Annotated in this window: 50 protein-coding genes (1 of these 50 cut by a window edge); 21 read left to right on the top strand and 29 right to left on the bottom strand. The window is 73.3% G+C overall.

Annotated elements, in window-relative coordinates; all coding sequences use genetic code 11:
• The 3 genes from ACE3UN_RS14920 to ACE3UN_RS14910 form a co-directional block, all read left to right on the top strand.
• On the top strand, positions 1 to 625 hold the end of the coding sequence (locus ACE3UN_RS14920; RefSeq protein ID WP_374675762.1) for an ABC transporter ATP-binding protein. It extends 1100 nt beyond the left edge of the window; 625 of the gene's 1725 nt are visible here — the last part of the coding sequence; the start codon falls outside the window, past its left edge; it ends in the stop codon at positions 623 to 625.
• Positions 626 to 668: 43 nt separating this feature from the next.
• Positions 669 to 1691, top strand: a complete 1023-nt coding sequence (locus tag ACE3UN_RS14915) for a GSU2403 family nucleotidyltransferase fold protein (RefSeq protein WP_374675761.1) — start codon at positions 669 to 671, stop codon at positions 1689 to 1691.
• Positions 1692 to 1796: 105 nt separating this feature from the next.
• A complete protein-coding gene (locus ACE3UN_RS14910; RefSeq protein WP_374675760.1) occupies positions 1797 to 3074 on the top strand; it encodes a solute carrier family 23 protein in 1278 nt (425 codons plus the stop codon).
• 54 nt (positions 3075 to 3128) lie between these two features.
• On the opposite strand, the gene ACE3UN_RS14905 is transcribed toward ACE3UN_RS14910, so the two are convergent.
• Positions 3129 to 4571 carry a phosphatidylserine/phosphatidylglycerophosphate/cardiolipin synthase family protein gene (locus ACE3UN_RS14905; protein ID WP_374675759.1) on the bottom strand — a complete coding sequence of 481 codons (1443 nt, stop codon included), beginning with the start codon at positions 4569 to 4571 and terminating at the stop codon, positions 3129 to 3131.
• Positions 4572 to 4650: 79 nt separating this feature from the next.
• Positions 4651 to 7572 (bottom strand): ATP-binding protein, encoded by a 2922-nt coding sequence (locus tag ACE3UN_RS14900; RefSeq protein WP_374675758.1) that lies wholly within the window; start codon positions 7570 to 7572, stop codon positions 4651 to 4653.
• Positions 7573 to 7666: 94 nt separating this feature from the next.
• Between ACE3UN_RS14900 and ACE3UN_RS14895 the strand changes: the two genes are divergently transcribed.
• The 8 genes from ACE3UN_RS14895 (at position 7667) to ACE3UN_RS14860 (ending at position 16749) form a co-directional block, all read left to right on the top strand.
• Complete coding sequence (locus tag ACE3UN_RS14895) at positions 7667 to 8422, top strand: class II glutamine amidotransferase (protein WP_374675757.1); 756 nt, start codon at positions 7667 to 7669, stop codon at positions 8420 to 8422.
• A gap of 124 nt (positions 8423 to 8546) precedes the next feature.
• Positions 8547 to 9737, top strand: coding sequence for a sensor histidine kinase (locus tag ACE3UN_RS14890; RefSeq protein ID WP_374675756.1), 1191 nt, complete (start codon positions 8547 to 8549; stop codon positions 9735 to 9737).
• Complete coding sequence (locus ACE3UN_RS14885; protein ID WP_374675755.1) at positions 9727 to 10839, top strand: sensor histidine kinase; 1113 nt, start codon at positions 9727 to 9729, stop codon at positions 10837 to 10839. Before ACE3UN_RS14890 ends, ACE3UN_RS14885 begins: the two co-directional genes overlap by 11 nt.
• Complete coding sequence (locus ACE3UN_RS14880) at positions 10836 to 11627, top strand: LytR/AlgR family response regulator transcription factor (protein ID WP_374675754.1); 792 nt, start codon at positions 10836 to 10838, stop codon at positions 11625 to 11627. Before ACE3UN_RS14885 ends, ACE3UN_RS14880 begins: the two co-directional genes overlap by 4 nt.
• A gap of 64 nt (positions 11628 to 11691) precedes the next feature.
• On the top strand, positions 11692 to 13431 hold the full coding sequence (locus ACE3UN_RS14875) for a M14 family metallopeptidase (protein ID WP_374675753.1): 1740 nt from the start codon (positions 11692 to 11694) through the stop codon (positions 13429 to 13431).
• 31 nt (positions 13432 to 13462) lie between these two features.
• Complete coding sequence (locus tag ACE3UN_RS14870; RefSeq protein ID WP_374675752.1) at positions 13463 to 14104, top strand: glutathione S-transferase family protein; 642 nt, start codon at positions 13463 to 13465, stop codon at positions 14102 to 14104.
• A 70-nt stretch (positions 14105 to 14174) separates the two neighbouring features.
• A complete protein-coding gene (locus ACE3UN_RS14865; RefSeq protein ID WP_374675751.1) occupies positions 14175 to 14753 on the top strand; it encodes a TMEM165/GDT1 family protein in 579 nt (192 codons plus the stop codon).
• Positions 14754 to 14832: 79 nt separating this feature from the next.
• Positions 14833 to 16749 carry a M48 family metalloprotease gene (locus ACE3UN_RS14860; protein WP_374675750.1) on the top strand — a complete coding sequence of 639 codons (1917 nt, stop codon included), beginning with the start codon at positions 14833 to 14835 and terminating at the stop codon, positions 16747 to 16749.
• Between the two features lie 23 nt (positions 16750 to 16772).
• Here the strand turns inward: ACE3UN_RS14860 and ACE3UN_RS14855 are convergent, their stop codons facing one another.
• From ACE3UN_RS14855 to tkt, 4 genes are all read right to left on the bottom strand, one after another.
• Entirely contained in the window at positions 16773 to 17270 is a 498-nt protein-coding gene (locus ACE3UN_RS14855) for a hypothetical protein (RefSeq protein ID WP_374675749.1), read from the bottom strand.
• Positions 17271 to 17356: 86 nt separating this feature from the next.
• Positions 17357 to 18358, bottom strand: a complete 1002-nt coding sequence (gap, locus tag ACE3UN_RS14850; RefSeq protein WP_374675748.1) for a type I glyceraldehyde-3-phosphate dehydrogenase — start codon at positions 18356 to 18358, stop codon at positions 17357 to 17359.
• A 39-nt stretch (positions 18359 to 18397) separates the two neighbouring features.
• The gene (locus ACE3UN_RS14845) at positions 18398 to 19348 is read right to left on the bottom strand and encodes a hypothetical protein (protein WP_374675747.1); all 951 of its coding nucleotides are present in this window, start codon (positions 19346 to 19348) and stop codon (positions 18398 to 18400) included.
• A gap of 32 nt (positions 19349 to 19380) precedes the next feature.
• The gene (gene tkt / locus ACE3UN_RS14840; protein WP_374675746.1) at positions 19381 to 21438 is read right to left on the bottom strand and encodes a transketolase; all 2058 of its coding nucleotides are present in this window, start codon (positions 21436 to 21438) and stop codon (positions 19381 to 19383) included.
• Positions 21439 to 21598: 160 nt separating this feature from the next.
• Here tkt and speD point away from each other — a divergent pair, with 160 nt between their 5' ends.
• From speD to map, 4 genes are all read left to right on the top strand, one after another.
• Positions 21599 to 22027 carry an adenosylmethionine decarboxylase gene (speD, locus tag ACE3UN_RS14835; RefSeq protein WP_374675745.1) on the top strand — a complete coding sequence of 143 codons (429 nt, stop codon included), beginning with the start codon at positions 21599 to 21601 and terminating at the stop codon, positions 22025 to 22027.
• An 8-nt stretch (positions 22028 to 22035) separates the two neighbouring features.
• Positions 22036 to 22746, top strand: a complete 711-nt coding sequence (locus tag ACE3UN_RS14830; protein ID WP_374675744.1) for an NDP-sugar synthase — start codon at positions 22036 to 22038, stop codon at positions 22744 to 22746.
• A 63-nt stretch (positions 22747 to 22809) separates the two neighbouring features.
• A complete protein-coding gene (locus tag ACE3UN_RS14825) occupies positions 22810 to 23082 on the top strand; it encodes a ParD-like family protein (protein WP_374675743.1) in 273 nt (90 codons plus the stop codon).
• Positions 23079 to 23873 (top strand): type I methionyl aminopeptidase, encoded by a 795-nt coding sequence (gene map / locus ACE3UN_RS14820; protein WP_374675742.1) that lies wholly within the window; start codon positions 23079 to 23081, stop codon positions 23871 to 23873. Before ACE3UN_RS14825 ends, map begins: the two co-directional genes overlap by 4 nt.
• Positions 23874 to 23913: 40 nt before the next feature.
• Here the strand turns inward: map and ACE3UN_RS14815 are convergent, their stop codons facing one another.
• Positions 23914 to 24894: a potassium channel beta subunit family protein gene (locus ACE3UN_RS14815; protein WP_374675741.1), complete on the bottom strand. Its 981-nt coding sequence runs from the start codon at positions 24892 to 24894 to the stop codon at positions 23914 to 23916.
• 230 nt (positions 24895 to 25124) lie between these two features.
• Positions 25125 to 26924 (bottom strand): glycoside hydrolase family 15 protein, encoded by a 1800-nt coding sequence (locus tag ACE3UN_RS14810; RefSeq protein WP_374675740.1) that lies wholly within the window; start codon positions 26922 to 26924, stop codon positions 25125 to 25127.
• Positions 26925 to 27012: 88 nt separating this feature from the next.
• On the opposite strand from ACE3UN_RS14810, the gene ACE3UN_RS14805 reads away from it, so the two are divergent.
• From ACE3UN_RS14805 to ACE3UN_RS14795, 3 genes are all read left to right on the top strand, one after another.
• The gene (locus tag ACE3UN_RS14805; RefSeq protein ID WP_374675739.1) at positions 27013 to 29277 is read left to right on the top strand and encodes a trehalose-6-phosphate synthase; all 2265 of its coding nucleotides are present in this window, start codon (positions 27013 to 27015) and stop codon (positions 29275 to 29277) included.
• The gene (gene otsB, locus ACE3UN_RS14800; protein WP_374675738.1) at positions 29255 to 30016 is read left to right on the top strand and encodes a trehalose-phosphatase; all 762 of its coding nucleotides are present in this window, start codon (positions 29255 to 29257) and stop codon (positions 30014 to 30016) included. The genes ACE3UN_RS14805 and otsB overlap by 23 nt, the downstream gene beginning before the upstream one ends.
• Positions 30017 to 30126: 110 nt before the next feature.
• Positions 30127 to 30516, top strand: coding sequence for a hypothetical protein (locus tag ACE3UN_RS14795; RefSeq protein ID WP_374675737.1), 390 nt, complete (start codon positions 30127 to 30129; stop codon positions 30514 to 30516).
• Here ACE3UN_RS14795 and ACE3UN_RS14790 read toward each other — a convergent pair.
• The gene (locus tag ACE3UN_RS14790; RefSeq protein WP_374675807.1) at positions 30498 to 31445 is read right to left on the bottom strand and encodes a TerC family protein; all 948 of its coding nucleotides are present in this window, start codon (positions 31443 to 31445) and stop codon (positions 30498 to 30500) included. The two genes, ACE3UN_RS14795 and ACE3UN_RS14790, sit on opposite strands and share 19 nt — an antisense overlap.
• Before the next feature lie 50 nt (positions 31446 to 31495).
• Positions 31496 to 31918 (bottom strand): TerB family tellurite resistance protein, encoded by a 423-nt coding sequence (locus tag ACE3UN_RS14785; protein WP_374675736.1) that lies wholly within the window; start codon positions 31916 to 31918, stop codon positions 31496 to 31498.
• A gap of 115 nt (positions 31919 to 32033) precedes the next feature.
• Here ACE3UN_RS14785 and ACE3UN_RS14780 point away from each other — a divergent pair, with 115 nt between their 5' ends.
• Positions 32034 to 32942: a LysR family transcriptional regulator gene (locus tag ACE3UN_RS14780; RefSeq protein WP_374675735.1), complete on the top strand. Its 909-nt coding sequence runs from the start codon at positions 32034 to 32036 to the stop codon at positions 32940 to 32942.
• A gap of 7 nt (positions 32943 to 32949) precedes the next feature.
• Here the strand turns inward: ACE3UN_RS14780 and ACE3UN_RS14775 are convergent, their stop codons facing one another.
• The 11 genes from ACE3UN_RS14775 to ACE3UN_RS14725 all read right to left on the bottom strand — a co-directional run bounded on the left by ACE3UN_RS14775 (position 32950) and on the right by ACE3UN_RS14725 (position 42856).
• Positions 32950 to 33369 (bottom strand): VOC family protein, encoded by a 420-nt coding sequence (locus ACE3UN_RS14775; RefSeq protein WP_374675734.1) that lies wholly within the window; start codon positions 33367 to 33369, stop codon positions 32950 to 32952.
• A 40-nt stretch (positions 33370 to 33409) separates the two neighbouring features.
• The gene (locus ACE3UN_RS14770; protein WP_374675733.1) at positions 33410 to 34390 is read right to left on the bottom strand and encodes a sodium-dependent bicarbonate transport family permease; all 981 of its coding nucleotides are present in this window, start codon (positions 34388 to 34390) and stop codon (positions 33410 to 33412) included.
• 39 nt (positions 34391 to 34429) lie between these two features.
• Complete coding sequence (locus tag ACE3UN_RS14765; RefSeq protein ID WP_374675732.1) at positions 34430 to 34597, bottom strand: hypothetical protein; 168 nt, start codon at positions 34595 to 34597, stop codon at positions 34430 to 34432.
• Between the two features lie 177 nt (positions 34598 to 34774).
• Positions 34775 to 35677, bottom strand: coding sequence for a GNAT family N-acetyltransferase (locus ACE3UN_RS14760; protein ID WP_374675731.1), 903 nt, complete (start codon positions 35675 to 35677; stop codon positions 34775 to 34777).
• A gap of 33 nt (positions 35678 to 35710) precedes the next feature.
• Positions 35711 to 36238 (bottom strand): GNAT family N-acetyltransferase, encoded by a 528-nt coding sequence (locus ACE3UN_RS14755; protein ID WP_374675730.1) that lies wholly within the window; start codon positions 36236 to 36238, stop codon positions 35711 to 35713.
• The gene (locus ACE3UN_RS14750) at positions 36235 to 36555 is read right to left on the bottom strand and encodes a DUF1778 domain-containing protein (RefSeq protein ID WP_374675729.1); all 321 of its coding nucleotides are present in this window, start codon (positions 36553 to 36555) and stop codon (positions 36235 to 36237) included. The genes ACE3UN_RS14755 and ACE3UN_RS14750 overlap by 4 nt, the downstream gene beginning before the upstream one ends.
• Positions 36556 to 36642: 87 nt before the next feature.
• Positions 36643 to 38334 (bottom strand): FAD-dependent oxidoreductase, encoded by a 1692-nt coding sequence (locus tag ACE3UN_RS14745; RefSeq protein WP_374675728.1) that lies wholly within the window; start codon positions 38332 to 38334, stop codon positions 36643 to 36645.
• Positions 38335 to 38344: 10 nt separating this feature from the next.
• A complete protein-coding gene (locus ACE3UN_RS14740; RefSeq protein WP_374675727.1) occupies positions 38345 to 39907 on the bottom strand; it encodes a polyamine aminopropyltransferase in 1563 nt (520 codons plus the stop codon).
• Positions 39897 to 40121, bottom strand: a complete 225-nt coding sequence (locus tag ACE3UN_RS14735; RefSeq protein ID WP_374675806.1) for a DUF350 domain-containing protein — start codon at positions 40119 to 40121, stop codon at positions 39897 to 39899. Before ACE3UN_RS14735 ends, ACE3UN_RS14740 begins: the two co-directional genes overlap by 11 nt.
• Before the next feature lie 25 nt (positions 40122 to 40146).
• Positions 40147 to 41799: a DUF4178 domain-containing protein gene (locus ACE3UN_RS14730; RefSeq protein WP_374675726.1), complete on the bottom strand. Its 1653-nt coding sequence runs from the start codon at positions 41797 to 41799 to the stop codon at positions 40147 to 40149.
• On the bottom strand, positions 41792 to 42856 hold the full coding sequence (locus tag ACE3UN_RS14725) for an SPFH domain-containing protein (protein ID WP_374675725.1): 1065 nt from the start codon (positions 42854 to 42856) through the stop codon (positions 41792 to 41794). The genes ACE3UN_RS14730 and ACE3UN_RS14725 overlap by 8 nt, the downstream gene beginning before the upstream one ends.
• Positions 42857 to 42907: 51 nt before the next feature.
• Between ACE3UN_RS14725 and ACE3UN_RS14720 the strand changes: the two genes are divergently transcribed.
• Positions 42908 to 44146: an FAD-dependent monooxygenase gene (locus tag ACE3UN_RS14720; RefSeq protein WP_374675724.1), complete on the top strand. Its 1239-nt coding sequence runs from the start codon at positions 42908 to 42910 to the stop codon at positions 44144 to 44146.
• Between the two features lie 109 nt (positions 44147 to 44255).
• Here the strand turns inward: ACE3UN_RS14720 and ACE3UN_RS14715 are convergent, their stop codons facing one another.
• Both ACE3UN_RS14715 and ACE3UN_RS14710 read right to left on the bottom strand, forming a co-directional pair.
• Positions 44256 to 46061: a methyl-accepting chemotaxis protein gene (locus ACE3UN_RS14715; RefSeq protein WP_374675723.1), complete on the bottom strand. Its 1806-nt coding sequence runs from the start codon at positions 46059 to 46061 to the stop codon at positions 44256 to 44258.
• A gap of 162 nt (positions 46062 to 46223) precedes the next feature.
• Complete coding sequence (locus tag ACE3UN_RS14710; RefSeq protein ID WP_374675722.1) at positions 46224 to 46811, bottom strand: GNAT family N-acetyltransferase; 588 nt, start codon at positions 46809 to 46811, stop codon at positions 46224 to 46226.
• Between the two features lie 86 nt (positions 46812 to 46897).
• On the opposite strand from ACE3UN_RS14710, the gene ACE3UN_RS14705 reads away from it, so the two are divergent.
• Positions 46898 to 48214 carry a response regulator gene (locus ACE3UN_RS14705; RefSeq protein WP_374675721.1) on the top strand — a complete coding sequence of 439 codons (1317 nt, stop codon included), beginning with the start codon at positions 46898 to 46900 and terminating at the stop codon, positions 48212 to 48214.
• A 40-nt stretch (positions 48215 to 48254) separates the two neighbouring features.
• Here the strand turns inward: ACE3UN_RS14705 and ACE3UN_RS14700 are convergent, their stop codons facing one another.
• From ACE3UN_RS14700 to ACE3UN_RS14675, 6 genes are all read right to left on the bottom strand, one after another.
• Positions 48255 to 49547 carry a cation:proton antiporter gene (locus ACE3UN_RS14700; protein ID WP_374675720.1) on the bottom strand — a complete coding sequence of 431 codons (1293 nt, stop codon included), beginning with the start codon at positions 49545 to 49547 and terminating at the stop codon, positions 48255 to 48257.
• 64 nt (positions 49548 to 49611) lie between these two features.
• A complete protein-coding gene (phnE, locus tag ACE3UN_RS14695) occupies positions 49612 to 50412 on the bottom strand; it encodes a phosphonate ABC transporter, permease protein PhnE (protein WP_374675719.1) in 801 nt (266 codons plus the stop codon).
• Positions 50409 to 51242, bottom strand: coding sequence for a PhnE/PtxC family ABC transporter permease (locus ACE3UN_RS14690; RefSeq protein ID WP_374675718.1), 834 nt, complete (start codon positions 51240 to 51242; stop codon positions 50409 to 50411). Before ACE3UN_RS14690 ends, phnE begins: the two co-directional genes overlap by 4 nt.
• On the bottom strand, positions 51239 to 52063 hold the full coding sequence (locus ACE3UN_RS14685) for an ATP-binding cassette domain-containing protein (protein WP_374675717.1): 825 nt from the start codon (positions 52061 to 52063) through the stop codon (positions 51239 to 51241). Before ACE3UN_RS14685 ends, ACE3UN_RS14690 begins: the two co-directional genes overlap by 4 nt.
• A 10-nt stretch (positions 52064 to 52073) precedes the next feature.
• A complete protein-coding gene (locus ACE3UN_RS14680; protein WP_374675805.1) occupies positions 52074 to 52943 on the bottom strand; it encodes a putative selenate ABC transporter substrate-binding protein in 870 nt (289 codons plus the stop codon).
• 72 nt (positions 52944 to 53015) lie between these two features.
• On the bottom strand, positions 53016 to 55819 hold a 2804-nt coding region (locus tag ACE3UN_RS14675), incomplete at its 5' end, for a PAS domain S-box protein (protein WP_374675716.1).

Below are 55819 nucleotides of genomic sequence, written 5' to 3'. Positions count from 1 at the left end.
CGGCCCCATGGGCGGCGAGGTGCTGTTCGACGGCCAGAACCTGATGCACCTGAGCGACGCCCAGCGCCAGCAGATGCGCCGGCGCATCCAGATCGTCTTCCAGAACCCGTACGCCTCGCTCAACCCGCGCTTCACCATCGGCCAGACGCTCATCGAGCCCATGGCCATCCACGGCATCGGCGCGAACACGGCCGAGCGCGAGCAGCGCGCCCGCGCCCTGCTGGACAAGGTGGGCCTGGAGGCACGCGCCTTCGCCAAGTACCCGCACGAGTTCTCCGGCGGCCAGCGCCAGCGCGTGGCCATCGCGCGCTGCCTCACGCTCAACCCCGAGGTGCTGGTGCTGGACGAGGCGGTGAGCGCGCTCGACGTGTCGGTGCAGGCGCAGGTGCTCAACCTGCTCAAGGACCTGCAGGACGAGCTCGGGCTGGCCTATATCTTCATCACGCACGACCTCGCGGTGGTGCGCTTCATCAGCGACGAGGTGCTGGTGATGAAGGACGGCGAGGTGGTCGAGCAGGCCAGCGCCCGCGACATCCTCACCGCGCCCCAGCAGCCCTACACCCGCCGCCTCATCGGCGCGGTGCCCAAGGGCTGGCAGCCACAGGGGCAGCCGGCGGCTGCTTGAACGTGCTTATACTACTTCGGATAGTGAGGTAGTATAAGACGCCATGTACGCCGAGCTGAGTGCGGCGGCCCAGACCGCCTTTGCCAGCGTGGCTTCCGCCGCGCTGTCGGCCGAGTCTGCGCGCTCCATCGCCGCGGCGCCGGGCGGCTTCGCCACCAAGGCGGTCCATGGGCAGCGGTACTGGTACCACCAGATCCGCCAGCCCGACGGCCGGCTGCTCCAGACCTACCTGGGCAAGGCGACGCCTGAGCTCGACGCCCTGGTCGCCCAGCACAAGGACCCCACGGCCGCGGCGGCGCGCGAACATCTGCGCCGGCTTGCCCAGGCCGCGCTGGCACTGGGCTGCGACGAGGTCATCCCGCGCCACGCCATGGTTATCCAGCGCCTGCACGACCACGGCTTCTTCCGGGTGGGCGGCGTCCTCCTGGGCACGCATTGTTTCCTGGCCTACCAGAACATGTTCGGCGTGCGGTGGACGCTGGGCACGACGACGGTCGACCTCGACTTCGCGCACAGCGGGCGCAACCTGTCGCTCGCCTTGCCCGACCGGGTGGACACCCATGCGGCCATTGAATCACTGCGCATGGGCTTCGTGCCCAATGCGGACCGCAGCACCTACAAGAAGGCCGACGAGCCCGACTTCGACCTGGATTTCCTGACGGCCTTGCGGCGCACCGGCGATGCGCCGGTGCACGTGGAGGCACTGAACGTCACGCTGCAACCGCTGAGGTTCCTGGAGTTTTCCATGGAGGCAGCCGCGCCGGCAGTGCTGCTGTCCCGGCGCGGGCCCATCGTCGTGAACATGCCCCCCGCCGAGCGCTACGCGGTGCACAAGCTGCTGGTCTGTGGCGAGCGGCCGGCCGCGCAGCGTACCAAGGCACTCAAGGACGTGGCCCAGGCGGCCACGCTGGTGGACTACCTGGGCACCCATGACCCGGAGGCGCTGGCCGCTGCGTGGGCGGATCTGCAATCCCGCGGGCCCGGCTGGCGCAAGCGCGCAGCGCAGGGCGTGGCCATGCTGCGACGACAGTATCCGGCGCTGGAGGCCGCGGTGCTGCTGGCCTGAGCCGGCCGACGCCGACACTTCTTCATACACTGGCCCCCTGGGGCGCTGGCACGGGCCGTGCGAGCGCATCACATCCACAAGACCCCTGCCCGAGGAGAGCACCGCATGAGCCTGCTGCCCACCTGGCGCGAGGTACCGGCCACGCCCGGCACCGTCGTCGCCCCCGATGAACGCCTGCCCTGGCCCCAGACGGTGGCCATGGGCGTGCAGCACGTGATCGCCATGTTCGGCGCCACCGTGCTGGCGCCCATCCTGATGGGCTTCGACCCGAACGTGGCGATCCTCATGTCGGGCATCGGCACGCTGATCTTCTTCCTGGTGGTCGGCGGCCAGGTGCCCAGCTACCTGGGCTCGAGCTTCGCCTTCATCGGCGTGGTGATCGCGGCGACGGGCTACGCCGGTGGCGGCGCCAACGCCAACATCGGCGTGGCGCTGGGCGGCATCATCGTCTGCGGCCTGGTGTACGCGCTCATCGGCCTGCTGGTGATGGGCGTGGGCACCTCGTGGATCGAGAAGCTCATGCCGCCGGTGGTCACCGGCGCGGTGGTGGCCGTGATCGGCCTGAACCTGGCCGGCATCCCCATCAAGAACATGGCGCCCACCGACTTCGACAAGTGGATGCAGGCGGTGACCTTCATCGCGGTCGGCCTGGTGGCCGTGCGCACTGGCGGCATGCTGCAGCGCCTGCTGATCCTGGTGGGCCTGATCGTCGCCACCCTGGTGTACGCGGTGCTGGCGAACGGCTTCGGCCTGGGCAAGCCCATCGACGTGTCGGGCATCGTCAACGCGGCCTGGTTCGGCGCGCCGGGCTTCGCCGCGCCGGTGTTCGATACCCAGGCCATGCTGCTCATCGCCCCGGTGGCCGTGATCCTGGTGGCCGAGAACCTGGGCCACGTGAAGGCCGTGGGCGCCATGACCGGCAAGCCGCTGGACCGCTTCATGGGCCGCGCCTTCCTGGGCGACGGCATCGCCACCATGGTGTCGGGCGCCTCGGGCGGCACCGGCGTCACCACCTACGCCGAGAACATCGGCGTGATGGCGGCCACCAAGATCTACTCCACCGCCATGTTCGTGGTGGCGGCGCTGATCGCGGTGGTGCTGGGCTTCTCGCCGAAGTTCGGCGCGCTCATCCAGGCCATCCCGCTGCCGGTGATGGGCGGCGTGTCCATCGTGGTGTTCGGCCTGATCGCCGTGGCCGGCGCCAAGATCTGGGTGGACAACCGGGTGGACTTCTCCGACAACACCAACCTCATCGTGGCCGCCGTCACGCTGGTGCTGGGCACGGGCGACTACACCCTGAAGTTCGGCGGCTTCGCGCTGGGCGGCATCGGCACCGCCACCTTCGGCGCCATCCTGCTGTACGCGCTGCTGCGCAAGCGCTGAGCCGCGCCGGCGCCAAGGGCTTCGACAGGCTCGGCCCGAACGGCTCCAGGGGCGCTACAGCCAGTACTGCAGCACCCGGCCGAGCCACTCGGTCAGGCGCTGCTTGATCGGGCGGGCCTTCCAGGCCTCGAGCGTGACCGGGTCGGACATGGCCTGGTCGCGCTCGAACACCCGGCGCATCTCGCCGCCGAACTCGTCGCCCAGGATCACCGCGTTGAGCTCGCGGTTGTGCACGAAGCTGCGCCAGTCGAGGTTGGTGGAGCCCACGGTGGACCACACGCCGTCGACCACCGCCGTCTTGCTGTGCAGCAGCACGCTGCGGCGCTCGTAGAGCTTCACGCCCGCCTCCAGCAGCGTGCCGTAGTGCGAACGCCCGGCGCTCACCACGATGGGCGCGTCGGAGTGGCGCGGCAGGATCATGCGCACGTCCACGCCGCGCCGGGCCGCGCGGCACAGCGCGTCCAGCAGCTGCGGGTCCGGCACGAAGTAGGCGTTGGTGATCCACACCTCCTTCTCGGCATGGTCGATGGACGACATCAGCGTGGTGTAGATCGCGCTGTAGGGGTCGTCCGGCGCACTGTCGATGGCGCGCACCACATGCCGTCCGCGCACGGCGGGCGGCGGCAGGGTGAGGTCGGCGGCGTTCAGCACGGGGCCCTTCTGCGACGCCCAGGCGCGTGCGAAGCCCTGCAGGAATTCGGCCGCCACGGGGCCCTCGATGCGCACGTGGGTGTCGCGCCACGGCCGCTCGGTCGCCTCCTGTGCGCGCTCCTCGGGGGTGCGGCGGCGCGGCTTGGAGCCCGAGCCGGCGCCCGACGAGCCACCCGAGTACACGCCGCTGATGTTGATGCCGCCGAGGAAGGCCACCGCGCCGTCCACGACCATCAGCTTGCGGTGGTTGCGCCCGTTCACGTCCCAGCCGCTCTTGGCGTCCAGCGGGTTCACCGGGTTGTACTCGACCACCGCGATGCCCTCGGCGCGCAGCCGCTCGAAGAACTCGTCCGGCGTGCCGATGCTGCCCACGCTGTCGTACATCAGGTTCACCTGCAGCCCCTGCCGGCGCTTGGCGATCAGCGCCTCGGCGAAGCGCTGCCCCACCTCGTCGTACTCGAGGATGTAGGTCTCCATCAGGATGCTGCGTTTCGCCGCGGCGATGGCGGCGAACATCGCGCCGTAGGTGGCTTCGCCGTCCTGCAGCAGCGTCACCTGGTTGTCGGCCACCAGCGGGCTGTCGGTGAGCGCCTGCTCGATGGCCAGGTGGCGCTCCAGGATGCTGCTGGGCCGGCCCGGCTCGGCCTTCAGGCGCTCGACGAGCTGCTTCTGGCGCGCGGGGCTCAGCGGGCCGCGCGCGCCCTCGATGCGCGTGGGCTCCTGCGAGGCGCGCAGCGCCAGGTCGGGCACCAGCCGCGGCACCTCCACGCAGCCGGCGAGGCCGCCGCTGGCCAGGCACGCCACGGCCAGCGACCAGCGGGCGGCGCGGACAGGGGGGGCGGACATGGCAAGGGGCAGCGGTGGCTGGCGAAGGGCTGGCCCCCGCCTGGGCAAGGCGCGTGCCCTGCGGGCCGGCGGCGCCGCGTCAGCCGGCCGGCGCCGGCACCCAGCGCGCCAGCAGCCGCACCAGCTCCTGCGGCTGCATGGGCTTGGCGAGGAAGCCGTTCATGCCCGCCGCCCGTGCCAGCGCCCGCTCGTTGTCCAGCGCGGCGGCGCTGAAGGCCACCACCGGCAGGCTGGCCGTGCGTGCGTCGCGCCGCAGCGCCCGCACGGCGGCCAGGCCGTCGAGCACCGGCATGTGCAGGTCCATCAGCACCACGTCGAAGCTGTCGGGCGATTGCAGGCACAGGCGCACCGCCTCGCCGCCGTCGCGGGCGGGGGTGACCTGCGCGCCCAGGCTGGACAGCAGCTCCGTGGCGATGAGCATGTTCACCGGGTGGTCCTCCGCCACCAGCACGCGCAGGCCGCGCAGCGGTTGGGGTTCCTGGCTGGCACCCGGGGCGGCGGGGGCGGGCGACGGGGCGGCGCCCTCGGCGGCGGCGGCCGGGGCGGCGGCCGTGCCCTCGGGCAGGGTGAGCGCCAGCCAGAACACGGCACCACCCTGCGGCCGGCTGTGCGCGCCCACCTCGCCGCCCATCAGCTGGGCCAGCTCGTGGGCGATGGACAGGCCCAGCCCGGTGCCGCCGTAGCGCCGGGTGGTGGAATCGTCGGCCTGCGCGAACGGACGGAACAGCCGGGGCAGCACCTCCGGCGGGATGCCGATGCCGGTGTCCTCCACCTCGAAGCGCAGCGCGCCGCCGGCGCCGCTGGCGGCCACCCGCAGCACGACCTCGCCCTGGGCCGTGAACTTGATCGCGTTGGCCAGGAAGTTGGACAGGATCTGGCGCAGCCGCAGGGGATCGCCGAGCACCCGCACCGGCACGTCCGCCGGCAGCTCCAGCCGCAGCTGCAGGCCCTTGGCCTCCGCCAGCACCGCATGGGCGCCGTGCACCGTCTCCAGCAGCGCGTGCAGGTCGAAGGCGATGTGCTCGACCGTGAGCTTGCGCGCCTCGAGCTTGGACAGGTCCAGCACGTTCGACACGATGCCGTTCAGGCTCTCGGCGGCGTCGATGAGGTAGCGCAGCCAGGCCTGGCGCCGGGCGTCGCTCTGCCCGGGTGTGGCCATCAGCCGCGCCAGCCCCAGCACGCCGTTGAGCGGGGTGCGGATCTCGTGGCTCACATGGGCCAGGAAGGCGCTCTTGGCGGCGCTGGCGGCCTCCGCCACGGCCTTGGCCTCGGCCAGCGCCTGCTCGGCACGGCGGCGCTCGGTGATGTCCTCCAGCACCCAGATGGCGCCGCCCTCCTCGGGCCGACGGGGGTCGACCAGCTCCGAGCGCAGCTCTGCCAGCATGGTGCTGCCGTCGGGGCGCAGGAAGGGGTGCTCCAGCTGCACCGGGTGGCCGGCCTGCAGGCGCTCGCGCACCGTGGCGATGAAGCGCTCGTAGGCCGCCGGCCCGCCGAAGTAGCGCGCCACCGGCTGCCCCGCCATGCTGCCGGCCGGCTGGCCCAGCAGCTGCTCGAGCCGCGGGTTGGCGCGCTCGATCACGCCGCCGCGCACCAGGGCCACGCCCACCGCCGCATGCTGCAGGATGGCGTCGCCCTGCAGGCGGGCGCGCTCGTCCTCGGTGATGTCGCGCGTGAGGATCACCGCCACCGGCTCGCCGGCCCAGTCGAAGCGGGCGGCCGAGATCATCACCTCCCGCTCGGCGCCGTCGGGCCGGCGTGCGGTGGACCGCATGCCGCGCACCACGCCGCCCGGTGCGTCCAGCGCCAGGCGCAGCCGCTCGGCGTCGGCCGGGTCGCGCCACAGGCCCAGCCCCTGGCCCGACTGGCCCAGCACCTGCTCCGGGCGGTCGTAGCCCGCCATGGCGAGGAAGCCGGGGTTGGCCAGCAGGATGTGGCCGGTGCGCAGGCTGGCCACGGTGATGGCGTCGGGCGTCAGCTGCACCAGGTTGTCCAGCATCGCGCGCGATTCCGCCAGGGCCCGGGAGGCCAGCACCTCCGCGGTCACGTTCTGGCAGATGCCCCACCAGCCCACGTGCTTGCCGGCGGCATCGAACACCGGCTCGCCGCTGCCGCGCACCACCAGCACGGTGCCGTCCGCGCAGGTGAAGGTCACGGTGCGGTTGCGGTAGGCGCGGCGCGCCCGCATGTCGTCGAGCATCGCTGCCCAGTCGGCGTCGTCCAGCGGCTGCGGCCCGCCCGGCTGGCCGATGTGCAGGAACTCCGCCACCTGGCGCCCGGTGTGGCGCACGAAGGAGTCGGAGATGTGGCGGATCCGGCCGCGGCGGTCGCCCTCCCAGGTCCAGTCGCTGCCCAGCCGCAGCAGCTCGGCCAGGCGGTGCTCCTGCTGCCAGGCCTGGTGCAGGCTGCGCACCACCTGGCGCGACATCACCAGGCCCACCAGCAGCGAGCCCAGCGACAGCAGGCCGTGCGAGATGGCGCGCGAGGTGGATCCGCCCAGCGTGCCCTCGACCAGCGGGGCCACGGCGCCGCTGCGCTCCGCCTCCCAGAGCAGCACCAGGATGACCGCCTGCAGCACGCCCATCACGCCGGACCACGCGGGGCCCACGAGCGGGCCCGCGAGCGCGAGCAGCATGGCCGACGCCGCCAGCATGATGGAGAACAGACCCAGCCCGGTGAGCGCGGCGTAGGCCGCGAAGCCCACCTGCAGCAGCACCAGCAGCCCGGCGCACGCGACGCGGGGGCCCGCCCGGCGACCCACCCCGGCCGCCAGCACGGCGGCCGCCCACAGCAGGCCCGCCAGCGCCATGCGCGCGGCCGACAGGTCGCTGGGGTGCCCGGCCATCGCCTGCACCGGCACGGACAGGGCCGACAGCGCGCCCAGCCCCACGCACACGCCGACGAGCGCGCGCAGGGCCACCCGGTCGCGCTCCAGCTGGGCCTCACGGGCACCCTGCAGCAGGGACAGGCCGGCGACCACACTGTCGCCTGGGGTTGGGCTCACGCAGCGGCTCCCGGAAACCCCCGCAGCATAGGGGACAACCGGCGCGCTGCGGCATCGGGGCGGCCCCGGGCGTCCCACTTCCTACAATGCGGCCATGTGCCAGCTGCTGGGCATGAATGCCAACACGCCCACCGATGTGATGTTCAGCTTCACCGGGCTGGCCACCCGTGCCCACGAGCACAAGGACGGCTTCGGCATCGGCTTCTTCGAGGACCGCGGCGTGCGCGTCTTCATCGACCCGGCGAGCGCGCGCGACTCGGCCATCGCCCGGCTCGTGAAGACCTATCCCATCCACAGCCGGCATGTCATCGCGCACATCCGCAAGGCCACGCAGGGCCGGGTGGCGCTGGAGAACACCCACCCCTTCGTGCGCGAGCTCTGGGGGCGCTACTGGGTGTTCGCCCACAACGGCGACCTCAAGGGCTTCTGCCCGCGCCTGCACGGCGCGTTCCGCCCGGTCGGCGACACCGACAGCGAGCGCGCGTTCTGCTGGCTGATGCAGGAGCTGGCCAAGGCCCATGCCGGCGTGCCCGACGTGCGCGAACTCAGCTGCACGCTGGCCGAGCTGGTGCCCGAGCTGCACCGCCACGGCACCTTCAACATGCTGCTGTCCAACGGCCAGGCACTGTGGGCGCACTGCTCCACCCACCTGCACTGGCTGGTGCGCCAGCACCCCTTCGCCACCGCCAGCCTGAAGGACGAGGACCTGCGGGTGGATTTCGCGGCGGCCACCACGCCGGCCGACCGGGTGGCCGTGATCGCCACCGAGCCACTCACCGCCGACGAGGCCTGGACGGCCTTCCAGCCGGGCGAGCTGCGCGCCTTCGTGGACGGCCAGCCCCTGGCCTGACGCCCCGGCCCTGCGCTCCGGCGGCCCGCCATCCATGCACGGCAGCCGCCGTCCATGCGGCCGGGCCGGCACTTCGCCGCGGCCGCGCGCCGGCCCCCGCCGCCGGTGCCTACACTGCGCCGCCATGGACACCCCCGCCGCCGGCGCCCCGCCCCTGAACCGCGTGCAGCGCTGCTACTTCCGCTGGGCCAGCCCCTGGTACGACCGCATGGAGCCCGGCCTGCGCGAGGAGGCCCGGCGCATCGACACCTTCCTGTACAGCGCGCAGGGCCTGTGGGTCTGGGCCGGCGTGGTGGCGCTCATCGTGGCCAGCGCGTTCGGCCTGGCGGCGGCGGGCTTTCCGCCGGCGCTGGCGCTGCTGTGCAGCTCGGCGGTGTGGGTGGCCTTGCTGGGCGCGGGCCTGTCGGCCTGGCTGATGCCCGAGCGCCATACCGTGCGACGCCTGGGCCGCACCGCGGTCATCGTCACCGGCATGGCCTTCGCCGGCGCCCTCACCGGCTTCCTGGTGGCGCGCGCCACGGTGCACGGCGCTCGCTCGCCGGGCGAGTTCGTCGCCCCCCTGGGCGACGCCTTCCTGCGCGCGGCGCCGGTGCTGCTGCTCGGCGGCGTGGCCCTGGTGGTGGTGATGGCCATCATGGCGCGCCTGCGCCGCTGGCAGATGGCCCGCGAGCTGGCCCGGCTGCGGCTGGAGCAGGCGCTGGAGGTGGCGCGCCGCCAGGCGGCCGAGGCCCGGCTGGCGGCGCTGCAGGCGCAGGTGCAGCCGCACTTCATCTTCAACACCCTGGCGGCGCTGCAGCACTGGGTGGACGCCGCCGACCCGCGCGCGGCGCCGCTGCTGCGCGCGCTGACCGGCTTCCTGCGCGGGTCCACCGAGCTGCTGGCCCGCGACAGCGCCACGCTGGACGACGAGCTGCCGCTGGCCGAGCACTACCTGGCGGTGATGCAGGCGCGCTGGGGCGAGCGGCTGCGCGGCACGGTGCGGGCCGACGCCGCCAGCCGCGCCGTGCGCCTGCCGCCCGGGCTGCTGCTGACGCTGGTGGAGAACGCGGTGGAACACGGCGCCGGCGCGCGCCTGGACGGCGGCGAGGTGCACGTGCGGGCCCGGGTGGCCACCGGCCGCTGCGAGGTGGAGGTGGCCGACAACGGCCCCGGCCTGGCCCCCGGCTGGCAGGAGGGCGTGGGCCTGGGCAACGTGCGCCAGCGGCTGGCCCACCGCTTCGGCGACCGCGCGCGCCTGGTGCTGGACGACGCCGCGCCGGGCGTGCGCGCCCGCATCGAGCTGGTGCTGGCCGAGGAGGCCGAGCATGTCCGCTGACACCCCGACCGCCGACCGCATCGACTGGAGCCAGCTGTGGTACCCCGGGCCGCGGCGCCGCTTCACCGCGGCCGAGATGGCGCGCGCGGGCCGCGACCGGCCGAGCCGCACCTTCGGCGTCATGCTCACCATCACGCTGGCGATGCTGGCGCAGGGCGCGCTGCAGGCGGCGCCGGCCGGCGAGGTGGCGCGGCTGGCGGGGCTGCTGGTCGCCGTCTACGTGGCGGCCTGGTACGGTGCGCTGCGGCTGTGGGCCGAGCCCGCCCGGCGCACGCTCCTGCGCGAGACCTTGCTGGTCGTGGCGGTGTTCCTGCTGTTCGCGCTCGGCCTGCGCTGGCGCATGGCGCCCGGGGCGGCGCGCGACTGGATCTTCCACTTCGGCGCCGCCGCGTTCGGGCTGACCACCCTGACCTACTGGTTCGTGACGGTGTTCCGCGCGCACCAGATCGAGGCCCGGCTGCGCGAGCACGAGGAGCGCGAGCGTGCCCTGGAGCTCGCGCGCCAGCTGGCCACCGCCCAGGTGCAGCCGCACTTCCTGTTCAACTCGCTCGCCTCGCTGCAGCACTGGGTGGACACGCGCGACGACCGTGCCGGGCCGATGCTGGCCGCGCTCACCGGCTACCTGCGTGCCACGCTGCCGCTGTTCGAGCGGCGTGTGCTGCCGCTGGCCGACGAGCTGCAGGCCGTGCAGCGCTACCTCGACGTGATGCGGCTGCGCCTCGGGGAGCGCCTGGCCAGCGAGGTCCACGCGGACCCGGCCGCGCTCCGTGTCGTCCTCCCGCCCGGCCTGCTGCTGACCCTGGTGGAGAACGCCATCGAGCACGGCGTGTCGCCGCGGCTGCACGGCGGGCGGGTGACGGTGCGCTGCACCGCCACGCCCGGCGGTGGCGCCCGCGTCGGGGTGGCCGACGACGGCCCGGGCCTGCCGCCGGGCCCGGTGCCCGACGCCGCCGGCGTGGGCCTGTCGAACACCCGAGCCCGGCTGGCGCAGGCCTTCGGCGAGCGCGCGCGCCTGCAGCTGGCCGATGCGCCCGACGGCGGCTGCGTCGCCACCGTCGACCTGCCGCCCCCTGAGACCCTTCTGGCCCCTTCCCCGACATGAACTCCACCGACATCCCGTCTCCCACCGACCGCGTCACCGTGCTCGTCGCCGACGACGAGGAGGCCCCGCGCGCCCAGCTGGTGGCCGCCCTGCGCGAGGCCTGGCCGGGCGCGTGCATCGTGGCCGAGGCGGCCAACGGCGTGGACGCCTGGGACGCCTTCCTCGAGCACGAGCCGCAGGTCTGCTTCCTGGACATCCGCATGCCTGGCCTGTCGGGCATCGAGGTGGCGCGGCGCATCGATGGCCAGGTGCCGGTGGTCTTCGTCACCGCCTATGGCGACCATGCCCTGGCCGCCTTCGACGCCGGTGCGGTGGACTACGTGATGAAGCCCGTGGACGCCGCCCGCCTGACGCAGGCCGTGCAGCGCGTGCGCGGCCGCCTCGGCCAGCCGGCCGGGCCGGACGTGCAGGCGCTGCTCGCCCAGCTGGCCGGGCAGCTGCGCCGGCCCGCCACGCCCCCGGTGATCCAGGCCAGCGTGGGCAAGGAGGTGCGGCTCATCCGCGTGGAGGACATCGTGTACTTCGAGTCCGATGCGCGCTACACCCGCGTGGCCTACGACGACGGCAGCGGCGCCGCGGAGGCGCTGATCCGCACGCCGCTGAAGGAGCTGCTCGCCCAGCTGGACCCGGCGCAGTTCTGGCAGGTGCACCGTTCGGTGATCGTGAACCACCGCCACATCGCCAGCGCCGTGCGCGTGGACGAGGGCAGCATGCACCTCACCCTGCGCGGCCGGCCCGAGCGGCTGCCCGTGTCGCGCCATTTCCAGGGCCTGTTCAAGGGGCAATGACGCGGCCGGTGCCAGGGCCCGGGTGCGACACTTCGCCGCACCCCTGGCCACTGCCTCAGAGCGCATGACCCCCACGCCGCTGCCCACGTCGCTGCCCAGCCCCGACTTCTCCCGCTTCTACCGCCACGACGAGCTGACGGCGCTGCTGCGCGCCTATGCCGAGGCGCGGCCCGGCCTGGTCGAGCTGCGTGAGCTGGGCCGCAGCCATGAAGGCCGGCCCATCTGGCTGCTGGTGCTGACGAACCGCGCCACGGGGGCGGACGACACCAAGCCCGCGCTGTGGGTGGACGGCAACATCCACGCCGCCGAGCTCACCGCCAGCACCGCGGTGCTGTACTGGCTGCACCACCTGCTGTCGCGGCAGGGCAGCGACGCCGAGGTGACGCAGCTGCTGGACACGCGCGCGCTGTACCTCGTGCCGCGCCTGAACCCCGACGGCGCCGAGCTGGCCCTGGCCGACCGCCCGCGCCACATCCGCTCGTCCACCCGGCCCTACCCCTTCGACGAGCCGCCGGTGGACGGGCTGACCGTGCAGGACATCGACGGCGACGGCCGCATCCTGCAGATGCGCGTGCGCGACCCGCACGGCGGCTGGAAGCCCCACCCGCAGCAGCCGCGCCTGCTCATCCCCCGCGAGCCCGGCGAGCACGGCGGCACCTACTACCGCGTGATGCCCGAGGGCCTGCTGGAGCCCGGCTTCGACGGCACCACCATCCGCGTCAACAAGGACGTGGAAGGCCTGGACCTGAACCGCAACTTCCCCGCCTACTGGCGGCAGGAGTTCGAGCAGCTCGGCGCCGGCCCCTACCCCACCAGCGAGCCCGAGGTGCGGGCGATGGTGGACTTCATCGTGCGCCACCCGAACATCGGCGCGGCGGTGAGCTTCCACACCCACTCCGGCGTCATCCTGCGCCCCATGGGCACGCAGGGCGACGACGACATGACGCCCGAGGACCTGTGGATGTTCAAGCGCCTGTCCGAGCTGGGCTCGCGCCTGACGGGCTACCCGGCGATCAGCACCTTCCACGACTTCAAGTACCACCCCAAGGAGATCATCACCGGCACGCAGGACTGGGTGTACGAGCACCTGGGCGCGCTGTTCTGGACGGTGGAGATCTGGGCGCCCAACAAGGAGGCCGGCATCACCGGCTACGACTGGATCCACTGGTACCGCGACCACCCGCCCGAGGACGACCTGAAGCTGCTCGCCTGGAGCGACGGGCAGTGCGGCGGCCAGGCCCACGTGGACTGGCGGCCGTTCCAGCACCCGCAGCTGGGTGAGGTGGAGATCGGTGGCTGGGACCGCATGAACTACTGGCGCAACCCGCCGCCCGCGCTGCGCGAGCGCGAGGCCGCGCGCTTTCCGGCCTGGCTGGGCCGGCTGGGCATGAGCCTGCCGCGGCTGGAGGTGGTGGCGTGCGGCGCGCAGCGCGTGGACGGTGACGCCGCGGCCTCGGGCGGCGACGCCACCTGGCGGGTCCACCTGGTGGTGGGCAACGCCGGCTACCTGCCGAGCCACGTCACCAAGCGGGCGCTGGAGCGCAAGACGGCGCGCGGCTGCGTGTGCCGCATCGAGCTGCCCGAGGGCGCGCACCTGGTCACCGGCACGCCGCGTGTCGAGGGCCCGTCGCTGGAGGGCCATGCACCGAAGAACTCGCTGCAGGCCTTCCTGCCGGACCGCGAGATCACCGCTGACCGGGCGCGCGTGGAGTGGTGGGTGCGCGCCCCCGCGGGCACGACGCTCGCCCTGCACGCCACGGCCGGCCGCGCGGGCAGCGTGCGCACCACGATCACCCTCGGCTGACGCGCTTGGCCCCACCATCGGAGCGACCCCCATGCACATCCTCTACGGCTCTCAGGGCAGCGGCTCGTCCATCGCCGAGGCGGCGCTGGAGCGCTGCGGCGTCGATTTCCGGGTGGTGCGGGCCTCCCAGTGGGAGCCCGACTCCGCCATCGACGAGCTGCGGCGGGTGAACCCGCTCGGGCAGATTCCCACGCTGGTGCTGCCCGATGGCAGCGTGCTCACCGAAAGCGCGGCCATCCTCATCCACCTGGGCCTGGCGCACCCGGACAGCGGCCTGCTGCCCGCCGCCCCCGCCCGCCGCGCCCAGGTGCTGCGCGGGCTGGTGTTCATCGCCGCCAACTGCTACAGCGCCATCACGCAGAGCGACTACCCCGAGCGCTTCACCACCGACACCACCGAGGCCGCACGCGAGGCCGTCCGGCAGGCGGCCCGGGCCCAGCTGCACCGCCATTGGGAGATCTTTGCCGACACCTTCGGCGCGCTCGCCGGGGAGCAGGGCTTCCTCGGCGGTGACAACCGCCCCGGCGCGCTGGACCTGATGGCCGCGGTGGTCTCGCGCTGGTCGGGCACGCGCGCTCACCTGGCGCAGCATCGGCCGGGCTTCCTGGCCGTGCTGCAGCGCATCGAGGCCGACCCGGGCTTCGCGCCCGTGTTCGCCCGCCACTGGCCCTGAGCCACCCGGGCGCCACCCGGGCGCGCACACCCCCGCCGGTACACTGCCGGGTTTGCTCCCGGGTGAACGCGTGGAAGCCTTTCTTGTCTCGACCGGCGTGGTCGCCCTCGGTGAAATGGGCGACAAGACGCAGCTGCTGGCCATCGTCCTGGCGGCCGCCTTCCGCAAGCCGCTGCCCATCATCGCCGGCATCCTGGTGGCCACGCTGGCCAACCACGCGGCGGCCGGTGCCCTGGGCGGCTGGGTGGCCGCGCTGCTGGGCCCCACCGCGCTGCGCTGGGTGATCGGCCTGTCCTTCCTGGCCATGGCCGGCTGGATGCTGGTGCCCGACGAGATCGCCGAGGACGCCGGCACCGACACTCGCCGCTTCGGCGTCTTCGGCACCACGGTGGTCGCCTTCTTCCTGGCCGAGATGGGCGACAAGACCCAGATCGCCACGGTGGCGCTGGCCGCCCGCTACACCGACGTGGTGGCGGTGGTGGCCGGTACCACCTTCGGCATGATGCTGGCCAACGTGCCGGCCGTGTTCCTGGGCGACCGCATCGCCCAGAAGGTGTCCATGCGCGTGGTGCACGCCATCGCCGCCGCCGTCTTTGCGGTGCTGGGCGTGCTCACGCTGCTGGATGTGGGACAGTTGTTCGGCGCATGACACGGGCCGGCCGCCGCCGGACGCCGCAGCCGCGAGAAGACGGCAGGCGCGACACGCATCGACTTGGAGAGGGAGAGCCATGCACATCGACCAGTTCACGGCCATGGTCTCGCGCCTGGAGCGCGAGAGTGCCGAGGCGCCGCGTCTGTACCGGGCCAAGGTGGCGCTGCTGGCGCTGCTGGGGTTCGCCATCCTGGGGATGCTGCTCGGGCTGGCGGGCGCGGGGCTCGTGCTGCTGGCCGGCTTGGCGGCCGCGGTGGCCTTCAGCGGCGGCACGGCGCTGCTGCTGCTGCTGAAGCTGGGCAAGCTGCTGCTGCTGTTCGCCATCCCCCTGTGGTATCTGGTGAAGGCGTCGCTCAAGGCGCTGACGGTCCGGCTGCCCGTGCCCCAGGGGCGCGAGATCACCCGGCGCGAGGCGCCCGCGCTGTTCAGCGCCATGGACGCCATGCGCCAACGCATGCGCGGCCCGCGCTTTCACCATGTGCTCATCGTCGACGCGGTGAACGCTGCGGTGGTGCAGCGGCCCGCCTTCGGCCTGGTGGGCTGGCCGCGCAACTACCTGCTGCTCGGCCTGCCGCTGCTGGAAAGCATGCCGCCCCAGGAGGCGCTGGCCGTGGTGGCGCACGAGTACGGCCACCTGGCCGGCTCGCACGGGCGCTTCTCGGCCTTCATCTATCGATTGCGCCACACCTGGGGCACGGTGCAGGACCACGCCGGGCAGGTGCAGGGCTGGCTGGGTCGTCTGGTGGCGCCCCTCGTGCGCTGGTATGCACCGTACTTCAACGCCTACACCTTCGTGCTGGCCAGGGCCGACGAGTACCAGGCGGATGCAGCGTCGGCCGAGCTGGTCGGTGCCGACCACGCGGCCCATGCCCTGAAGCGCGTCAACCTCGTGGCGCCGCTGCACCAGCGTTTCATGGCGCGCACGTTCGACCGCATCGTGCATGAGCCGGTGCCGCCCGCGGACCTGATGCAACGCTGGGCCGAGCACGCCGGCGAGGCCCCGGCGGTGGACGACGCGCCGCGCTGGCTGGCCGAGGCGCTGGACCGGCCGGGACAGGTGACCGACACCCATCCGACGCTGCGCGCCCGGCTGCAGGCCATGCGGGCCTTGCCGGCCGCAGCGCTCGAGCCGGCCTCGGCGCTGCCGCCCGCGCTCACCGGCGACAGCGCGGCCGAGGCGTGGCTGGGCGCACTGCTGGCGCCGCTGCGGCAGGAACTGCAGTCCCGATGGAAGGACGCCGTGAGCGAGCCGTGGGCCGAGCGGCATGCCGACGTCCAGGCCCAGCTCCGGCGCCTGGCCGAGCTGCGCGCCGCCCCCCAGCGCACCGTGGACGAGGACATCGAGCGCCTGCGGCTGATGCTGCGGCTGGAGCCGGACTCCGACGTGGTGGACCAGATCGCCGCGTTCAATGCGGCCCATCCCGACCATGCACTCGGCCTGTTCCTCGAAGGTGCCGCCCGCGTGGACCGCGACGACGCCACCGGCCTGGCCCTTCTGGAGCGTGCGGTGGCGCTCGACCCGGAAGCGACCAAGGCGGCGTGCGAGCGTGCCCACGATCATCTGCGCAGGCAGGGGGACGTCGAGGCGGCCGAGCGCCATGCGGAGCGCTGGCGCCAACGCGATGCGCTGGAGACGCTGCGCGCGCAGCAGCTGCAGCACATCGGCCCCGGGCAGCGGCTGCTGCCCGACGGGCTGGACGACGCGACGCGCGCCGCCATGCGCGCGCAGCTGGCGGCCCACGCCCACCCGCGCGTGGCCGCGGTGTACCTGGCGCGGCGCGAGATCCCGGCCGATCCCACCGCGGTGCAGTTCGTCATGGCCTTCCAGCTCACCTGGTGGGGCCGCTACCGCCGCCGCCGGGCGGAGGTGGTCCACCACCATGCCGCGCTCGACTGGCCCGTGCCGTTGATCTTCGTGACGCTGGACGGGCGGCTCAAGCCCTTGCGCAAGGCGCTGCGCGAGCTGCCGGCTGCGCGCCTGGACGGCGGCTGACGCGCCGGCCATCGGGGCGCCGCTCAGCGTTCGCCGTAGGGCACCGGTTCGTCGGCCTGGCCGCCCGGGAACAGGCCCGGTGCCACGTTCCGGTGGGTCAGCCGGGCACCCTCCGGCATGGGCATCACGCTGATCATGCCGCGGTTGCGCGTGCGAAACGAGGTGGCGTTGAGCTGGTAGAGCCGCCCGGCCTCCACCTCGAGGCCGGTCTGCCCTTCGCCCACCTCCGTCGGCGACTGGTACCGGATGGACAACTGGTGCGGCCCGGGGCGCAGGTAGACCACCGAGGCGCAGCCGCCTTGGGGCGTGGCCGGCCTGCCGTCCACCTGGCAGATGTAGCCGGATTCATACCGGGGCCGCCCGTCGAGGATGAAGACGGTGGCCACCTCGGACTCGGGCAGGGTGGGCCCGTCGTAGCCCTTGGCGCGCGTGACGGGTGCCGGGGGGAACGTCACGCTGGCACAGGCCGCCAGCGAGGCGGCCGCGAGGCAGGCGGCGGTGGCGGTGATCGCACGCTTCATGGAGTGGTCGCCGCGTCGGGCGGTGCTGAGGGAACGGAAAAGGGGCCCGCAGGCCCCTTGGTCGTCGATCGGCGGGCCGATCCGGATCACTTGGCCATCACGCGGGCCATCTCCAGCACCTTGTTGGAGTAGCCCCACTCGTTGTCGTACCAGGCCACGACCTTGACGAAGGTCTTGTCCAGCGCGATGCCGGCCTCGGCATCGAACACCGAGGTGCAGGGCTCGCCGCGGAAGTCGGTGGCCACCACCTTGTCCTCGGTGTAGCCCAGGACGCCCTTCATGGCGCCTTCGGAGGCGGCCTTCATGGCGGCGCAGATCTCCTCGTAGCTGGCGTCCTTGACCAGCTCCACGGTGAGGTCGACCACCGACACGTCGCTGGTGGGCACGCGGAAGCTCATGCCGGTGAGCTTCTTGTTCAGCTCGGGGATCACCACGCCCACGGCCTTGGCGGCGCCGGTGGAGCTGGGGATGATGTTCTCCAGGATGCCGCGGCCGCCGCGCCAGTCCTTGTTGGACGGGCCGTCCACCGTCTTCTGGGTGGCGGTGGTGGCGTGCACGGTGGTCATCAGGCCGCGCTTGATGCCGAAGGTGTCGTTCAGCACCTTGGCCACCGGGGCCAGGCAGTTGGTGGTGCACGACGCGTTGGAGATGATGGCCTGGCCGGCGTAGCTCTTGTCGTTCACGCCGTACACGAACATCGGCGTGTCGTCCTTCGAGGGCGCCGACATGATCACCTTCTTCGCGCCGGCCTTCAGGTGCTTCTCGGCGGTTTCCTTGGTCAGGAACAGGCCGGTGGATTCCACGACGATGTCGGCGCCGACCTCGTCCCACTTCAGCTCGGCCGGGTCCTTCACCGCGGTCAGGCGGATCTTCTTGCCGTTGACGATGAGCGTGTTGCCGTCCACCGCCACCTCGCCCTTGAAGCGGCCGTGCACGCTGTCGTACTTCAGCATGTAGGCCAGGTAGTCGGGCTCCAGCAGGTCGTTGATGCCCACGACCTCGAAGTCGTTGGCGAAGTTCTGCACCGCAGCGCGGAACACCATGCGGCCGATGCGGCCGAAGCCGTTGATACCGATCTTGATCGTCATGTCAGCAACTCCAGGTTGAAGCGAAGGAAGAAGGCAGGTTCACAGGTTGATCTTTGCGCAGGGCACGCTCAGCAAGAGGTCGTCCGCGTACACGGCTTCCAGCTGCGTGCCGCGCATGTTCAGCTCGATGCCCTGGAGCCAGTCCACGAGGGGACGGCGTGAGGGCTCGAAGCTGTCGAGCTGCACCACCTTGTTGGGTGCATGGGGCTGCAGGTAGGTGAGCCGCACGTCGAAGGGGCAGTCCATCTGCGTGAAGTCGAAGGCCAGCCGCTGGTCGCGGATGCCCTTGACGGCGGGCAGCAGCTGCATGAGCGTGAGGGGCTTGAACCCGACGGCGGGAGCGCCTTCGAGCCGGAAACGGAACTGGAGGTCCTGTGTCACGCTCTCGCCGCCCGGGTGGCAGTCCATGCGGTAGCCCTTGACCCATTCTTCCACGCCGGTGTGCAGCGGGCCGTTCCCCGTGGCGGACCACACCTGCGCGATGGGGGGCGTGTCGGCGGACCGGAACTCCAGCCGTGTCTGGACACTGCCCTGCCGCAGCGCTTGCCGGGCGTCCGGGGGGTAGGCCGGCGACTTCGCGCCCGACACATGCCGTACGCACGCCCACAGCGCCTGGCGGCGCTCGACCTCGGGGTCACGTGGCTCCGACGCCGCGACGCGCTGGTCATCCGGCTTGAACACGTACTCCAGGATCACCCGGCCCTGCGAGACACCGCGGTCCACGCACGGCAGGCGGAAGGTGTTCACATGGAACTTCACCGCGTCGACGAGCCGTTCGTCCGCATCGGCGGGGAGCACCGACACGGCCGGGCCGCGGTCGGGCGAGTGGAAGAGCAGCTCCACCTGCACCCTGCCGCCCTTGCCGTCCTTCCAGGCGTCGAAGGGATAGGCCAGCGCGTCGCGCTGCGCCTTCGCGGGCTTCAGGCACTGCAAGGTGATGGAGGGGTCGATGACCGGCACCTGGGCCCAAGTGGCCGTGGATGCACTCAAGAGCAAGACGATGCCCAGATGCCGGGACGCTGTCATTTGCCGAGGACCTTTCTCACGGTCAGCGCCACGTTCTCGGGCGTGAAGCCGAAGAGCTTGAACAGCACGCCGGCGGGGGCGGATTCGCCGAAGCGGTCGATGCCCACCACGGCGGCGCAGCCGTACTTCCACCAGAAGTCGGTCACGCCGGCTTCCACGGCGATGCGCGGCAGCTTGGGCGGCAGCACGGCGGTCTTGTAGGCCATGTCCTGGCGGTCGAACACGGTGGTCGACGGCATGGACACCACGCGCACGGCGATCTTCGCCTGCGCCAGCAGCTGCTGCGCATGCAGCGCCAGCTGCACCTCGGAGCCGGTGGCGATGATCACCGCCTGGGCCGCCTTCTTCATGCCCACGTCGCTGGGCTCGGAGAGCACGTAGGCACCCTGGGTGATGACGTCGGCGTCGGTCTTGGGCGCGTAGGGCAGGTTCTGGCGCGACAGCAGCAGCGCGGTGGGGCGGTGCTTGTTGGCCAGCGCCATGGTCCAGGCCACGGCGGTCTCGGTGGTGTCGGCCGGGCGCCAGACGTCGAGGTTGGGGATCAGCCGCAGGCTGGCCGCGTGCTCGATGGACTGGTGCGTGGGGCCGTCCTCGCCCAGGCCGAGGGAGTCGTGCGTGAACACGTGCACCACGCGGCGCTTCATCAGCGCGGCCATGCGGATGGCGTTGCGGCTGTAGTCGCTGAAGGTGAGGAAGGTGCCGCCGTAGGGGATGTAGCCGCCATGCAGCGCGATGCCGTTCATGATGGCGGCCATGCCGAACTCGCGCACGCCGTAGTTGATGTGGCGGCCCACGCGGCCCAGCTCGTCCTTCACCACGGCGCCCGCGGCGTCGAAGCGCAGCGCCGGGGTGCTCTTGGTGTTCGTCAGGTTGGAGCCGGTCAGGTCGGCCGAGCCGCCCAGCAGCTCGGGCAGGGCGGCGGTGAAGTGCTCAAGCGCGAGCTGGCTGGCCTTGCGGCTGGCCACGGTCTCGGCCTTGTCGTGCGCGGTGCCCACGGCCTCCACCGCGATCTCGGCGAAGTGCTTGGGCAGCTCGCCGGCCATGCGGCGCGTGAACTCGGCGGCCAGCTCGGGGAAGGCGGCGCTGTAGGCGGCGAAGCGGGCGTCCCACTCGGCCTCACGCTCGGCGCCGGCGGCGCGCTGGTCCCAGGCGGCGCGCAGCGCATCGGGCAGCTCGAAGGGCTCGTGCGCCCAGCCCAGGGCCGCGCGGGTGAGTGCGATCTCCTCGCCGCCCAGCGGCTCGCCGTGGGCCTTGGCGGTGCCGGCGCGGTTGGGCGAGCCCTTGCCGATGGCCGTCTTGCAGAGGATGAAGCTGGGCTTGTCGGTGCTCTGGCGCGCAGCGGCCAGGGCGGCATCCAGCGCGTCCACGTCGTGGCCGTCGACCGGGCCGATCACGTTCCAGCCGTAGGCCTTGAAGCGCGCGGCGGTGTCGTCCACGAACCAGGGGGCCACCTGGCCGTCGATGGAGATGCCGTTGTCGTCGTACAAAGCGATCAGCTTGTTCAGCTTCCAGGCGCCCGCCAGTCCGCAGGCCTCGTGGCTCACGCCTTCCATCAGGCAGCCGTCGCCCAGGAACACGTAGGTGTGGTGGTCGACGATGGCGTGGCCGTCGCGGTTGAACTCGGCGGCCAGCAGCTTCTCGGCCAGTGCCATGCCCACCGCGTTGGTGATGCCCTGGCCCAGCGGGCCGGTGGTGGTCTCGACGCCCGGCGTCACGTCCACCTCCGGGTGGCCCGGCGTGGCGCTGTGCAGCTGGCGGAAGGCCTTGAGCTGCGCCACCGGCAGGTCGTAGCCGGTCAGGTGCAGCGCGGCGTAGATGAGCATGGACGCATGGCCGTTGCTCAGCACGAAGCGGTCGCGGTCGGCCCACAGCGGGTTGGCCGGGTTGTGCTTGAGGTGGCGGGTCCACAGGGCCTGGGCCATCTCGGCCATGCCCATCGGCGCGCCCGGGTGGCCGGAGTTGGCCTGCTGCACGGCGTCCATGGCCAGGGCGCGGATGGCGTGGGCCAGGGGCAGGACTTGGGCGGGGGCGGAGGTGAGCGTGTCGGCAGGCATGGGCAGGAAGGCGGCCCGGCGGGCGACGGACGGCCGCGCTGGGGGAGCTGCGGTGGGCCGGGCCGACGGGCGGGCGGGGGGAGGACGGAGCCCGCGATTTTAGTCGCCGCCCCGCGCGGCGGGCGGGCGTCGGCGGCGGCGGCCCGGATAATCGGCCGCCATGCACGGTTTGCACCTCACCGCCGACCTGCGCGGCTGCGACGCCGCGCTGCCGCTGATGACCGAGCCGGCGGCGCTGCGCGCGCTGTGCATGGGCGCGGTGCAGGGCGTGGGCCTGCAGCCGGTGGGCGAGCTGTTCCACCGCTTCGCGCCCCGGCCGGGCAGCCTGCAGCCGGCCGGCGTCACCGGGGTGGTGTTGCTGGCCGAATCGCACCTGGCGGTGCACACCTGGCCCGAGCTGGGCGCGGTGACGCTGGACGTCTACGTGTGCAACCTGGGCGCGGACCATTCCGCCGCGGCCGAGGCGCTGCTGGCGGCGCTGCAGCAGGCCTTCGCACCCGCCGCGGCGCAGGTGCAGCGGCTGCAGCGCGGGCAGGGCCGGCCGGCGGACGCGGCCGATGCGGCCGACGCCGCGGAGGCGGTGCGATGACCGCTGCCATGTCCCGCCCGCCGCGTGCCATCGTGCTGGCCGCCGGCCGCGGCGAGCGCATGCGCCCGCTCACCGACACCTGCCCCAAGCCGCTGCTGCCCGTGCGGGGCCGGCCGCTCATCGAGTGGCACCTCGTGGCGCTGGCGGCTGCGGGCGTGCGGGAGGTCGTGATCAACGCCGCCTGGCTGGAAGAGCAGTTCCCCGCCGTGCTGGGCGATGGCGAGCGCTTCGGCCAGCGCCTGCACTACCGCTTCGAGGGCCGCGACCACGGCGGCGCGCTGGAGACCGCCGGCGGCATCGCCAACGCCCTGCCGTGGCTGGCGCCCGAGGGCGACGACGCGCCCTTCTGGGTCGTCTCGGGCGACGTGTTCCTGCCCGGCTTCGGCTTCTCGCCGGCGGACGTGGCGGCGTTCGGGGCGCGGCCCGGGTTGTTGGCCGAGCTGTGGCTGGTGCCCAATGCGCCGCACCATCCGCGCGGCGATTTCGGCATCGACGCGCAGGGCCTGGCCGTGGCCGACGCCGCCGAGCGCTACACCTGGGCCAGCGTGGGCCTGTTTCGCCCGTCGATGTTTGCCGGCATCCCGCCCGGCACCCGCCTGCCCCTGCGCCCGCGGCTGGACGCCGCCATCGCCCAGCGCCGCCTGGCCGCCCGCCTGTGGCCGGGGGAGTGGACGGACGTGGGCACCCCGGAGCGCCTGGCCGCCCTGAACGCGGGCTGAGGGCAGGCGGCGGATGCGCGCGGGCCGTATGCAAACAATATACGTTCCGTATATGATCCGCCCATGGGCATCGTCAAGATCTCGGACCAGACGCACGAAAACCTGCGCGTCGCCAGTACGGCGCTGAGCCGGTCCATCAACGCGCAGGCCGAACACTGGATGCGCATCGGCATGCTGGCCGAGCTGTACCCGCAGCTCACGCACAGCGACCTGTGCCAGCTGCTGATCCAGGCGGAGCTCGCGGGCGGGCTGGACCTGGCCCGGCTGGCCGCCGGTGCGCCGGGAGCGGGCGCGAGGCTGGCGACGGGCACGCGCTCGCCCCGGGTGCCCTCATGAGGCAGCCCATCCCCCGCCATTCCCCCGCCGACATCGCCCAGGCGCGCGAGGCCGGCCGGCTGGCCGCCGACGTGCTGCGCATGATCGCGCCGCACGTGCGTGCGGGCGTCAGCACCGAGGAGCTCGATGCGCTGTGCCACGACCACATCGTGCACACGCTGGGCGCGGTGGCGGCCAACGTGGGCTACCACGGCTTCCCCAAGACGGTGTGCGCGTCGGTGAACCATGTGGTGTGCCACGGCATCCCCTCGGCCGCCACCGTGCTGGCCGATGGCGACATCGTCAACATCGACGTGGCGGTGCAGCACCAGGGCTGGTTCGGCGACACCAGCCGCATGTACTGCGTGGGCACGCCGCGTCCGCTGGCGCGCCGCCTGGTGGACACCACCTACGAGGCCATGCGCGCGGGCATCCGCCAGGTGCGGCCCGGCGCCACGCTGGGCGACGTGGGGCATGCCATCCAGCGCGTGGCGCAGCGCGAGGGCTTCAGCGTGGTGCGCGAGTACGGCGGCCACGGCATCGGCCGCATCTACCACGACGCGCCGCACGTGGCCCACTTCGGCCAGCGCGGCCAGGGCCTGCGCCTGGAGGAGGGCATGGTGTTCACCATCGAGCCCATGCTCAACGCCGGCCGGCGCGAGATCCGCGAGCTGGCCGATGGCTGGACGGTGGTGACGCGCGACGGCTCGCTCTCGGCGCAGTGGGAGCACATGGTGGCCGTCACGGCCAGCGGCTTCGAGGTGCTCACCGCCTGGCCGGACGGCGAGGGCGGCTACCCGCCCATCGCCTGACCGGGCCGCGGGCCCGACGCCCGCGGGCCCGCGCCGGCGACTACTTGGCCAGCGCCTTCGTCGCCTCGTCGATGCGCGCCATCAGCTCGGGCGTCAGCCGGTCGGCCACCGCCAGCGCGCCCAGGTTGCTCTGCAGCTGCTCGGCCTTGGAGGCGCCGGTGATCACGCTGGACACGCGCGGGTTCTTCGTCGCCCAGGCGATGGCCAGCTGCGCCAGCGTCGCGCCCAGCTCGTCGGCGATGGGCTGCAGCCGGGCCACGGCGGCGTTCTTCGCCGGGTCAGTCAGGCCCTCGCGCAGGAAGGACATGGTCTCCATGGCACCGCGCGAGCCCTCGGGCACGCCGTTCAGGTACTTGCCCGAGAGCAGGCCCGACGCGAGCGGGCTCCAGGTGGTCAGGCCCAGGCCGATGTCGTCGTAGAGCCGGACGTACTCCTGCTCCACGCGGCTGCGGTGGAACAGGTGGTACTGCGGTTGCTCGACCACGGGCTTGTGCAGGTGGTGGCGCTCGGCGATGTCCCAGGCCGCGCGGATCTCGCCCGCGCTCCACTCGCTGGTGCCCCAGTACAGCGCCTTGCCGCGGGTGATCATGTCGCTCATGGCCCACACGGTTTCCTCGATGGGCGTGTGCGGGTCGGGGCGGTGGCAGTAGACCAGGTCCACGAAATCCAGCCCGAAGCGCTGCAGCGAGCCGTCGATGGCCTGCAGCAGGTACTTGCGGTTGAGCGTATGGCGCCGGTTGATGCCGGGCTCGCTGCGGTCCAGGCCCCAGAAGAACTTGGTGGACACGACGTAGTCCAGCCGCGGCCTGCCCAGGCGTTTGAGCGCCTGGCCCATGACCTCCTCGCTGCGGCCGGCGGCATAGGCCTCGGCGTTGTCGAAGAAGTTGATGCCGGCGTCCAGCGCCGCGGCCATCATCTCGACGGCGGCGTCGACATCGACCTGGTTGTGGTACGTGACCCAGGAGCCGAGCGAGAGCTCGCTCACCTGGAGGCCGGCACGGCCGAGACGGCGGTAGCGCATGGAGTCTCCTTTTTGGAAGAGAAGCTTATCGCGGCGCGGCCCAGCCGCCGCCCGCCCAGTGGCGTGCGTGGATCCGGCTTCGCCGGTCCGCTGCGCGAGCCCCCTCGTGGGGCCGAGGCGGGACATGGACAGTCCTGAGGACTGGCCGTGCCTGCCGAGGGGCCGGGCCTCCGTGCCCGGCGCGGCCTGCAAGGCGCCCCCTGGCAAGGGGGCGTGGGGGCACCATGTCTCTATACCGCATCGGCCCAGGGTGCCGAGAGTTGCATCGCGCCGCTGATGATGCCCACCATCGAATAGGTCTGGGGGAAGTTGCCCCACAGCTCGCCGGTGTGCGGGTCCAGGTCCTCAGACAGCAGGCCCACATGGTTGCGGCGCGCCAGCAGGGCCTCGAAGGCCTCGCGCGCCTGCTCGCGCCGGCCGGTGCGCGCCAGCGCATCCACGCGCCAGAAGGCGCACACGTTGAACGCCGTCTCGGGCTTGCCGAAGTCGTCCCGGCCCTCGTAGCGGCGCATGAACGGGCCGTCGCACAGCGTGCGCTCCAGCGCGTCCACCGTGCTCATGAAGCGTGGGTCGTGCGCCGGCAGGAAACCCACCTCGGCCATCAGCAGCACGCTGGCGTCCAGGTCCTGGCCGCCGAAGCTCTCCACGAAGGCCTGGCGCTTGTCGTTCCACGCCGCCTCCAGGATGCGGCGGTGGATCAGATCCGCGCGCTCGCGCCAGAAGCGCTGGCGCTCGGGCTGCTTCAGCACATAGGCGATCTTGGCCAGGCGGTCGCAGGCGGCCCAGCACATCAGCGACGACGAGGTGTGCACGCGCGCCCGCGTGCGCAGCTCCCACATGCCGGCATCCGGCTGGTCGTGCAGCGCGAAGGCCTGCTCGCCCATGCGCTCGAGCTGCGCGAAATCGCTCGCGTCGGCGCGGCGGAACAGGCGGTGGTCGTGGAAGGCCTGGGAGGACCCCAGCACGATGTTGCCGTAGACGTCGTGCTGGAAATGCTCGTAGGCCTGGTTGCCCACGCGCACCGGGCCCATCCCGCGGTAGCCGGGCAGCTGCGGCTCGATGCGCTCGACCAGCTCACGCTCCAGGTCGATGCCGTACAGCGGCTGCACGTGGCCATCCGAGCTGCGCACGACGTCGTGCAGCCAGCGCAGGTAGTCCTCCATGGTGCCCACCTCGGACAGGCTGTTGAGCGCGCGCACCACGAAGAACGCGTCGCGCAGCCAGCAGTAGCGGTAGTCCCAGTTGCGGCCGCTGTGCGGGGCCTCGGGCAGGCTGGTGGTCATGGCGGCCACGATGGCGCCCGTCTCCTCGAACTGGCACAGCTTGAGCGTGATGGCCGCGCGGATCACCGCGTCCTGGTACTCCAGCGGCACGGCCAGCCGGCGCGTCCACTCCTGCCAGTGGCGCGTGGTCTGCTCCTCGAAGTCGCGCGCGGTGGATTCGATGCCGCCCTCGAAGGTCTCGTCCGGCCCCAGCACCAGCGACAGCGGCGCATGCAGCGAGAACCAGCGCTCGCCGGCCACGTAGGTGGGCGCGGCGCTGGTGTTCAGGCGCAGCGTCTGCCCGGGCAGCACATACCGCAGGTGGTTGCTGCCGCGCGTGATCTCGGGCGCGCGCTGGCCCCACTCGCCGCGCGGGCGCACGACGATGCGGATGCGCGGGTGGCCATGCAGCGGCCGGATGCGCCGCACCAGCTGCGCCGGGCGGAACATGCGCCCGTGGTGCCAGAAGCGCGGGCAGAAGTCCGTGAGCTCGATGGCCTGCCCCTGCGCGTCGTACAGCCGGGTGCGCACGATGGCCGTGCCCGGCACGTAGGCCTGCTCGCTGCGCACCATGCCCTCCAGCTCCACGGACAGCCGCCCGTCCATCGGGTCGTCGGGGGCGCCCAGCAGGGCGTGGAACACCGGGTCGCCGTCGAAGCGCGGCAGGCAGCACCACACGATGTCGCCCTCGCGTTCGATGAGCGCGCCGATGGCGCAGTTGCCGATGAGGGCGAGGTCGAGGTGGGCGGGTCGCGTGGGGTGGGTCATGGTGGGGAGGGCAGCCAGGCCGCGGGCGCGGGCAAGGGCCATACCCGAGCGGGGCGGGCACCGGGTTTGCCCCAGGGGGCGTTGCGCCATGAAAACCCTTCACCTCCAGTTACGTTTCCTCATCCCGCTGCTGCTCACGCTGCTCGTTGCCGCGTTGGTGGCCCTGCCGGTGCTGGACAGCCTCACCCTGCGCTGGTTCGCGCGGGATCTCAACAACCGCGGCACGCTGGTGGCCAACACGCTGGCCGACGCCATCAACGAGGCCCAGATGGACGGCAAGACCTGGCGCGTCCAGGGCCTGTTCGAGCGGGCCCTGCAGGACGAGCGCCTGGTGGCCATCGCCCTGTGCTCACCGAGCAACGAGATGCTGCGCCGCACGGACGGCTTCCCGCCCTCGCTCGACTGCGCGCAGGCGCGCGACATCGCGGTACAGGCGGACCCCCGCCTGGTGGTGGAAGGCGGCGCGGTGCACGTGGGCGTGCATGCGCTGGGCACGCCCGGGCCGGGCGTGGACAGCCTGGTGCTGCTGCACGACCTGAGCTTCATCGACCGGCGCAGCCTGGACACGCGCCGCTACCTCATCGCGTTCATCGTGCTGCTAGGCTTCACCATGGCGCTCATCACCATGGTGGTGGCGCAGATCAGCTGGCGCGGCTGGGTCAACGGCATGCGCGGCATCCTGCGCGGCGAGGGCCTGGTGCGCCCGCTGCTGGCGCCGCCGCCCGAGCTGCAGCCCTTCGCCAGCGAGGTGCGCGCCCGCCTGCGGGACCTGGAGGACGAGTACCGCCGCAGCCTGGACCTGGTGTCCGTGTGGAACCCCGAGCGCCTGCGCTCGCTGCTGCTCACCCAGCTGCGCGGTGACCAGGTGATCGTGGTGTCCAACCGCGAGCCCTACCTGCACGAGCGCACGGACGACGGCCGCGTGATCGTGCGCCGTCCCGCCAGCGGCCTGGTGACGGCGGTGGAACCCGTGATGCGCGCCTGCTCGGGCACCTGGATCGCCCACGGCAGCGGCAGCGCCGACCGCGAGGCCGTGGACGCCCACGACCGCCTGCCCGTCCCGCCGGGCACCAAGGAGTACACGCTGCGCCGCGTCTGGCTCACCGAGGAGGAGGAGCGCGGCTACTACAACGGCTTCGCCAACGAGGGCCTGTGGCCGCTGTGCCACGTGGCCCACGTGCGGCCGGTGTTCCGCGAGTCCGACTGGGAGATGTACCGCCACGTCAACGAGCGCTTCGCCGACGCGGTGGCCGCCGAGGCGCGCAGCGACGACCCGGTGGTGCTGGTGCAGGACTACCACTTCGCCCTGCTGCCCGCGATGATCCGCGAGCGCCTGCCGCGCGCCACCATCCTCACCTTCTGGCACATCCCCTGGCCCAACCCCGAGTCCTTCGGCATCTGCCCCTGGCGGCGCGAGATCATCGAAGGGCTGCTGGGCAGCACCATCCTCGGCTTCCACACCCGCTTCCATTGCAAGAACTTCATCGAGACGGTGGACCGCAGCCTGGAGGCGCGCATCGAGCACGAGCATTCCACCATCGTGTTCCGCGACAAGGAGACGCTGGTCGAGAGCTACCCCATCTCCATCGACTGGCCCGAGGACACCACCGGCTGGGTGCCGGTGGCCGCCTGCCGCCAGCGTGTGCTGCAGCGCCTGGAGCTGCCGCCCGACACCTGCCTGGCCGTGGGCGTGGACCGCTTCGACTACACCAAGGGCATCCTCGAGCGCCTGCACGCGGTGGAGCGCCTGCTCGAGAAGCGGCCCGAGTGGATCGGCCGCTTCGTGTTCGTGCAGGTGGCCGCGCCCACGCGCAGCGCGCTGGAGGAATACCGCGCCTTCCAGCAGCGCATCCACGGCGTGGCCGACCGCATCAACCAGCGCTATGGGCGGCTGGGCTACACGCCCGTGCGCCTGCTGGCCGAGCACCACGACGCCGAGGCGCTGCACGAGCTGTACCGCGCGGCCAACATCTGCGTGGTGACCAGCCTGCACGACGGCATGAACCTGGTGAGCAAGGAGTTCGTGGCCGCGCGCGACGACGAGCAGGGCGTGCTGGTGCTCAGCCGCTTCGCCGGTGCCGCGCGCGAGCTGAGCGAAGCCCTCATCGTCAACCCGTACCACGTGGAAGAGACGGCCGATGCGCTGCACCGCGCCGCCACCATGCCCGCGGCCGAGCAGCGCGAGCGCATGGCCAGCCTGCGCATGACCGTGCGCGAGAACAACGTCTTCCGCTGGGCCGGCCGCATGCTGGCCGACGCCGGGCGCTTCCGCCTGCGCGAACGCATCGCCGCCCGCGTGCAGCGCCACACCCTGCCTGATACCGCCGAGGATGAAGCGCCTGTTCACACCTGAGGGCGAACTCGCCCTGCGACACACCATGCGGCAGCGCCCGCTGCTGGCGTTCGACTTCGACGGCACCCTGGCGCCCATCGTGGCGCGGCCCGCCGACGCCCGCGTGCCCGCGGCGGTGGCCGACCGCCTGCAGCGCCTGGCCGCGCGGCTGCCGCTGGCCGTCATCTCGGGCCGGCGCGTCGACGACCTGCGGCGCCGCCTGCCGTTCCGCCCCTGGCGGCTGGTGGGCAGCCACGGCGCCGAGGACGACGGCCACGCCCAGGCCAGCGCCGACAACGCCGCCGCGCTGGTGCCGGCGCGCCAGCGCCTGGCCGGCCACCTGGAGACGCTCACCGCGGCGGGGGTCGCCATCGAGGACAAGGGCATGTCCATCGCGCTGCACTACCGGCTCGCGGCGGACCGCGAGGCGGCCCAGCGCGCCATCGCGCACAGCATCGCCGGCCTGCCCGACAGCGTCTCGGTGTACGGCGGCAAGATGGTCGTCAACATCGTGGCCGCCCAGGCGCGCGACAAGGCGGACGCCGTGGCGGCGCTGGTGGAGGCCGCCGGCGTGCATGCCGCGGTCTTCGTGGGCGACGACGTGAACGACGAGCCGGTGTTCGCGCGCGACGAGCCCACCTGGCTCACCGTGCGCATCGGCCAGGACGACCCGCAGTCCGCGGCGCGCTGGTTCCTGGACGGCCCGGCCGACCTGGCCATCATGCTGGACCGCATGCTGGACGCCCTGCCCGCCCGGTGACATCGGGTTACGGTTTCGTGACGGGGCGCCTGCGACGCCTGTCACGGATGGCGGGCGCGGATGCGCGCAGCTCGTCGGTTACGTGGCGGTACGCCGCTAAGGTGGCGCCCATGCGCACGTCCTGTCCGATGCCCTTTCACGCGGCCCTGGCTGGCCTGGCCCTGGCCGTGGCGGCGCCGGGCGTGCTGGCCCAGGCCCCGGCCGCCTGCGCCGGCCTGCGCGGCGGTGAGCTGGTGATCAGCGCCTCACCCGCCTGCGTGGGCCGGCTGCAGGGCGATGCCGGGCTGAAGCGCCAGGTGGCGTCCACCATCCAGGCCGAGGCCGGTGGCGGCGCGGTGGTGGGGGCGGCCGCGGCCAACGGTCGCCCGGCCGCCGGGGCCCGTCCGCACGGGCTCACCCATCCGCTGGCCCGGCTGTCGTCGCTCAACGCCCAGAGCCGCTACCTCTGGTCGCTGGCCAACCCGGCGCCCAGCTACTACGGTCAGACCGCCACCCGCTGAGGCCGGGTCTTCCACCACGACACGATCACGCCGGCCGCGATCAGGCCGCCGGTGACCGACAGCGACAGCGCCGCGGGCACCTTGCCGAACAGGTCGTGCACGAGGATCTTGCCGCCGATGAACACCAGCACCGCCGCCAGCGCGTACTTCAGGTAGTGGAAGCGGTCCATCATGGCCGAGAGGGCGAAGTACAGCGCCCGCAGGCCGAGGATGGCGAAGATGTTGCTGGTGTAGACGATGAACGGGTCGGTGGTGATGGCGAAGATCGCCGGCACCGAATCCACCGCGAACACCAGGTCGGCCGCCTCCACCATGCACAGCGCCAGGAACAGCGGCGTGGCCCACCACACCGCGCGGCCCGTCTGCGGGTGCGGCTGGCGCACGAAGAAGGCCTGGCCCTGCAGCTCCGGCGTCACCCGCATGTGGCGCCGCAGCCAGCCCAGCAGCCTGCTGTTGGCGATGTCGGGCACCTCGTCCACCGCCTTCCACATGCGGATGCCGGTGAACACCAGGAAGGCGCCGAAGAGGTACAGCGTCCAGGACAGCGTCTCCACCAGCGCGGCGCCCAGGCCGATCATGAGGGCGCGCAGCACGATCACACCCAGGATGCCCCAGAACAGCACCCGGTGCTGCAGCGAGCGCGGCACCGCCAGCGTGCTGAAGATCAGCGCGATGACGAAGATGTTGTCCAGCGACAGCGACTTCTCGATGAGGAAGCCGGTGAGGTAGTCCAGGCCGGATCGCGTGCCCAGCTGCCAGGTCACCCAGGCGCCGAACAGCAGGCCGGCGGTGATGTAGCCGGCCGACAGCATCAGGCTCTCGCGCACGCCGATCTCGCGCTCCTCGCGGTGCAGCACCCCGAGGTCCAGCACCAGCAGGGTGACGACGACGGCGCCGAACACCATCCACAGCCAGGCCGCGTGCCCCATCACCGGGGTGTGCAGCCAGGCGGCATTCAACAGGTTCAGGTCCACGGCCTTCAGCCCTCCGCCGTCAGGTGCTGGAACACCTGCGGCTGCAGGTGCCATTCACGCACGGCCGCGTTCAGCAGCCGCGCCTCGCCATCGGTGAAGCGCTGGTCCACCTCGGCCACCGCCAGGCACAGCGACAGCACCTGCTCGCGCAGCGGCGGCGAGGTGATCTCGGCCAGCAGCGCCCGCAGGGTGTGGGCATCCACGCGGCAGGCATCGCCCCAGGGCATCTCGGGGTGGCTGGTGAGCAGGTCCTCGCACAGGCCGTGCATCACCGCCTGCCACTCGGCCGGCGACAGGCCCAGCCGGCGCTCGCCCGGCAGGGCCTCGACCGCAGCCACCTCGCGGCGGCACAGGTGCCCGTCGGCCAGCATGGCCAGCGCCACGATGCGCGCGGCGGCCTGGGGGCTGTTGGTGGGGTAGCTTCTCATCGGGTGTCCTGCCCATGGGGCGTGTGGGATGACGAGGCGCCACGATAGGCGCGCCGTACTTCGACAAAAAGCACACAATCAGGAACCGGTGCTTCCGGAAAACCGAAAGGTCAGCATGAGCCAGGACTTCAGCTACCGCCACCTCTACTACTTCTGGGTGGTGGCCAAGGAGGGCGGCATGGCGCGCGCTGCCGAGCGCCTGGGCATGGCCGTGCAGACGGTGAGCACCCAGGTGCGCGAGCTGGAGAAATCGCTCGGCCACGCGCTGCTCAAGCCCGCCGGCCGCGGCCTGGCGCTCACCGAGGCGGGCCAGGCGGCGCTGGCCCAGGCGGACCGCATCTTCGCGCTGGGCGAGCAGCTGCCCGCGCTGGTGCGCGACGCGGCGGGCGCGCCGGTGCTGCGGCTGGCGCTGGGCGTGGCCGACGGCCTGCCCAAGCTGGTGGCGCGCCGGCTCATGGAGCCGGTGCTGCACGAGGGCGCGCTGCGGCTGAAGGTGGTCGAGGGCGATTTCGACGAGCTGCTGGCCGGCCTGGCGCTGCACCGGCTGGACCTGGTGCTGGCCGACCGGCCGGCGCCCGCCAACGCCAACCTGCGCCTGTACACCCACGCCCTGGGCCGCTCGGACATCGCCTGGTACGCCGCGCCCGCGCTGGCCGAGCGCGCGCGCGCTGGCTTCCCGCAGAGCCTGGCCGAGCTGCCCGTGCTGCTGCCCGGCGCGGATTCGGCCGTGCGCGTGCACCTGGACCAGTGGTTCGACCGCCAGGGCGTGCGGCCGCGGGTGGTGGGCGAGTTCGGCGACAGCGCCCTGCTCAAGACCTTCGGCGCCACCGGCATGGGCGTGTTCCCCGCGCCCGTGTGGGTGGAGGACGACGTGGTCGGCCGCTACGGCGTGCAGCCCGTGGGCCTGGCCGAACGCGTGGGCGAGGAGTTCTACGCCATCGGCACCGAGCGCCGCGTGCAGCACCCGCTGGTGCAGCGGGTGCTGGCGGCCGCCGCGGCGCCCGCGCCGGCCGCTGCCCCCTGAAGGCGGCTTACCAGCTGCCCGTGTTGGGCATGGACGCCCAGGGCTCGGCGGGCGGCAGCGCGGGGCCCTGCTGCAGCAGCTCGATGGAGATCTGGTCCGGCGAGCGCACGAAGGCCATGCGGCCGTCGCGCGGCGGGCGCAGGATGGTCACGCCATGGTCGGCCAGGCGCTGGCACGCGGCGTAGATGTCCGGCACCGCGTAGGCGATGTGGCCGAAGTTGCGGCCGCCGGTGTAGGCCTCCGGGTCCCAGTTGTAGGTGAGCTCCACCTGGGCATCGTGGTCGCCGGGCGCGGCCAGGTACACCAGCGTGAAGCGGCCGGCCTCGTGCTCGGAGCGGCGCACCTCCTCCAGGCCCAGGGCATCACGGTAGAAGCGCAGCGAGGCGTCGAGGTCCGCCACGCGGACCATGGTGTGCAGGTATTTCATGGTGCCCATTGTCCGCAGACAGCGGCCGCCACGCGCACCGCTAGCCCAACACCCACACGGCGGCGGCCGTGTACAGCGGGATGCCGACCAGGATGTTGAGCGGGAAGGTGATGCCCAGCGACATGCCCAGGTACAGCGCCGGCTGCGCCTCGGGGATGGCGTGGCGCACGACCGCCGGCACGGCGATGTACGACGCACTGGCCGCCAGCACCATGAGCAGCGCCCCGTCGCCCGCCGACAGCCCCGCCGCGGCCGCCAGCGCGGCGGCCAGTGCGGCGTGCACCGGCGGCGCCAGCACGGCGTAGCCCACCAGCGCCGGCGAGCGCCCGCGCAGGCCGCCGATGTGGCGCGCCGCCGTCAGCCCCATGTCCAGCAGGAAGAACGACAGCATGCCCTTGAACAGGTCGCCGGTGAACGGCTTCATCGCCGCCTCGCCCGAGGGGCCGGTGACCAGCCCCACCACCATGGAGCCGATGAGCAGCAGCTGCGCGCCGTCCGTCAGCGCCTCGTGCAGCACATGGCCCATGCGGGCCGGGGGCACGGCCGGGGCGCCTGGCGCGGGGGGCTGACGCCGCCGCACCCAGTTGGCCAGCAGCACCGCCATCACGATGGCGGGCGATTCCATCAGCGCCATCGCTGCCGCCAGATGCCCGCCATAGGCCAGGCCCAGGTCGTCCAGGTGCTGCGTGGCGGTGATGAAGGTCACCGCGCTCACCGAGCCGTAGGTGGCCGCCACCGCGGCCGCGTCGAAGGCCGACAGCCAGCGCCGCAGCAGCAGGAAGCCGGCCGCGGGCACGGCCACCGCCAGCCCCACGGCGATGCCCAGCGCCGAGGCGACCGAGCTGTCCCAGCCGGAGTGGGCGAGCGCGAACCCGCCCTTCAGGCCGAGTGCCATCAGCAGGTACAGCGAGAGAAAGCGCGAGACGGCCGGCGGAATCTCCAGGTTCGACCGCATCAGCCCCGCGGCCAGGCCGAACACGAAGAACAGGATGGCGGGGTCGGGGGTGAAGCCGGTGCTCATGCGGCCCCTCGGCCGGGGCAGGCAGGCGGTGCGTGGCGGTCAGGCACTGGCCACCGCGATGGCCAGGCCGCCCGCGCCGGCAACGGCGGCCAGCAGACGCGCGTCCTCGCGCTGGCCAGCGCGCCACGACGTCCAGGCGGCGTAGACGATGCTGGCCACCACCGCGACCGCGGCCCAGACGTAGCCCGGGATCTCCCATTCCTGCATGTGTGTGCTCCTGGCGTGCCGCCGGCACAGGGCGCACGCAGCGCGGCACGATAGCCACCCGGCCGGCCGCGAGCCAGCAGCGGGCGCGGGAGGGTCAGTTCGGAAAAAACTGAGGAATGAGTGCGGGTGGCGCAGGCTGGGTCGAACCGCACGGGCACGGCCCGGCAGGCTGGCGGCTCAAGCGGCGAGCGGCCGCGTCATCAGCCACTGGTGCAGCCGCTGCCGTGCCGCACCCAGCCGCTGCCAGGCCAGGCCACCCAGGTCGTCGCGCTGCAGCGGCGGCACGCGCAGCGTGCGGCCGGGGTGGCGCGCCTGCAGGGCACGCAGCAGCGCCTCGGCCCCTGCCTGGCCGGCCGACGGGTCCACCAGGCTGTGCACCACCACGGCGGCCGGCTCCGCGGGGGAGGACCACACGATCTGGGCGTCCCCGGCCCGCGCGGCCGCCAGCGACCCCGGCGCGGCCTGCTCGGCCGCGCGCAGCGAGCCGGCACCCACCTGCAGCGGCAGGTCGGGCACGCGCTGCTCGGCCGCGTCCAGCCAGGCGGCGGCCTCGTCCAGCGCCACGTCGTGCGCGGCCAGGGCCGGCGTGGTGGCCGCCGGGGACGCGGCGCAGGCGGGGCCGGCGCCCGGCGCCAGCTCATGGCCGAACAGCCCCTGCGCCACGGCAAACCCGTGCTTCTCGTACAGCCGCACGGCGCGCGTGTTCTGCGCGAACACCTCCAGCTCCACCCGGCCCACGCCGGCGGCCGCGGCGCGCGCCAGGAAGTCGGCCAGCAGCCCCGCGGCCGCGCCGCTGCCCCGCGCCGCGGGCCGCGCGCCCATCACCGCCAGCCGCCACCGCCCCACGGCGGGCCGCGGCGCCACCAGCGCAAAGGCCGTGATCTGCCCGCCGGCGTCCACCGTGGCCCGGCTCTCGGACAGGCTCACCCCCTGCCGCGCCAGGAACCCCGGCCACTGCGCCAGCGTGAGCGTGAACGGGCCGATCAGGTAGTCGGCGAAGGCCTCGGTGAAGGCGGCATGCCAGGTGGCGGGGGGCAGGGCCGTACCCGGCGTGAACGACATGGAGGGATGCAGGTGCATCGGCACACGATAGCCGGGGCCGGGCCACGCCGGCTACATCGGTGCCAGCGTCTGCCTGACGGTGGCGAGCATCAGGCACAGCGTCATCTCTTGCACGGGCGATGGGAGGAACCCGCGCGACAGGTAGAAGCGCCGTGCGGGCTCGGACAGCGCGTGCACCAGCAGCGCGGTGACGCCGGCGATCTCGGCCGCTTGGAGGCTGCGCCGGATGGCATCGTTGAGCAGCGCCGTGCCGATGCCCCGCTGCTGGTGCTTCTGATCGATGGCCAGGCGGCCCAGGACCAGCACGGGCACGGGGTCGGGCCGGTTGCGTCGCAGGGCGGACGGCGCCTGGTCGTGCCCCACCGCACCGGCGGCGAGGCAGTAGTACGCGATCACCTCCTCACCCTGGCAGACCACGTAGGTGCGCGACGAGCCGTTGGCCTGGTTGCGCAGGGCACGGCGCTTCAGCCAGTCGTCCAGCGAGGGCTCGCCGCAGCTGAAGGCCGCCAGCCCGTGCTGTGCTGTCAGCGCCTGCGGTGCCGTCAGCGCCTGCGGTGCCGACAGGGCCGGCCCCGTCATGGACGGCGACGCTTGGCGCTGGCTGGCGCGGGGGCGGGGCTGTCCCAAGGTGCCGGGGCCTGGAGTGTGCGACGCAGCCGGTCCGTCGGCGGGGGCGGAGCGTCGAGCAGCGCCTGGAAGGCCGCGAAGCGGTCCGCATCCAGGGCGAACCACGTCTGATCGAGCAGCACATCCTCGGCTTGCCGGCAGGCGGCCTCGAGCATGAAATCGGAGCGGCTGCGGCCCAGGCGCTCAGCCGCCTGGTCGATGAGGTCCCGCTGGCCTGCCTTGGCGCGGATGCTGATCGTGACGGGTTCGAGGGCGTTGGCCTGGGCCATGGGGCGTTCCAGCGGTCTGTGGGACGAAATTGTATGTGATTTGTCCATACACACTGTCTCGGCCAGGCCGAACCCGCCGGGGGCCTGTCAGGCGCCGCGCTGCGGGCCCCCTCCCCCGGCCAAGGCCCCCAGGCTGAAGGCCTCTTCGAACACCGAGAAGCCCGCCACGTCGGCGTGCACGAACCGGACGCGGCCGCGCCCCGCGTGCAGGCCGGTCCGTTCCGCTGCCGTTCGCACGCCGGGCGCCGGGATGCGCATCGCATGGCCGTGGCGGGTGAGCTCCACCGCGCGCAGGCGCAGGGGCAGGTCGGGGTGCAGGGTGTCGGCCAGGCCGCGGGTGACCCGCAGCGCCCAGGTGGCGGCGGGTTCGCTCAGCAGCGCCGCGCGCTGGGACTCTGGCAGCGCGTGGTAGGCCGTCAGCACTGTCGCTTGGCGCGCCGGGTTCATCGCCTGGTGCCCTGCGTCGACATAACCCAGTGCCGTGCTGGACCCGGCGGGTGCATGCGCCACGCTGTCCCAGGCCGGCGGCACGCCGGGGCGGTCGGCCAGCGGGCCGTCCAGGTGCAGGTTCGCCACCAGCCAGGGGGCGTAGCGGGCGTGGCGCGCCGCGGCGGTGAGGGCCGGGGGAGGGTTCGTGAGGATGCGCTGGGCGATGAACAGGGGCAGGGCGACGATGACCAGCGGCGCCGTCCAGGTCTCCATGTGGCCGGCGCGTTCATCCCAGGCCCACACCTGCACGTCGTGGCGGTTCAGGTCCACGCGGCAGACGGTGCGGCCGGTGAGCAGGCGGCCTTCAGCGGCGTGCGGGGCGGCGAGCTGCCGCGCGAGCCAGGCATTGCCCTCGGGCCAGGTGAACACGCCATGGGTGGCGTCGTCGGCCTCCTCCGTCTGCCCGGGAGCCGGACGGCCGTCGGCATCCGGGCCGGGGTCGAAGCCGTGGCGGCTGGCGAAGTAGTGCAGGCCGGCCCAGGCGGACACGGTGGCCAGGCCGGCGCCGTAGTCGTCGCGGCAGGCGTAGTCGAGGTAGGCGAGCAGGCGTTCGTCGTCGAAGCCCTGGGCGCGCAGCCAGGTGGCGAAGGTCTGGGCGTCCAGCGCGGCGTGGCCGGCGGTCCAGGGGCTGCGGTGGGTGGGCAGGCTGAAGCCCAGCGTGCGGCGCGCGGTGTCCACCTCGGCGGCGAAGCGGCGGTACTGCGCCGCGGTGGCCGGGTGGCCGTCGGCGGAGGGCAGCAGGCCGGCCTGCCAGGCGCCGTCGATGAACAGGCGCTCGGCGGGCGCGTGCACCAGGTGGCGCTCGTCGGGCACGGTGCGGCGGGTGAGCGGGTCGGTGCGCAGCAGGCCGATCTCGTGCAGCCACTCGATCACCTCGTACGCCGGCGGCTGCGGCACGGGCAGGTAGTGCGCGCCCAGCGGGCAGGCCAGGCCGGCCAGGGTGTGGCCGCGGCTGTTGCCGCCCGGCTCGTCCGCCAGCTCCAGCAGGCGCGCGTCGGTGATGCCGCGCGCCACCAGCGCCCGCATCGCGGCCAGGCCGGCGATGCCGCCGCCCAGCACCAGCGCGCCGGCCCGGCCGTGGCGCGCCGGGGCAGGCCAGCTGCCGGCCTTGCTGATGGCCAGCGCATCGCGCAGGCGGTGGCCGCGCTCGGGGTGGGTGCCCACCCAGCGGGCGGGCACGTCGGCCAGGTCGGGCACGTCGACGCGGCGGCAGCCGCTGCCGAGCAGGGCGGCGGTGGTGCCGGCCAGCCAGTGGCGGCGCGTGAGGCGCATGGGGCGCGGCGGGCTCATCGGCCCGGCCTCATCGGTGCACCCGCCCCCACTCCTGCTCGAAGGTGTGCACCAGCGATTGGGTGGACAGGCGGTTGGGCTCGGCCGGCACGCGGGCCATGTCGGGCGGGAAGTCCAGCAGCGCGGGCAGGCCGGGCAGGCTCAGGAAGCGCAGGCCCGGCGGCAGCGCGGCGGGGATGGCCCAGGGCCGCCGGCTGGCCAGCACGAAGCCCCATTCGCCGAAGCTGGGCACGTGCGCGTGGTAGGGCGTGGCGCGCAGGCCCACGGCCTCCGCCGTGGCCACCACCGTCCAGAAGCTGCGCCGCGCGATCAGCGGCGAGGTGGTCTGGATGACGGCGTAGCCGCTGGCGGCCAGGTGGCGGTCGAGCAGGGCGTAGAAGCTGGTGGAGTACAGCTTGCCCAGCGCGAAGTTGCTGGGGTCGGGGAAGTCCACCACCACCACGTCGAAGAAGGTGTCGTCGCCCAGTTGCTCCAGCCAGCCGTAGGCGTCGGCGTTGACGATGCGCACACGCGGGTCGTGCAGCGAGCGGTCGTTGAGCGCGGTGAGCAGGGGCTGCTCGCGGAACAGGCGCGTCATGGCCGGGTCCAGCTCCACCAGCGTCACCTGCTGCACGCTGGGGTGCCGCAGCACCTCGCGCACGGCCATGCCGTCGCCGCCGCCCAGCACCAGCACCTTCTTTGGCGCACCGTGGGCCGCCATGGCCGGGTGCACCAGGGCCTCGTGGTAGCGGTACTCGTCGCGCGAGTGGAACTGCAGGTTGCCGTTCAGGTACAGGCGCAGGCCGCTCTCGGCGCTGCCGGCCACCACCACACGCTGGTAGGCGCTGCTCTCGCGCAGCAGCACGGATTCGCCGTAGAAGCGCTCCTCCGCCCAGGCGGTGAGCGACTCGGCCGCCGCGAAGCCGCCGCCGAGCACGGCCACCACCGCCGCGCAGGCCAGGGTGTGCGCGCCCGGGCGCGGCACCTGGGCGCGGAACATCCACAGCGCCCACACCGCCACCCCCGCGTTCAGCAGGCCGAAGAACAGGCCGGTGCGGATCAGCCCCAGGTGCGGCACGAGCAGCAGCGGGAAGGCCACCGCCACCACCAGCGCGCCGAGGTAGTCGAAGGTGAGCACCTGCGCCACCAGGTCCTTCAGGCCGTAGCGGGCGGCGAACTGGCGCTTGAGGATGCGCATGACCAGCGGGATCTCCAGCCCCACCAGCGTGCCCACGGTGGCCACGCCCGCGTACAGCAGCACGCGAAAGGGGGTGTCGTGCCCGCCCGGCAGGCTGGCGTGGGCGGCGAACAGCGCCGCCGGCATCAGCCCGCCGGCCAGGCCCACCAGCAGCTCGATGCGCAGGAACTGCGCCACCAGCTGGCGGTCGATGAAGCGGCTCAGGTACGAGCCCGCCCCCATGGCCGCCAGGTAGGTGCCGATGACGGTGGAGAACTGCAGGACCGAGTCGCCCAGCAGGTAGCTGGCCAGCGCGCCCGCGGCCAGCTCGTACACCAGGCCGCACGCGGCCACCACGAACACCGAGGCCAGCAGCAGCACCTCGGCTGCCGACGGCCCCGCGCGTTCATCCACCATGGATGGCGGCGGCCACGATCACCGCGATGCCCAGGCACATGGCACCCACCACGATGGCCAGCGCCACGTTCTGCTTGCCCACGATCTCGTCCCACAGGTCGTAGGGCGTGAGCTTGTCGACGATGAGGAAGCAGACCCAGAAGATCAGCACCCCGATCAGCGCGAACAGCATCGAGCCGAAGAACACCGCGGGCTTGAGCCACTCGATTCCCATCATGGTGGTCACTCCAATTGAAACGTTACTTGTGGCCGCCGCCACCGCTGGAAAAGCCGCCGAACGAGCCGCCGCCGGTGCGGAAGCCGCCGCTGCGGGCGCGGGCGCGGCACTGCTGGTATTCGGTGCTGGCCTCGCCGAAGGTGGCCTTGAGCTCGTCGCAGTCGTCGTCGCTGCCGCAGCGCGCCATGAGCAGCATCACCACGATGACGACGATGAGGATGACGACGCCCTGGCTCAGGCCGCTGAAGGACGAGCCGCTGGCGGCGCTGCCCAGCGGGGACGCGTCACGCCGCAGCGCACCACGCGCCTCGGGCGGCAGGCGGAAGGCGCTGGCCACGGTGTCGGCCGGCAGGCTGTGGCCCAGCGACCAGACCACCTCGCCGGCGGTGGCCTCGCGGGAGAGCTTGGCGCCGGCCGGGCCGTCGTAGTCGGTCACCTCGGCCGTTTCGCCGCGCTGCACGCGCCAGTAGAACTCGCCCTTCACCCAGGTGACCTTGGCGCGGTAGCGCCAGCGCTCGGTGAAGGCGGTGGCGCCCACGCGCGCGCCGCGGCCGGTGACCACTGGCGTGCCCGTCATGGGCCGCACCCAGCTCCAGCCGTCCTCGGCGTCCACCAGGAAGGCGAAGCCGGCCGTGCGGTGGTACAGCAGGTACTCGCGCCAGAAGGTCTGCTCCTCCTCCTCGTCGCCGGGGGCGGGCAGGTCGCAGCGCTCGAGGTAGCCCACCACCTGCCAGTCCAGCGGGCCCTCGGCGCCGAGGGCCAGGCGGCCGCTGCGGCCCAGCGGGATCTGCGGCTCCAGGCCGCCGGGGCCGCTGTTGTTCTGCGCGTAGTGGGCGAGGTCGGCGCCCACACCCTGGCCGTCGGCGCCCAGGTCCACCACCGCCCGGCACTGCGGGCAGCTCATGGACTGGGTGGTGGCCAGCGTGGGCGCCAGCGGCGCGCCGCAGCTGGGGCAGGGCACCTGGCGGCCGCCCAGCGTCTTCTCGCTGGCCTCGCGCAGGCCGCTCAGGGACAGCTCGCTCAGGGCCACCGGCCGGCCCACGGACCAGGTGGGGGCGGCCGGTTCGCTGGCGTCCAGCGTGGCCACCTCGCCGGCGGCGCTGCGCAGGTCCACCACCGTGAACTCGCCGCTGAGCGCAGGGGGGCGCGGCAGCTCGCCCTCGGCGGCCACGACGCGGGCGCGCACCACCGAGGCCACGCTCCACACGCTGCCGCCGAGGCGGCGGGTCTCGCCCGGCGTCAGCTCGGCCACGGGCGGCGCGTCGGCCGGCAGGGGCGCGTCGAAGGCCAGCACGTAGGCGCCGTTGTCCTCGCTCAGCCAGGCGGAGCGGGGGGCGGCGGCTGCGCCGTCCGACGAGGCCGTGTCGAACAGGGCGTGCCACTCGTTCCAGGTGCCGCCCTCGCTGCCATGCTGCACCCGGCCCACGAGCGAGAAGCCCACGCCCTGGTGGCGGCCGCGCACGCCCAGCTGCAGCGGGCTGTGGTCGTCGAACAGCTCGGCGGACACGCCGATGCGGCGCAGCGCCTCGCCGTCGCGCACGACGGTGGAGCGGCAGAAGCTGCACACCGCGCTGGCCGACGCGGCCGAGGCGAACTCGACCGGCGCGCCGCAGCCGGGGCAGGCGGCGCGCCAGCGGCGCTGCGGTGCCGGCTCGTCGGTCAGGTGGTCAGACAAGTTTCTTCAGCAGCTCGGCCTTCTTGGCGGCGAATTCCTCGTCGGTGAGGATGCCCTTGGCCTTCAGGTCGGCCAGCTTCTCCAGCGTGGCCATCACTTCGTCGGGGCGCAGCGGCACCACCGCCGGGGCGGCGGGGGCCGCGCCGGCGCCCGCCGCCGCACCGCCGGCCTGGCCGGGGTTCAGGCCCTGCGCCAGCTGCCCGGCCAGCACCTGGCCCAGGGCCACGCCGGCGCCCAGGCCCATGGCATCGCCCACCACGCCGCCGCCGCCGTCGGCGGCGCCTTGCGCCATGGCGGGGATGGCCTGCGCCGTCTGGTACTGCATGAAGCGGCCCATGTCCTGGCCCACCATGCCCATGCCGATCTTCTGGTCGAGGATCTTCTGCAGCTCCTCGGGCAGCGACACGCTCTGCAGCTGCACGGCCTGCAGCTTCAGGCCCAGGGCCTCGAAGGCCGGGGCGGTGGCGGCCAGCAGCTGGGCGGCGAACTCCACCTGGTTGGCGGCGAGGTCGAGGAAGGGGATGCCGCTGGAGGCCACCGCGTCGGCGATGTGCTGCAGCATCAGGCCACGCAGCTGGCCGTCCAGGTCGGCCACGGTGACGCGCTCGCGCGTGCCGGCCAGCTCGGTGTGGAAGCGCTTGGGGTCGGCCACGCGGTAGGCGTAGTTGCCGAACGCGCGCAGGCGGATGGCGCCGAAGTCCTTGTCGCGGATGGTCACCGGCTGGGCCGTGCCCCAGCGCTGGTCCACCTGCTGGCGGGTGCTGAAGAAGTAGACGTCGCTCTTGAACGGGCTCTGGAACAGCTTGTCCCAGTTGCGCAGGTAGGTCAGCACCGGCAGCGTCTGGGTGGTGAGCGTGTAGCGGCCGGGGCCGAAGACGTCGGCCACCTGGCCTTCGTTGACGAACACCGCCATCTGCGACTCGCGCACCGTGAGCGAGGCACCGTGCTGGATCTCGTTGCCGGCCATGGGGAAGCGCCAGGCCAGCGTGCCATCGCCGGTCTCCGTCCATTCGATGACGTCGATGAACTGCTTCTTGATGAAATCCATCAGGGCCATGTGGCGAGCTCCGGCTGGGCGTTGAAAGGTGCGGCGAATAATACGCGGGCCATGCCCACGCCCGACGCCCCCCCGCCTTCCGTTCCCGCCCTGCGCCCCACCCGCCTGGCCGTCATCGGCGCGGGCCCGGTGGGCCTCACGCTGGCGCTGTACGCCGCCCGGCTCTGGCCCGGCGCCGACATCACCGTGTTCGACGCCCGGCCGGCCGACAAGGACGTGGCAGGCGACCCGCGCACGCTGGCCCTCAGCCTGGGCAGCATCCAGCTGCTGCAGCGGCTGCAGGTGTGGCCGCAGGACGACGCGCAGCCCATCCTGCAGGTGCACGTGTCCCAGGCGCCGCCTACGCTGAGTGGCCTGCCGCTGACGCCCGAGCTCACGCTCGGCGCGCTGGAGCAGGGCGTGCCGCAGCTGGGCGCCGTGCTGCGCTACGGGCAGGTGGTGGCGCCGCTGCAGCGCGCCTGGGCCGCCGAGTGCGCGGCGCAGCCGCAGCGCTGCCACTTCCGCCTGGGCACGGCGGTGTCGGCCCTCAAGCCGGTGGCCACGGGGGGCGTGGAGCTGGACGCCGGCATCGCCGAGACCTTCGACCTGGCCGTCATCGCCGAAGGCGGCGTGTTCGCCGACCAGGCGCGCAAGGCCCTGGCGCACGACTACCGCCAGACGGCCTGGGTGGGCACGGTGGAGCTGCAGTCGCAGGACGTGCGCGGCACCGCCTACGAGCGTTTCACCCGCCACGGCCCGGTGGCGCTGCTGCCGCTGCCCGCGCAGCCGGGCGACGCGCCCGACCACCGGCGTGCCGCGCTGGTGTGGTGCGTGCCGGCCGAGGACGACCCGGTGGCGCCGCTGGACGAGCGCCAGCGCCTGCTGGTGCTGGCCACGCTGCTGCCCGAAGCCGCCGGCCGGCCGGTCGCGCTGAGCCCGTTGAAGCATTTCGCGCTCGGCCTGAACGCCGAGCGCACGCTGGTGCAGGGCCGGCAGGTGCGCATCGGCAATGCCGCGCAGACGCTGCACCCGGTGGCCGGCCAGGGCCTCAACCTGGGCCTGCGCGACGCCTTCGCGCTGGTGCATGCGCTGCGCGACACGGCCGACATGGACGCCGCGCTGCGGCGCGTGGAGTGGGCCCGCGCGCCGGACCGCTGGAGCATGATCGCCGCCACCGATTTCCTGGCGCGCAGCTTCACCTGGCAGCTGCCGGGGCTGCCCGCGCTGCGCGGCCTGGGCATCGCGGCGCTGCAGGCCATGCCGCCGCTCAAGGGGCTGATCGCGCGTCAGATGATGTTCGGCCGGCGCTAAGGGCCTTCGACAGGCCTGTCCTGAGCCGTGTCGAGGGCTCAGGCCGAACGGCCCTGCGTCGCAGGACGAGCTGCTTTCCCGCCCGCGCGGGGCGGGTGCCGGTGCGGGCTCAGTGCCCCAGCTTGAACGCCCCCACCGCGCCGGCCAGCACGTTGGCCTGTTCACGCAGGCTCATCGCGGCAGCGGCGGATTCCTCCACCAGCGCGGCGTTCTGCTGCGTCATCTGGTCGAGCTGCGTGACCGCCTGGCCCACCTGGCCGATGCCCTGGCTCTGCTCGCGCGTGGCGGTGGAGATCTCGGCGATCACCTCGCTCACGCGCTTCACCCCGGACACGATCTCCTGCATGCTGCCGCCGGCCTCCACCACCAGGCGGGTGCCGCCCTCGACCTTGTCCACGCTGGTGCCGATGAGGGTCTTGATCTCCTTGGCGGCGTCTGCCGAGCGCTGGGCCAGCGCCCGCACCTCGCCCGCCACCACCGCGAAACCGCGGCCCTGCTCGCCGGCGCGGGCGGCTTCCACCGCGGCGTTCAGCGCCAGGATGTTGGTCTGGAAGGCGATGCCGTCGATCACCCCGATGATGTCGCCGATGCGCTGCGAGCTGTGTTGGATCTCCTGCATGGTGCTCACCACGCGCGAGACGACCTCGCCGCCGCGCTCGGCGGCCTGCGCGGCGTCGCCGGCCAGCTGGCGGGCGGTGTCGGCGGCGTCCGAGGTGTGCTTCACCGCGCCGGTGAGCTGCTCCATCGAGCTGGCCGTCTGCTGCAGGTTGGACGCGGTGAGCTCGGTGCGCGAGGACAGGTCCTGGTTGCCGCTGGCGATCTCGCTGGCGGCCGTGTTCACGCTCTCGGTGGTCGATTGGATGCGGCGCAGCGTGGCGGCCAGCTTGTCCACGAAGGCGTTGAAGGACGCGCCCACCTGCGCCAGCTCGTCGTGGCCCCGGGTGTCCAGGCGCCGCGTGAGGTCGCCTTCGCCGGAGGCGATGTCCTGCAAGGCGGTGGTGAGCTGGCCCAGGCGGCGCAGCAGGGCCGTGGTCAGGCCGGCCAGCACGGCCGCGGCCAAGCCGATGGCCAGCAGCGCCGTGACGGCCGAGGCGGTGCGGATGGCGCCCACGGCGGCCATGGCGTCGCCCTCGTGCATGGCGAGCACGAAGGTCCATTCGGTGCCGGGCACCTGGCGCGCGCTGAGCAGGTAGGCCTGGCCGCCCACCTCCTGCGGCGCCGGCTCGGCCTGGCCACGCAGGGCCTTGAGCTTGGCGCCGTCCAGCCCCGCGGCCACCTCGGCGGCGGGCTTGAGCGTGAGCTGGGCGTCCGGGTGGGCGATCACCGCGCCGGCCGCGTCCACCAGGTAGGCGAAGCTGTGCTCGGTGGGGCGGATGCTGCGCACCGCCTGCACCACGCCGTCGATGAACAGGTCGCCGGCGGTCACGGCCTTGACGCTGCCGCCCTCGGCCACCGGGGCGGCGAAGGTCACCACCAGCTTGCCGGTGCCGGCGTCCACGTAGGGTGAGGTGAGCACGGGCTTGCCCGCGGCGGCTGCCTGCTGGTACCAGGGGCGCGACGTGGGGTCCCAGTCGGCCGGCAGGTTCTGCGGCGACGAGAACACATGCCGCTTGTCGGCCCAGCCGATGTAGGTGGTGTCGTAGCGGCCAGCCGTCCTGGCCTGCACCAGCGCGGGCAGCGCGTCGGCGGCGTCCACCGCCGGGGCCAGGGACACGATCACGTCAGTCCGGGCGGCCACCCACTCGCCCAGCTGGCGGGCGTTGCTGTCGGCCACGGAGGCGATGCGCTCGTCGGCTGCGGCACGGGCGGCGCGTTGCACGACGAAGAGGTTGATGCCGGCCAGCAAGGCCATGGCGACCGTCACGGTGCCGACGCTGGCGGCGATGAGCTTGGCGCGAACTGTGGTGAATGGCATGGTGTCGGGGCCGGCGCGGCGTGGCATGCGACGCGGCTGACGGCCGTCAAGGAATGTCGGGACAGACATGCCTTGTCGGCCGAACAGCCGATCACTTGATGCGGCCCGGGGCGGCCGGTGAGGCCTGGTGAGGCCAATTGCACGCCTGGTGGCGCCGGGGCGTCAGGCGGCGTCGTCGCGCAGCCGGGCGTAGTCGCACAGGCTGCGCAGCTGGCCGGCCGGGTTGCGCAGCGCGTGGCGGCGCACCCCTTCGAGCGTGAAGCCGCAGCGCTCGGCCACGCGGCGCGAGGGCGTGTTCTCGGTGTCCGTCACCAGCTCCACCCGCACCGCCTGGGCGTGAGTGAACGCGTACTCCGTGAGCGCGATGACGGCCCGGCCCACCCAGCCCCGGCCCTGGGCGCCCGACCGGCACCAGTAGCCGATCTCCAGCTTGGGCACCTGCCAGTCCGGCCGGTGCAGCCCGCAGGCGCCCAGCAGGCGGCCGGTGGCGGCCTCGTGCATCAGGAAGGGCAGGTCGGTGCGCGCCAGGAAGTTGGCGTGCGAACGCCGGCACCAGGCCTCCGACGCGGCCGGCGAGGGCTCGGCCGCCACCCACGGCAGGGCCGACAGGAAACGGCGCAGGTCGGTCAGCGACTCGGTGATCGCCTCGCACAGGGCCGCGCCGTCGCCCGCCTGCGGCACCTGCAGCCGCAAGGGCCCGGCGTCGATGTGCAGCGGCAGGTCCAGGCGGAGGGCGTCGTTGGTGTCCACTACCCCACCATACCGCGTTCGGGGCGGGAGCGCCCGTTGCCGAGCCGCCCGATTGCCCTCGCGCTTCGCACATCGAAGGAGACACCATGGAGTTTTCCGAGCTCTTCACCCAGAGCGTGCGTGAAGTGCTGCCTCTGGTTCGGCAAAAGGCGCTCGTCTACTACCTGGATTTCGACGGCGCGTATTTTGAGCTGGCGGGCGAACACGCCGTCCTGCGCGCGGGCACCCACCGCCTGCTACGCGGCCTGATCGACTGCTTCGAGACCGGGTTCCTGGTCTTCACTTCCGCTGTCGCCTGCGGCACCGACGGCCGGTGGAAGGCCACGCTGCACCTGGCCGGCGCGGGCGCCACGGCGTGCTTTTCGAGCATCGCGGAGGTGTTGGCGCGCCTGCAGCTCGAGGCCGGGCCCGAGGCGGCACACGGCAGCAGCGGGGCGATGCGCATTTCTGGGGTATGCCCTGCCACCGGCGGACAGGTGAAGTTTGCCTACGCCGGCCACGAGGGCATCTTCATCTCTCTCACGGTGGACGTCGAGGGCGAAGAAGTGCCGGGGCCGTCCCCGCTGCCGGACGCGGAAGGCGTGATCGCCTTTACGGTCAGCGAGGTCCCGGGCGGGCTGGATTCGGTGGCACGGCGCCTGCGGCGCCTGGGCTGGCAGGTGGCCGAGTTCGGCGCGCTGGATCAGGCGATCCACCGCCTGGCGCTGGATCGCAGCAGTGGCCAGACGCTGCCGCTGCTGCTGCTGGTGGCCGAGGTCGATGGGCAGGAGCTGGCGGCGCTGGAGCCGGTCAGCCGTGCGCTGCCGGCCACCCGCGTCGTGCTGGCCGTGCTGGCCGGCTCGTCCACGCTGGACGCGCGGGCGCACAGCCCGGTGGACATCCGGCCTCTGCCGCTGAGCCCGCGGGACCTGGAGCGCCTGACGCAGCATGTGGATGCGCTCACCTCCACACCCGAGTCGCGCGAGACCTCGCCCATGCCGCTGTACGTGCACGACGCACGCCGCGTGCTGGTGGTGGACGACAGCGACGTCAACCAGTTCATCGCCCGCGGGCAGCTTGAACTGCTGGGTTACGACGTGACCGTGGCGACCAACGGCCGGGAAGCCCTGCAGCTGTGCCGCGAACGGGCGCCCGACGTGGTGCTGATGGACATGGACATGCCCGAGCTGGACGGGGTGCAGACCACCCAGCACCTGCGTGCCTGGCAACAGGTGGGCATCGTGCCGCCATTTCCCATCGTCGCTTCCACGAGCGGGGAGGACGTGGACCGGCGACGCGCGGAGTGCCTGGCGGCCGGGATGGACGGCTACCTGGCCAAGCCGATGGACCTGCGCCGGCTGGCCGACGAGATCCACCGAGTGCTGCCGGAACGGGCGGCCGAGAGGCCCGGCGCGGCGCCCTGAAGCCGGCGGCCCGGGCCGCCGCCCTGGCCCGCAGGGCGCTTCACCGGGCTGCGTATCGCTGCATCACCGGCTGGGCGGACAGCCCGTGTAGCATGATCGATGCCGCCACGGTCCACAAGGTCAGCGTCACCAGCAGCTGAGCGGTGGGTGCCTCCAGGCCATGACGCAGGGCGAACAGCAGGTAGTAGACCGAACCCACGCCGCGGATGCCGAACCAGGCGATGAGACCGGCCTGAGCCGGCGCCAGGCGCTCGCCCACGGTAGCGGGCAGAGTGGACAGCGGTCGCAGCACCAGCAGCACCAGGGGCACGAACCACCACGTCGCGGCCACCGGCGGGGCGTACCACAGCATGGCGCCAACCAGCAGCACCAGGGCCAGCTCGGCCAGCTTTTCGAGCTGCCCGTTGAAGAGCTGGACGGTGTCGCGCATCGTGGCGCTGGCATGGTGCGAGTGGGTGGCGAGGACCTCGTAGGAGTGACCGGCCGCTGCCGGCGATGCCTCCAGCGGCCGGCTGCCGGGGGCCGGCCGTTCGCGCACCCGCTGCAGCGCCAGCCCGCTGGCGAAGACCGCGAGGAACCCGGATGCCATGGCTGCGTGGGCGATGCCATAGGACAGCCCGATCACACCCAGGCCGAGGAACACGTCCAGCCCCACGGCCTCCTGGTGGCGCGCACGCAGGTACACCACGAGCCGACCCGTCAGCGTGCCCAGGCCGGCGCCGATGGCCGCCCCGGCCAGCGTCGCCCACAACAGGTCCACCGCGAGCCAGTGGAGCAATCCGACACCCAGATCGTGGTGGCCCATCAGGCCCAGCCCCAGCATCACGAACGGAAACGCGGCTCCGTCGTTGAGCCCGCCTTCGCCCGCCAGGCTGAAGCCCAGTCGATCCGGGCGCGGCCCCGGGTCGGACTGCACACCGGAAGCGAGCACCGGGTCCGTCGGCGCCAGGATGCCGCCGAGCAGGATGGCAGCGCCGGGGGACAGGCCGAGCCCCCACACGCCCACCGCCGCGATCATGGCCACCATGGCGGCCATGGAGACAAATGCGAGGCGCACCGGCAGCCACCAGCGGCGGCTGCGCAGCGGCACGCCCAGGTGCAGGCCCACCGCGAACAGCGAAATGAGCAGTGCCGCCTCGGCGACGATCGCCAGCAGGCGGGTGGCGCCGGCAGGGTCGGGAGCCAGCACATTCATGGCGCCGGGGCCGAGCGCCCCACCCACTGCCAGGTAGACCATGGCGCTGCTCAGCGGCAGGCGGCCGAACAGGGTGCCCAGCAGCACCATGGACAGCAGCAGCATCCCGGCGAACAACGACCAGCCGGCCATCGACATGCGGACCTCCGGTGACCAGCGGCGACGCACCGGCCGAGCAAGCGCGGTGCCCGCCGCCGGCGGCTCAGCGCAGCATCAGCCGCCGGCAGGCGACGGACAGGCCGTCCACCGCCAGCACCAGCGCCATGGTGGCGGCCAGCACCGTGCCGGCCTCGCGCAGCTGGAACAGGCCCAGGTGCACGCTGAGCATCTGCCCCAGGCCGCCGGCGCCCACCACGCCCAGCACGGCGGCGGCGCGGATGTTGTTCTCCCAGCGGTACAGGCTGTAGCTCAGCAGCTGCGGCGCGATCTGCGGCGCCTGCGCCCAGGCGAACACGCGCAGCGGGCCCATGCCGCGCCAGCGCAGCGCGGCCGCGGGGCCGGGCGGCGCGTTCTCCACCGCGTCGGCGAACAGGCGGCCCAGCACGCCGGTGGTGTGCAGGGCCAGGGCCAGCGTGCCGGCCAGGGGCCCCAGGCCGGCGGCCACCAGCAGCAGGGCGGCCCACACCAGCTCGGGCACGGCGCGCAGCGCATTCAGCGCCAGCCGGGCCAGCGCACGCCAGGCCGTCCAGGACCGCGGCGCGTCCACCCCCTCGTCGGGGCGCAGGCTGGCGGGCAGGGCCAGCGCCAGGCCGGCCACCGTGGCCAGGGCGGTGCCCAGCAACGACATGGCGAAGGTCTCGGCCGCCGCCCGGCCCACCAGCCGCAGGAAGGCCGCCTCGCCGGCGGGCGGCCAGAAGCCGGCCGCGAAGCGCGCCAGGCGCTCGCCGGCGCCGTCGCCCCACAGCCCGGCCAGCCGCAGGTCCACACTCCAGAAGCTGGCCACCACCAGCGCCACGAGGGCGGCCAGCGTCGCCAGCGCGGGGGCACGGCGCGGGGCACTCATGCGATGAGCCGCCGCAGCCACAGGCTCAGGCGGTCCGACAGCGCCACCAGGGCGACGAAGACGAGCAGGATGCTGGCCACCTCGGCGCCCGCGAACATCTTGGCCGCGGTGTCCAGCTGCTGGCCCAGGCCGCCCGCGCCGACGAAGCCGAGCACCACGGACGAGCGGATGGCGCACTCCCAGCGGTAGACGGTGTAGCTCAGGCACTCGTCGGCGCAGCTGGGCAGCGTGCCGTGCCACAGCGCCTGCAGCCGGCTGGCGCCGTTGCGCAGCAGGGCCTGGGTGGGCGCGGGGTCGGTGCTGTCCAGGATCTCGGCGTACACCTTGCCCAGCATGCCGCCGTAGGCGATGCCGATGGCCAGCACGCCGGCGGTCGGCCCCAGGCCCACCACGCGCACGAACAGCAGCGCCCACACCGGCTCGGGCACCGAGCGCAGCACCACCATCCCGGCGCGCACGAGCGCACGCGCGGCGGCCGGGCCGGCGGCCATGCGACCGGCCAGTGCACTGAGCGACAGGCGCGTGGTGGCCAGCAGCGCCAGCGGCACCGCCACGGCGAAGGCGATGGTCATGCCGGCCGTGGCGATGGCGACCGTGCGCCAGGTCTCGGCCGCGAGCAGGGCGAGGAACTCGGCGTCGTGGCGCGGCGGCACGAAGCTGGCGATGAAGCGGCCGGTGGCGGCCAGCCCGCGCGGCTCGAACAGCACCCGCGGGTCGAACTCGCACCACACCGCCAGCGGCCAGGCCAGGGCGGCGGCCAGCAGCAGCCCGCCCCAGCGGCGCAGCCAGGCGGGGTCGCGCGCCGCGGCGCCGGCCGCCGGTGCGGTCATCGGCACAGCGCCTGGGGGCACGCCGGCTCGGCGCCGGCGCCGCCATCGGCCGACGCGGCGGGCCCGGCCGGCTCGGCCGTCGCGGCGTACAGCGCCTGCCAGCCGGCCTCGTCGAAGCCCTCGGGCGGGCCGTCGTACACCACGCGGCCGGCCTGCAGCGCCACCACGCGGGCGAAGCGGCTGCGCGCCAGCGCCACCTGGTGCAGCGAGCACACGAGGGTGCGGCCCTCGGCGCGCGCGGCGTCCTGCAGGGCGGCCAGGGCCTGGCCGGCGCGCACCGGGTCCAGGGCCGACAGCGGCTCGTCCACCAGCCACAGCGGCGCCTGGCTCACGCGCAGCCGGGCCAGGCCCACGCGCTGGCGCTCGCCGCCGGACAGGCGGTCCACGCGGGACCAGAGCTTGTCGGCCAGCCCGAAGTCCGCCAGGGCCTGGGCGGCCAGCGCCGCCTGCGCGCCCGGCTGCCACAGCGTGGCCAGGCTGCGTGCCAGGCCCCAGGCCGGCAGCCGGCCCGCCAGCACGGCGGTGACCACGCGCTGCCGCGGTGGCAGCGGCGGCTGCTGCGGCGCCAGGCAGAGCCGGGCGCGCAGGCGCTGGCGTGCCGCGCTGCGCAGCGCCCAGGGGTCCTGGCCGAACAGGCGCACCTGCCCGGCCAGGGGGCGGGTGGCCGCGGCGAGCGCCAGCAGCAGGCTGGTCTTGCCGGCACCGGAGGCGCCGACCAGCGCCAGCTGTTCGCCCGCCTGCACGCGCAGGTGCACGCCACGCAGGGCCGCCACCGGGCTGCCCGGTGCGGCGGGGGCGTCCAGGCCGAGGAGCTCGATCACGGGCGGCGCGTCATTTCAGCAGCCCGGCCTGCTCGGCCGCGCTGCGGATGCCGGCGTAGTGCTCGGGCGCCGCCGGCACGAAGCGCGTGGCGCGCTGCAGGCCCAGGATCTCCTGGTGCGCGGGCTGGGCGGCGTCCAGCGCCAGGAAGGCCTTCTGCAGCTTGTCGCGCCAGGCCGCGGGCAGGCTGGCGTGCACCGACCAGTTGTAGTCGTGGTACGGCGCGGTGGTGTGGAACACGCGCACCTGCGCCGGGTCCACCTTCTTCTCGGCGACGAACTTCTCCCACACGGAGATGTTCAGCGCCCCGGCGTCCACCTTGCCGGAGGCCACCGCCAGGATGGTGGCGTCGTGCGCGCCGGAGAACGCGATGCGCCGGCAGTCGCGCTCGGGCACGATGCCGGCGGCCAGCAGCGCGCTGCGCGGCATGAGGTGGCCCGAGGTGGACGAGGCGGAGCCGAAGCTCAGCGAGCGCCCCTTCACATCGGCCAGGGCACGCACGGGGCTGGCGGCGTCGGTGATGAACACCGAGCGGAAGCGCGTGTCCTCCTCGCGCTGCACCAGCGGCACGACCTGGTTGCCCGAGCGCACGCTGGCCTGCACGAAGGTGAAGCCGCCGAACCAGGCCAGCTCGACCTGGCGGTTCACCAGCGCCTCGACGGCGGCGGCGTAGTCGGTGACCGGCGTCCACTCCACCTTCAGGCCCATCTGCTGCTGCAGGTAGCGGCCCAGCGGCGCGAACTTGCGCGCCAGCTCGGTGGGCGCCTCGTCGGGGATGGCGGTGACGCGCAGCACCGTGGGCGCGGGGGGCTGGGCGTGGGCCAGCCAGGGCGTGGCGGCGGCGGCGGCGAGGAACTGGCGGCGGCGCAGGCGAACGGGCAGGGACACGGGCGACCTCTCGGGGCGGGGAAGGGGGCCCGCATTGTCGCGGGTGCGGCGCCGCACCCCGGGCGCTCAGGCGTGGTCGCGGGTGCGCAGCGCGCGGGCCAGCGTGTTGCGCAGGCGCGCCGCGTCGATGGGCTTGGTGAGGAAGTCGTTCATGCCGGCCGCCAGGGCCAGGTCCCGCTCGGACACCAGGGCGGCCGCGGTGAGCGCGATGATGGGCAGGCGCTCCTTGGGGTGCGCCTCGCGCAGCACGCGCGTGGCCTCGTGCCCGCTCATGCCCGGCATCTGCACGTCCATGAGGATCACGTCGAACGGCCGGCCGCTGGCATGGGCGCGGGCGACGGCCTCGATGGCCTCGTGGCCGTCGCCGGCCTGGGCGACCTCCACGCCCCACTGCTCCAGCAGGGCCACCGCGATCATCATGTTGACGGCGTTGTCCTCCACCATCAGCACGCGCGAGCCGCTGATGGGGTCGGCGCCGAAGCCGCTGGAGGTGGAGTCCAGCGCGTCGGCGTCGCCGGCCGGCAGCGGCAGCTCGGCCCAGAAGCAGCTGCCCTGCCCCACCACGCTGACCACGCCCACCTCGCCGCCCATCTTCTCGGCCAGCTGGCGGCAGATGGACAGGCCCAGGCCCGTGCCGCCCACGCGCCGCGCACGCGACACGTCCACCTGCGAGAAGGGCCGGAACAGCGCGCCCTGCTGGAGCTCGTCGATGCCCGGGCCGGTGTCGGTGACCTCGAAGCGCAGCCGGTGGCCGCGCGCGCACCGCACCGACAGCCGGATGCCGCCCGACTCGGTGAACTTCAGCGCGTTGTTGAGGAAGTTGCTGAGGATCTGCCGCACGCGCACCGGGTCGCCCACCACCACCGGCGGCAGGTCGTCGTCCAGCTCGATGGACATGGTCAGGCCCTTGGTGTCGGCCAGCGAGCCGTAAGCCTGGTGCATGGCACGCAGCAGGCCGTGCAGGTCGAAGGGCTCGTGGTCGAGGTGCATCTTGCCGGCCTCGATCTTGGACAGGTCCAGGATGTCCGACAGGATGCCCGACAGCGTCTCTGCCGAGTCGCTGATCTGCTCGATGTACTGGTGGCGGCGCGACTCGTCCACGCCCGGCTGGCGGGCCAGCCGCGCCAGGCCCAGCAGGGCGTTCAGCGGCGTGCGGATCTCGTGGCTGGTGTTGGCCAGGAAGGCGCTCTTGGCGCGGCTGGCGGCCTCGGCCTCGTCGCGCGCCTTGGCGAGCGCCTGCTCGACCTGCCGCTTCTCGGTCACGTCCTCGGCCAGCCAGATGGTGCCGCCGCGCACGGGCTCGGTGGGGCTGAGCGACTTCGCCAGCAGCCGGCACAGGAAGATGCTGCCGTCGCGTCGCATCAGCGGCCGCTCGATCTCGATCTGCTCGCCGAGCGACAGCACGGGGCCCACCTCGCGGCCCACGGCCTGGTGGTCGGCCGGGCTGGGGAAGACGACGCTGGCGTGCTGGCCCACGAGGTGGCCGGCCGGCCAGCCCAGCATCTGCTCGAAGCGCGGGTTGACGAGGATGAAGCGCTCGTCGCGCGTCAGCGCGATGCCCATCAGCGCGTTCTGCAGGATGGCCTCGCGTTCGAGCCGGGCCTGTTCCGTGGCGGTCACGTCGCGCGCGGCGATCACCAGGTAGTCGCGCCCGTCCATCTCGAAGCGTGCCGCCGACAGCAGCATCAGCACCTGCGAGCCGTCGCGGCTGCGGAAGGTGCACGGCAGGTTCTGCACGGTGTGCTCGCGCTGCAGGGCCTGCACCAGGCGGTCGCGCTCGGCCGCGTGCACCCAGATGGCGATTTCTCCGGCGGTGCGGCCGATCACCTCGTGCGCCGCATAGCCCGTGATGCGCTCGAAGGTGGGGTTCACCATCTGGTAGCGCCCGGTGGACATCTCGGTGAGCGTGATGGCGTCGGGGCTGGTCTTGACCAGGTGCGACAGCAGGGCCTCGGAGCGGCGCACCGCCTGCTCGGAGGCGCGGCGCTCCGTCTCGTCGGTGTAGATGGACAGGGTCGCGCGGCCATCGTCCACCTCCACCGGGGCGCTGCTCACCTGCACCAGCAGCTCACCGCCGGACGGCGGCCGGATGCGGTACTCGGTGGCCGGCAGCGGCTGGCCCAGCGGCATGCCCTGCACCTCCTGCAGGCGGGTGCGGGCGCGCTCGCGCTCGTCGCCCTGCGCGTACCAGGCCAGCAGGTTGTCGCCCACCATGGCGTTCAGGTCGCTGTAGCCGAACAGCGCCACGGCGGCGGGGTTGGCGTCCAGCACCACACCGCTGCGGTGCAGCACCAGCGGCAGCGGGATGCGGCGGAACAGGTCGTGGTAGCGGGTCTCCGTGGCGCGCAGCGCGTCGCGCGCATGCACCTCGGCCGCGCGGTCGCGCACCAGCACCCAGTGCCCGGCGAAGCGCCCGTCGGGCCCGTGGCGCGGCACGCCCGACAGGCCCACCGGCCGGGTCGCGCCGTCGGTGCCCGTCCATTCCAGCTCGAGCTCGGGCCAGCCCTCGTGCGCATGCACCGCGCGGCGCAGGCGGCGGATCTGCTCCGGCTGCAGGTGCAGCGAGGCCTGGCTCCACAGCGAGCGGCCGCGCTCGGGCGCCCGGCCGGCGAAGACATCGGTGCCGCCGCGCGCCCCGCTGGCCACCACGCGCCCGCGGGCGTCCAGGTCGATGTGGCCGTGCGCGGTGGCCGACAGCCAGGTGGCCAGGTGGCGGCGGGCGGCCTCTTCGGCCAGTGCGCGCGCTTGCGAGGCACGCCACAGCGGCAGGCCGGCGGCGGCGGCGCCCCCGGCCGCCGCGGCCGCGACCGCCAGGCCGGCGAGCACCGCGCCGGTGGCGCCCAGGCCGGCCCACCAGCCCGCGGCCCCGG

It is taken from the genome of Ideonella sp., assembly GCF_041918995.1.
Lineage (GTDB): Bacteria > Pseudomonadota > Gammaproteobacteria > Burkholderiales > Burkholderiaceae_C > Ideonella.
The sequence above is the reverse complement of the archived record's forward strand: the minus strand, read 5'-3'. Positions and strand labels throughout refer to the sequence as shown.

Bases quoted from the DNA above. Each gene is read 5' to 3' on its own strand.
- ACE3UN_RS14770 (WP_374675733.1), bottom strand. From the start codon at position 34,390: ATGAGCACCGGCTTCACCCCCGACCCCGCCATCCTGTTCTTCGTGTTC.
- ACE3UN_RS14750 (WP_374675729.1), bottom strand. From the start codon at position 36,555: ATGGCCCAGGCCAACGCCCTCGAACCCGTCACGATCAGCATCCGCGCC.
- ACE3UN_RS14790 (WP_374675807.1), bottom strand. From the start codon at position 31,445: ATGGGGCACGCGGCCTGGCTGTGGATGGTGTTCGGCGCCGTCGTCGTC.
- tkt (WP_374675746.1), bottom strand. From the start codon at position 21,438: ATGCCTGCCGACACGCTCACCTCCGCCCCCGCCCAAGTCCTGCCCCTG.
- ACE3UN_RS14705 (WP_374675721.1), top strand. From the start codon at position 46,898: ATGGAGTTTTCCGAGCTCTTCACCCAGAGCGTGCGTGAAGTGCTGCCT.
- ACE3UN_RS14870 (WP_374675752.1), top strand. From the start codon at position 13,463: ATGCACATCCTCTACGGCTCTCAGGGCAGCGGCTCGTCCATCGCCGAG.
- ACE3UN_RS14715 (WP_374675723.1), bottom strand. From the start codon at position 46,061: ATGCCATTCACCACAGTTCGCGCCAAGCTCATCGCCGCCAGCGTCGGC.
- ACE3UN_RS14760 (WP_374675731.1), bottom strand. From the start codon at position 35,677: ATGCACCTGCATCCCTCCATGTCGTTCACGCCGGGTACGGCCCTGCCC.
- ACE3UN_RS14735 (WP_374675806.1), bottom strand. From the start codon at position 40,121: ATGGGAATCGAGTGGCTCAAGCCCGCGGTGTTCTTCGGCTCGATGCTG.
- ACE3UN_RS14855 (WP_374675749.1), bottom strand. From the start codon at position 17,270: ATGAAGCGTGCGATCACCGCCACCGCCGCCTGCCTCGCGGCCGCCTCG.
- map (WP_374675742.1), top strand. From the start codon at position 23,079: ATGAGGCAGCCCATCCCCCGCCATTCCCCCGCCGACATCGCCCAGGCG.
- gap (WP_374675748.1), bottom strand. From the start codon at position 18,358: ATGACGATCAAGATCGGTATCAACGGCTTCGGCCGCATCGGCCGCATG.
- ACE3UN_RS14815 (WP_374675741.1), bottom strand. From the start codon at position 24,894: ATGCGCTACCGCCGTCTCGGCCGTGCCGGCCTCCAGGTGAGCGAGCTC.
- ACE3UN_RS14810 (WP_374675740.1), bottom strand. From the start codon at position 26,924: ATGACCCACCCCACGCGACCCGCCCACCTCGACCTCGCCCTCATCGGC.
- phnE (WP_374675719.1), bottom strand. From the start codon at position 50,412: ATGAGTGCCCCGCGCCGTGCCCCCGCGCTGGCGACGCTGGCCGCCCTC.
- ACE3UN_RS14795 (WP_374675737.1), top strand. From the start codon at position 30,127: ATGCGCACGTCCTGTCCGATGCCCTTTCACGCGGCCCTGGCTGGCCTG.
- ACE3UN_RS14740 (WP_374675727.1), bottom strand. From the start codon at position 39,907: ATGGTGGATGAACGCGCGGGGCCGTCGGCAGCCGAGGTGCTGCTGCTG.
- ACE3UN_RS14905 (WP_374675759.1), bottom strand. From the start codon at position 4,571: ATGTCCGCCCCCCCTGTCCGCGCCGCCCGCTGGTCGCTGGCCGTGGCG.
- ACE3UN_RS14775 (WP_374675734.1), bottom strand. From the start codon at position 33,369: ATGAAATACCTGCACACCATGGTCCGCGTGGCGGACCTCGACGCCTCG.
- ACE3UN_RS14885 (WP_374675755.1), top strand. From the start codon at position 9,727: ATGTCCGCTGACACCCCGACCGCCGACCGCATCGACTGGAGCCAGCTG.
- ACE3UN_RS14880 (WP_374675754.1), top strand. From the start codon at position 10,836: ATGAACTCCACCGACATCCCGTCTCCCACCGACCGCGTCACCGTGCTC.
- ACE3UN_RS14725 (WP_374675725.1), bottom strand. From the start codon at position 42,856: ATGGCCCTGATGGATTTCATCAAGAAGCAGTTCATCGACGTCATCGAA.
- ACE3UN_RS14765 (WP_374675732.1), bottom strand. From the start codon at position 34,597: ATGCAGGAATGGGAGATCCCGGGCTACGTCTGGGCCGCGGTCGCGGTG.
- ACE3UN_RS14915 (WP_374675761.1), top strand. From the start codon at position 669: ATGTACGCCGAGCTGAGTGCGGCGGCCCAGACCGCCTTTGCCAGCGTG.
- ACE3UN_RS14755 (WP_374675730.1), bottom strand. From the start codon at position 36,238: ATGACGGGGCCGGCCCTGTCGGCACCGCAGGCGCTGACGGCACCGCAG.
- ACE3UN_RS14745 (WP_374675728.1), bottom strand. From the start codon at position 38,334: ATGAGCCCGCCGCGCCCCATGCGCCTCACGCGCCGCCACTGGCTGGCC.
- ACE3UN_RS14875 (WP_374675753.1), top strand. From the start codon at position 11,692: ATGACCCCCACGCCGCTGCCCACGTCGCTGCCCAGCCCCGACTTCTCC.
- speD (WP_374675745.1), top strand. From the start codon at position 21,599: ATGCACGGTTTGCACCTCACCGCCGACCTGCGCGGCTGCGACGCCGCG.
- ACE3UN_RS14860 (WP_374675750.1), top strand. From the start codon at position 14,833: ATGCACATCGACCAGTTCACGGCCATGGTCTCGCGCCTGGAGCGCGAG.
- ACE3UN_RS14910 (WP_374675760.1), top strand. From the start codon at position 1,797: ATGAGCCTGCTGCCCACCTGGCGCGAGGTACCGGCCACGCCCGGCACC.
- ACE3UN_RS14700 (WP_374675720.1), bottom strand. From the start codon at position 49,547: ATGTCGATGGCCGGCTGGTCGTTGTTCGCCGGGATGCTGCTGCTGTCC.
- ACE3UN_RS14805 (WP_374675739.1), top strand. From the start codon at position 27,013: ATGAAAACCCTTCACCTCCAGTTACGTTTCCTCATCCCGCTGCTGCTC.
- ACE3UN_RS14780 (WP_374675735.1), top strand. From the start codon at position 32,034: ATGAGCCAGGACTTCAGCTACCGCCACCTCTACTACTTCTGGGTGGTG.
- ACE3UN_RS14690 (WP_374675718.1), bottom strand. From the start codon at position 51,242: ATGACCGCACCGGCGGCCGGCGCCGCGGCGCGCGACCCCGCCTGGCTG.
- ACE3UN_RS14720 (WP_374675724.1), top strand. From the start codon at position 42,908: ATGCCCACGCCCGACGCCCCCCCGCCTTCCGTTCCCGCCCTGCGCCCC.
- ACE3UN_RS14830 (WP_374675744.1), top strand. From the start codon at position 22,036: ATGTCCCGCCCGCCGCGTGCCATCGTGCTGGCCGCCGGCCGCGGCGAG.
- ACE3UN_RS14785 (WP_374675736.1), bottom strand. From the start codon at position 31,918: ATGAGAAGCTACCCCACCAACAGCCCCCAGGCCGCCGCGCGCATCGTG.
- otsB (WP_374675738.1), top strand. From the start codon at position 29,255: ATGAAGCGCCTGTTCACACCTGAGGGCGAACTCGCCCTGCGACACACC.
- ACE3UN_RS14825 (WP_374675743.1), top strand. From the start codon at position 22,810: ATGGGCATCGTCAAGATCTCGGACCAGACGCACGAAAACCTGCGCGTC.
- ACE3UN_RS14890 (WP_374675756.1), top strand. From the start codon at position 8,547: ATGGACACCCCCGCCGCCGGCGCCCCGCCCCTGAACCGCGTGCAGCGC.
- ACE3UN_RS14895 (WP_374675757.1), top strand. From the start codon at position 7,667: ATGTGCCAGCTGCTGGGCATGAATGCCAACACGCCCACCGATGTGATG.